The organism is Ruminiclostridium papyrosolvens C7 (genome assembly GCF_000421965.1).
GTDB classification, from domain to species: Bacteria; Bacillota; Clostridia; order Acetivibrionales; family DSM-1351; genus Ruminiclostridium; species Ruminiclostridium papyrosolvens_A.
This window is the reverse complement of the sequence record NZ_ATAY01000063.1, coordinates 1-57671: the sequence shown is the minus strand read 5'-3', so window position 1 is coordinate 57671 and position 57671 is coordinate 1. Positions and strand designations below refer to the sequence as shown.

Annotated in this window: 56 protein-coding genes and 1 pseudogene (1 of these 57 running past the window's edge); 53 read left to right on the top strand and 4 right to left on the bottom strand. The window is 37.7% G+C overall.

Annotated elements, in window-relative coordinates:
* The 13 genes and pseudogenes from L323_RS33445 to L323_RS33385 all read left to right on the top strand — a co-directional run.
* Window positions 1–101 carry the end of a carbohydrate ABC transporter permease gene (locus L323_RS33445; protein ID WP_020816022.1) on the top strand. The gene continues 736 nt to the left of window position 1, outside the view, so 101 of the gene's 837 nt are visible here — the last part of the coding sequence; its start codon lies off the left edge, out of view; the stop codon is at window positions 99–101.
* Window positions 102–173: 72 nt separating this feature from the next.
* A complete protein-coding gene (locus L323_RS33440; RefSeq protein WP_020816021.1) occupies window positions 174–1601 on the top strand; it encodes an ABC transporter substrate-binding protein in 1428 nt (475 codons plus the stop codon).
* An 81-nt stretch (window positions 1602–1682) separates the two neighbouring features.
* Entirely contained in the window at window positions 1683–2558 is an 876-nt protein-coding gene (locus L323_RS33435; RefSeq protein WP_020816020.1) for a sugar phosphate isomerase/epimerase family protein, read from the top strand.
* Between the two features lie 25 nt (window positions 2559–2583).
* A complete protein-coding gene (locus tag L323_RS33430; RefSeq protein WP_020816019.1) occupies window positions 2584–3471 on the top strand; it encodes a sugar phosphate isomerase/epimerase family protein in 888 nt (295 codons plus the stop codon).
* 47 nt (window positions 3472–3518) lie between these two features.
* Complete coding sequence (locus tag L323_RS33425) at window positions 3519–4595, top strand: erythritol/L-threitol dehydrogenase (RefSeq protein ID WP_020816018.1); 1077 nt, start codon at window positions 3519–3521, stop codon at window positions 4593–4595.
* 29 nt (window positions 4596–4624) lie between these two features.
* Window positions 4625–6295, top strand: coding sequence for a ribulokinase (locus L323_RS33420; RefSeq protein WP_020816017.1), 1671 nt, complete (start codon window positions 4625–4627; stop codon window positions 6293–6295).
* 30 nt (window positions 6296–6325) lie between these two features.
* Window positions 6326–7096 (top strand): glycerophosphodiester phosphodiesterase family protein, encoded by a 771-nt coding sequence (locus L323_RS33415; RefSeq protein ID WP_020816016.1) that lies wholly within the window; start codon window positions 6326–6328, stop codon window positions 7094–7096.
* Between the two features lie 37 nt (window positions 7097–7133).
* Entirely contained in the window at window positions 7134–7823 is a 690-nt protein-coding gene (locus tag L323_RS33410) for an MgtC/SapB family protein (RefSeq protein ID WP_020816015.1), read from the top strand.
* 39 nt (window positions 7824–7862) lie between these two features.
* Window positions 7863–8516, top strand: coding sequence for an HAD family hydrolase (locus tag L323_RS33405; RefSeq protein ID WP_020816014.1), 654 nt, complete (start codon window positions 7863–7865; stop codon window positions 8514–8516).
* A gap of 650 nt (window positions 8517–9166) precedes the next feature.
* Window positions 9167–10255 (top strand): BMP family ABC transporter substrate-binding protein, encoded by a 1089-nt coding sequence (locus tag L323_RS33395; RefSeq protein ID WP_020816012.1) that lies wholly within the window; start codon window positions 9167–9169, stop codon window positions 10253–10255.
* A gap of 73 nt (window positions 10256–10328) precedes the next feature.
* Window positions 10329–11846 (top strand): annotated as a pseudogene (locus tag L323_RS41510) (ABC transporter ATP-binding protein); the annotation flags it as partial.
* Window positions 11835–12983 carry an ABC transporter permease gene (locus L323_RS41505; RefSeq protein ID WP_347498866.1) on the top strand — a complete coding sequence of 383 codons (1149 nt, stop codon included), beginning with the start codon at window positions 11835–11837 and terminating at the stop codon, window positions 12981–12983. The pseudogene L323_RS41510 and the gene L323_RS41505, both read left to right, overlap by 12 nt.
* Window positions 12973–13899 (top strand): ABC transporter permease, encoded by a 927-nt coding sequence (locus tag L323_RS33385; protein WP_020816011.1) that lies wholly within the window; start codon window positions 12973–12975, stop codon window positions 13897–13899. Before L323_RS41505 ends, L323_RS33385 begins: the two co-directional genes overlap by 11 nt.
* Window positions 13900–14051: 152 nt before the next feature.
* Here L323_RS33385 and L323_RS33380 read toward each other — a convergent pair whose 3' ends face one another.
* On the bottom strand, window positions 14052–15047 hold the full coding sequence (locus L323_RS33380; RefSeq protein ID WP_020816010.1) for a LysM peptidoglycan-binding domain-containing protein: 996 nt from the start codon (window positions 15045–15047) through the stop codon (window positions 14052–14054).
* 498 nt (window positions 15048–15545) lie between these two features.
* Between L323_RS33380 and L323_RS33375 the strand changes: the two genes are divergently transcribed.
* The 20 genes from L323_RS33375 to rfbB all read left to right on the top strand — a co-directional run bounded on the left by L323_RS33375 (window position 15546) and on the right by rfbB (window position 30419).
* Window positions 15546–16274, top strand: coding sequence for a GntR family transcriptional regulator (locus tag L323_RS33375; RefSeq protein ID WP_020816009.1), 729 nt, complete (start codon window positions 15546–15548; stop codon window positions 16272–16274).
* A 192-nt stretch (window positions 16275–16466) separates the two neighbouring features.
* A complete protein-coding gene (locus L323_RS33370; protein WP_020816008.1) occupies window positions 16467–17696 on the top strand; it encodes a BMP family lipoprotein in 1230 nt (409 codons plus the stop codon).
* Between the two features lie 32 nt (window positions 17697–17728).
* Entirely contained in the window at window positions 17729–19276 is a 1548-nt protein-coding gene (locus L323_RS33365) for an ABC transporter ATP-binding protein (RefSeq protein ID WP_020816007.1), read from the top strand.
* Between the two features lie 10 nt (window positions 19277–19286).
* A complete protein-coding gene (locus L323_RS33360; RefSeq protein WP_020816006.1) occupies window positions 19287–20369 on the top strand; it encodes an ABC transporter permease in 1083 nt (360 codons plus the stop codon).
* A 12-nt stretch (window positions 20370–20381) separates the two neighbouring features.
* Entirely contained in the window at window positions 20382–21299 is a 918-nt protein-coding gene (locus L323_RS33355) for an ABC transporter permease (RefSeq protein ID WP_020816005.1), read from the top strand.
* Complete coding sequence (locus tag L323_RS33350) at window positions 21292–21861, top strand: cysteine hydrolase family protein (RefSeq protein WP_020816004.1); 570 nt, start codon at window positions 21292–21294, stop codon at window positions 21859–21861. The genes L323_RS33355 and L323_RS33350 overlap by 8 nt, the downstream gene beginning before the upstream one ends.
* Window positions 21861–22814, top strand: coding sequence for a carbohydrate kinase family protein (locus L323_RS33345; RefSeq protein ID WP_020816003.1), 954 nt, complete (start codon window positions 21861–21863; stop codon window positions 22812–22814). The genes L323_RS33350 and L323_RS33345 overlap by 1 nt, the downstream gene beginning before the upstream one ends.
* 8 nt (window positions 22815–22822) lie before the next feature.
* Window positions 22823–23581 carry a nucleoside phosphorylase gene (locus tag L323_RS33340; RefSeq protein ID WP_031342165.1) on the top strand — a complete coding sequence of 253 codons (759 nt, stop codon included), beginning with the start codon at window positions 22823–22825 and terminating at the stop codon, window positions 23579–23581.
* Window positions 23578–24366: a BtpA/SgcQ family protein gene (locus L323_RS33335; protein ID WP_020816001.1), complete on the top strand. Its 789-nt coding sequence runs from the start codon at window positions 23578–23580 to the stop codon at window positions 24364–24366. Before L323_RS33340 ends, L323_RS33335 begins: the two co-directional genes overlap by 4 nt.
* A gap of 30 nt (window positions 24367–24396) precedes the next feature.
* Window positions 24397–25542 carry an iron-containing alcohol dehydrogenase gene (locus L323_RS33330; protein WP_020816000.1) on the top strand — a complete coding sequence of 382 codons (1146 nt, stop codon included), beginning with the start codon at window positions 24397–24399 and terminating at the stop codon, window positions 25540–25542.
* A 165-nt stretch (window positions 25543–25707) separates the two neighbouring features.
* Entirely contained in the window at window positions 25708–26430 is a 723-nt protein-coding gene (locus tag L323_RS33325; protein WP_020815999.1) for a tryptophan synthase subunit alpha, read from the top strand.
* A gap of 357 nt (window positions 26431–26787) precedes the next feature.
* On the top strand, window positions 26788–26955 hold the full coding sequence (locus L323_RS41410) for a hypothetical protein (RefSeq protein WP_165582687.1): 168 nt from the start codon (window positions 26788–26790) through the stop codon (window positions 26953–26955).
* A 39-nt stretch (window positions 26956–26994) separates the two neighbouring features.
* The gene (locus L323_RS33315) at window positions 26995–27210 is read left to right on the top strand and encodes a hypothetical protein (protein ID WP_020815997.1); all 216 of its coding nucleotides are present in this window, start codon (window positions 26995–26997) and stop codon (window positions 27208–27210) included.
* A gap of 35 nt (window positions 27211–27245) precedes the next feature.
* On the top strand, window positions 27246–27389 hold the full coding sequence (locus L323_RS41405) for a hypothetical protein (RefSeq protein ID WP_020815996.1): 144 nt from the start codon (window positions 27246–27248) through the stop codon (window positions 27387–27389).
* A gap of 201 nt (window positions 27390–27590) precedes the next feature.
* Window positions 27591–27794, top strand: a complete 204-nt coding sequence (locus L323_RS33310) for a hypothetical protein (RefSeq protein ID WP_020815995.1) — start codon at window positions 27591–27593, stop codon at window positions 27792–27794.
* Complete coding sequence (locus L323_RS33305; protein ID WP_131451053.1) at window positions 27781–28080, top strand: hypothetical protein; 300 nt, start codon at window positions 27781–27783, stop codon at window positions 28078–28080. Before L323_RS33310 ends, L323_RS33305 begins: the two co-directional genes overlap by 14 nt.
* A 24-nt stretch (window positions 28081–28104) precedes the next feature.
* On the top strand, window positions 28105–28374 hold the full coding sequence (locus L323_RS33300; protein WP_020815993.1) for a hypothetical protein: 270 nt from the start codon (window positions 28105–28107) through the stop codon (window positions 28372–28374).
* Window positions 28375–28384: 10 nt separating this feature from the next.
* Entirely contained in the window at window positions 28385–28666 is a 282-nt protein-coding gene (locus L323_RS33295; RefSeq protein ID WP_020815992.1) for a hypothetical protein, read from the top strand.
* A 12-nt stretch (window positions 28667–28678) separates the two neighbouring features.
* Window positions 28679–28951 (top strand): hypothetical protein, encoded by a 273-nt coding sequence (locus tag L323_RS33290; RefSeq protein ID WP_020815991.1) that lies wholly within the window; start codon window positions 28679–28681, stop codon window positions 28949–28951.
* 454 nt (window positions 28952–29405) lie between these two features.
* On the top strand, window positions 29406–30419 hold the full coding sequence (gene rfbB / locus L323_RS33285; RefSeq protein ID WP_020815990.1) for a dTDP-glucose 4,6-dehydratase: 1014 nt from the start codon (window positions 29406–29408) through the stop codon (window positions 30417–30419).
* A 42-nt stretch (window positions 30420–30461) separates the two neighbouring features.
* Here the strand turns inward: rfbB and L323_RS33280 are convergent, their stop codons facing one another.
* The 3 genes from L323_RS33280 to L323_RS33270 are packed head-to-tail and all read right to left on the bottom strand — an operon-like array spanning window position 30462 to window position 33376.
* The gene (locus L323_RS33280) at window positions 30462–31514 is read right to left on the bottom strand and encodes an ABC transporter substrate-binding protein (RefSeq protein WP_020815989.1); all 1053 of its coding nucleotides are present in this window, start codon (window positions 31512–31514) and stop codon (window positions 30462–30464) included.
* 10 nt (window positions 31515–31524) lie between these two features.
* On the bottom strand, window positions 31525–32286 hold the full coding sequence (locus tag L323_RS33275) for an ABC transporter ATP-binding protein (RefSeq protein ID WP_020815988.1): 762 nt from the start codon (window positions 32284–32286) through the stop codon (window positions 31525–31527).
* 1 nt (window position 32287) lies between these two features.
* Window positions 32288–33376: a FecCD family ABC transporter permease gene (locus tag L323_RS33270; RefSeq protein ID WP_020815987.1), complete on the bottom strand. Its 1089-nt coding sequence runs from the start codon at window positions 33374–33376 to the stop codon at window positions 32288–32290.
* A gap of 229 nt (window positions 33377–33605) precedes the next feature.
* Here L323_RS33270 and L323_RS33265 point away from each other — a divergent pair, with 229 nt between their 5' ends.
* The 20 genes from L323_RS33265 (at window position 33606) to L323_RS33170 (ending at window position 57632) form a co-directional block, all read left to right on the top strand.
* Window positions 33606–34241, top strand: coding sequence for an MBL fold metallo-hydrolase (locus tag L323_RS33265; RefSeq protein ID WP_020815986.1), 636 nt, complete (start codon window positions 33606–33608; stop codon window positions 34239–34241).
* A gap of 34 nt (window positions 34242–34275) precedes the next feature.
* On the top strand, window positions 34276–34836 hold the full coding sequence (locus L323_RS33260; protein ID WP_020815985.1) for a DNA-3-methyladenine glycosylase I: 561 nt from the start codon (window positions 34276–34278) through the stop codon (window positions 34834–34836).
* A 261-nt stretch (window positions 34837–35097) separates the two neighbouring features.
* On the top strand, window positions 35098–35868 hold the full coding sequence (locus L323_RS33255; protein ID WP_020815984.1) for a LuxR C-terminal-related transcriptional regulator: 771 nt from the start codon (window positions 35098–35100) through the stop codon (window positions 35866–35868).
* 141 nt (window positions 35869–36009) lie between these two features.
* Window positions 36010–37281, top strand: a complete 1272-nt coding sequence (locus tag L323_RS33250) for a cation:proton antiporter (protein WP_020815983.1) — start codon at window positions 36010–36012, stop codon at window positions 37279–37281.
* Window positions 37282–37338: 57 nt separating this feature from the next.
* Window positions 37339–39711 (top strand): non-ribosomal peptide synthetase, encoded by a 2373-nt coding sequence (locus tag L323_RS33245; RefSeq protein WP_020815982.1) that lies wholly within the window; start codon window positions 37339–37341, stop codon window positions 39709–39711.
* Window positions 39712–39719: 8 nt separating this feature from the next.
* Window positions 39720–41348 carry a PhpK family radical SAM P-methyltransferase gene (locus tag L323_RS33240; protein WP_020815981.1) on the top strand — a complete coding sequence of 543 codons (1629 nt, stop codon included), beginning with the start codon at window positions 39720–39722 and terminating at the stop codon, window positions 41346–41348.
* An 8-nt stretch (window positions 41349–41356) separates the two neighbouring features.
* A complete protein-coding gene (locus tag L323_RS33235) occupies window positions 41357–43330 on the top strand; it encodes an alpha/beta fold hydrolase (protein WP_020815980.1) in 1974 nt (657 codons plus the stop codon).
* 22 nt (window positions 43331–43352) lie between these two features.
* On the top strand, window positions 43353–43595 hold the full coding sequence (locus L323_RS33230) for an acyl carrier protein (RefSeq protein ID WP_020815979.1): 243 nt from the start codon (window positions 43353–43355) through the stop codon (window positions 43593–43595).
* A gap of 32 nt (window positions 43596–43627) precedes the next feature.
* The gene (locus L323_RS33225) at window positions 43628–45259 is read left to right on the top strand and encodes a B12-binding domain-containing radical SAM protein (RefSeq protein WP_020815978.1); all 1632 of its coding nucleotides are present in this window, start codon (window positions 43628–43630) and stop codon (window positions 45257–45259) included.
* Between the two features lie 18 nt (window positions 45260–45277).
* On the top strand, window positions 45278–45718 hold the full coding sequence (locus L323_RS33220) for a VOC family protein (protein ID WP_020815977.1): 441 nt from the start codon (window positions 45278–45280) through the stop codon (window positions 45716–45718).
* Between the two features lie 56 nt (window positions 45719–45774).
* Window positions 45775–46950: a pyridoxal phosphate-dependent aminotransferase gene (locus tag L323_RS33215; protein WP_020815976.1), complete on the top strand. Its 1176-nt coding sequence runs from the start codon at window positions 45775–45777 to the stop codon at window positions 46948–46950.
* 5 nt (window positions 46951–46955) lie between these two features.
* Entirely contained in the window at window positions 46956–48845 is a 1890-nt protein-coding gene (locus tag L323_RS33210; protein ID WP_020815975.1) for a non-ribosomal peptide synthetase, read from the top strand.
* A complete protein-coding gene (locus L323_RS33205) occupies window positions 48811–49830 on the top strand; it encodes a BtrH N-terminal domain-containing protein (RefSeq protein WP_020815974.1) in 1020 nt (339 codons plus the stop codon). The genes L323_RS33210 and L323_RS33205 overlap by 35 nt, the downstream gene beginning before the upstream one ends.
* A gap of 17 nt (window positions 49831–49847) precedes the next feature.
* Window positions 49848–50099 (top strand): acyl carrier protein, encoded by a 252-nt coding sequence (locus L323_RS33200; protein ID WP_020815973.1) that lies wholly within the window; start codon window positions 49848–49850, stop codon window positions 50097–50099.
* Between the two features lie 10 nt (window positions 50100–50109).
* Window positions 50110–50868, top strand: coding sequence for a hypothetical protein (locus L323_RS33195; protein WP_020815972.1), 759 nt, complete (start codon window positions 50110–50112; stop codon window positions 50866–50868).
* A 14-nt stretch (window positions 50869–50882) separates the two neighbouring features.
* Window positions 50883–51932 (top strand): DUF362 domain-containing protein, encoded by a 1050-nt coding sequence (locus tag L323_RS33190; RefSeq protein ID WP_020815971.1) that lies wholly within the window; start codon window positions 50883–50885, stop codon window positions 51930–51932.
* A gap of 11 nt (window positions 51933–51943) precedes the next feature.
* Window positions 51944–52963: a BtrH N-terminal domain-containing protein gene (locus tag L323_RS33185; protein WP_020815970.1), complete on the top strand. Its 1020-nt coding sequence runs from the start codon at window positions 51944–51946 to the stop codon at window positions 52961–52963.
* A gap of 25 nt (window positions 52964–52988) precedes the next feature.
* Window positions 52989–54857: a non-ribosomal peptide synthetase gene (locus L323_RS33180; RefSeq protein ID WP_020815969.1), complete on the top strand. Its 1869-nt coding sequence runs from the start codon at window positions 52989–52991 to the stop codon at window positions 54855–54857.
* Between the two features lie 20 nt (window positions 54858–54877).
* A complete protein-coding gene (locus L323_RS33175) occupies window positions 54878–55801 on the top strand; it encodes an asparagine synthase-related protein (RefSeq protein ID WP_020815968.1) in 924 nt (307 codons plus the stop codon).
* Between the two features lie 76 nt (window positions 55802–55877).
* Window positions 55878–57632, top strand: a complete 1755-nt coding sequence (locus L323_RS33170; protein WP_020815967.1) for an ABC transporter ATP-binding protein — start codon at window positions 55878–55880, stop codon at window positions 57630–57632.
* Window positions 57633–57671 lie beyond the last annotated feature (39 nt).

The following is a 57671-nucleotide window of genomic DNA, read 5'->3' as shown; positions in this document are numbered from 1 at the left end:
TTGCAGCAATTGCAATTATATTACTTCCTACAATAATTATCTTCGCATTCGGTCAGCGAAACATTGTTCGCGGTATCGCCAGCGGTTCGGTAAAGGGTTAAATTGTAACACATTTCTTATATATAGCTTCAAATAAGAAAATATTAATAAATAATTTAAAGGAGGAAAGGAAAATGAAACTTAAAAGAATTTTAGCATTGTTTGTAAGTGTAGTTATGTCTGCTTCCATATTTGTGGGTTGTGGGTCTTCGGAACCTACTGACAGCACAAAGACAGAACCTACTGCAACTAAGGCAGCAACAGGAAGTATACTGCCTTCAGCTCCGGTCAAGGTTACTTTCTGGCACTCAATGAAAGGTAACATTGCTGATCAGCTTAAGAAAACGGTTGACGAGTACAACTCATCAGAAGGTACTAAAAAAGGAATCACCGTAGACCTTATATATCAGGGAGAATACGATGAAGCTTCTACAAAGTTATCTGCTATATTACAAGCTGACGCTGCAAACGAACTTCCTGACATTATGCAGATGAGCTCAAAGGGTATATTTGATGTAAAGGAAAGCAAGTATATCTATCCTATTCAGAATTTTGTTGATATTGATGCCAACGGAATTAATTTAAATGACCTTAATGCAAATGCACTGCACTATGCAATGTATAACGGAAAGGTTCTTGGTTTACCGTTCTCAAACTCATCAGTTATGCTGTACTATAACAAAGATATGTTTAAGGCAGCAGGACTTGATCCAAATAAAGCACCTACAACTTTGGAAGAACTGGCTACATACGTTAAGGCCCTGACTGTTAAGAGTGGAGATAAAATCAAAACTTTCGGCCTTGGTACAAAGACTCGTTTCTTCCTCCTGGGATCATGGATTCCTATGCAAGGCAGCGAAAAGTATATGTTTGACAACGCAGACGGCCGTAAGGGTACTCCTACCACTCTTGCAATGACAAAAGACGGAACTCTTGACCACTTCCTGACAGAATGGGAAAAGGTCTTGGCTACTGGCGGCGTTGATTACGGTGTAGTTAGTCCGAATGAAGGTTTTCAGTCTGGCTTGTATGCAATGATGACTGCAAGTACTTCTTCAATGGCTTCAATTGTTTCAAAGATTCAGAATACAGGTACATTTGATGTTGGTGTGGCTGAACTTCCTCGTGTTGATGCAAATAGTACAAAGGGTACAGGTATTGGCGGATCTGCATTATATGTTTTTGATGCGGGAAATGACGACAAACGTCTTGGTGCATGGGACTTTATGAAATATCTTGCAACCCCAAAAGTATCAGGGGACTGGTTTATGAACACAGGCTACTATGCCATGAATTCAAAAGCTTACGATTTACCTGAAGTAAAGACATTCATAGAGAAAAATCCTCTGTATAATATTATTCTGACAATTGCCGACAACTCCAAGGATTACCCTAACTACTTAGAGCCATGGGTTCCTGCATTTACAGATATTGATACTACCGTACAGAATGAAATTATAAAGCTGAGTGAAGGTTCTCAGGATAGAGCAACTACTATTTCAAATATTGATAAAAAAGTAAATATGACATTAAAAGACTATTTGGATGCAAACGGACAATAATCCACTTAAATATTTTTCTCTGCCTTAGGGCAGAGAAAAATATTTATTTTAACCGATTGTATGAGAAGGGAGAGATAAAACATGCGTGTTGCTACAATGACTTCACTATTTAGAGAATGCAGGGAAACAAAGGACTTCACAGGATATATTGAATCTATGCATCGTTGTAAGGAGGCCGGATTTAGTGTTCTTGACTTAAACATGTGTGCCATGTTGAACCGTCAGACAGAACTAAACGGCGATGACTGGATAAAAAATGCTGAAAACATCCGCAATGAGGCAGAAAAGCTTGGTATTACATTTTCACAGTCACACCCGCCGTATCGTCCTTTTAAAGGTGCATATTTCAAAAGCACTGAAGAAAAAGAACGCTTTGATGAACTTACCCGTCGTGCAATACATGTCAGCAGTATTCTGGGAGTAAAATGGGCTGTAATGCACCCTGTAACAGAGATTGATAAGGCTGAATACAATTTACAGGCAGACCTTGCGGCAAACCATGAGAATTTTGACAAAGTTGTAGAACAAGCCGCTAAAGAAAATGTAGGGATTGCCTTTGAAAATATGTGTGACAGGGATAACAGACGTCGCTTCGGTGCAACGGCCGAAGAACTGATTGAACTGGTTGACTCCTATAAGGGTGCGCCCGTGGGTGTTTGCTGGGATACAGGACATGGACACCGTGTTTATACAAATCAGATTCCTGCCTTAGAAAAGCTTGGAAGTCGTGTAAAAGCCCTTCACATTAATGATAACTTCGGTCAGGATGACCTGCATCTTCTGCCTTTCCTTGGAACAATCCCATGGGAAAAAGTCATGAAGACACTTACCAAAATCGGGTATGAAGGCGATTTGGTATATGAGATAAGAATAAACAATTATATGCCGGAAGGCTTAAAAATTCCAAGTGCACGTTTCAGTGTTGATGTAGGAAACTATCTACTTTCATTGTGCTGATAACAGATAGAAGGGGAGTAAAATCATGCGTCTGGCAACTTCTACTAATCTTTTTTCAAAACGCAGGGACGGCGGACTGCATACACCGTATTTGGAATCAATACGCCGATGCAGGGAGGCTGGTTTTACAACGCTTGACTTCAGCTTTACAGAGTTCTTTTTCACAAGAACTGAATTAAGCGAAGATGACTGGCAAAGCTACGCCGATGAAATTATTAACGAAAGTCAAAAATTAGGGATTGATTTTTCACAAGCCCATTTACCTTACAATCCGGGATACATGCCGGATTGGAAAAGTGATTTGGAGAAAGAAGATTATTATAAATTCGCACGCAGAAGCGTGTTAATCAGCAGTATGCTTGGGGTAAAGTGGCTGGTAGTTCATCCTTTTACACAATGTATTCAAAAAGAATTCGACGATGAAGCAAGTGTACGGTACAATCATGAGTTTTATGATTCAATTATTGAGCTTGCATTGAAAAATAGAGTAAGCATAGCTTATGAAAATATGATCGAGTACCCCCAGAGAAGAAAATTTTCTGCAAGAGCCGAAGAACTATGTATGCTGGTGGATTCCTACAAGGATTCCCGTATAGGCGTTTGCTGGGATTTCGGACATGGAAACCGTCTGTATTACGATGAGGCCAATTCAATCAAAACACTTGGCAGCCGGATAGTTGCACTTCATGTAAACGACAACACAGGCATCAGCGACTTGCACTTCCTTCCTTTTATGGGTACGGTAGGTTGGGAAAAAGCCCTTAAAGCATTAAAAGCTACAAATTATACAGGCGACTTCACATATGAAGTTTACGGCTTTACAAAAAATATGCCTGAAAGTATGAAAGATATTGCAGCCAAATATGCATACGGTGTTGGTCAGTACTGCGTATCTCTTTACCATAGCTTATGAGAATTCACATTTAAAATAAATATTATAATTAAGAAAGGAAGATATTTATGTCTAACTATCCAAAGACTATGAAAGCTCTAGTAGCCTACGGGCTTGGTGATTACCGATTTGAAACCGCATACCCTACGCCGGAATGTGGACCTGACGATATAATTATTAAAACAGAAGGATGCGGCGTTTGCGCAGGAGACTTAAAGTGCCAGCACGGTGCTCCTAAATTCTGGGGTGATGAAAGCCAACCTTCATGGGTAAAGCCTCCGTTTATTCCGGGCCATGAATTTTTAGGTAAAATTGTGGCACTGGGAGAAAATGTAAAGGGTTTTGAAATCGGTGATAGAGTTACAGCAGATCAGATTGTTCCATGCGGAGAGTGTAGATTCTGCAAGGATGGACATTATTGGATGTGCCAACCTCACAATATATTTGGCTTCCAGAGTGAAAATAATGGTGGTATGGCGGAATATGTCCGTTATCCGAAGACTTCAGTTGTCCATAAAGTTCCCCAAGACATGCCTCTTGACAAAGCCATGTTGATTGAACCTTATGCATGCTCAAAGCACTGTGTTGACCGTGCGCAAATTGGCTGCGACGATGTAGTGGTTATATCGGGAGCAGGAACTCTGGGACTTGGAATGATTACCTATGCAAGAATGAAAAATCCCAAATTGCTGATTGTATTGGACATGGTTCAATCCAGATTGGACAAAGCTAAAGAATTTGGTGCTGATTTGGTCTTTAATCCTCAAAATCAGGATGTAGTAGCTGAGGTTCTGAAGCTAACCGAAGGATATGGCTGTGATATTTATATTGAAGCTACAGGACATCCGTCCAGCGTTAAGCAGGGACTTTCAATGGTACGTAAGTTAGGCCGGTTTGTAGAATTCAGTGTATTTGGTCAGGAGACGACTGTTGACTGGTCAATTATCGGAGACAGTAAGGAACTTGACCTTCTGGGTTCACATCTTAGTCCGTACTGCTACCCGTTTGTAATTGAAAATATCAGCAACGGAAAACTTAAAACAGACGGTCTTATTACAAACTGTTTCCCAATTGAGGAATGGGAAAAGGCATTTGAATATGCAACAGGAAAATATGGCGATTTCAAGGTTTGTATCACTTTCTAAACAAAATGGAAGCGAGGAATAATAAACAGATGTCAAAGTATGTGGTTGGTATTGATTTTGGGACATTGAGTGCCAGGTCAATTTTGGTTGATGTATCAGACGGAACAATTAAAGCTGCTTCTTCCATGGATTATCCACATGGAGTTATGGAAAGAAAACTTCCAAACGGAACTACAAAGCTGGAAGCAGATTGGGCGCTGCAATATCCTCCTGATTATTTAGAATGTGCAAGCACTACATTGTTAAATGTATTCAAGGAGTCCGGCATCGACCCTTCACAAGTTATCGGCGTAGGTACCGACTTTACTGAATGTACAATGCTTCCGACTTTGAAGGACGGTACTCCCCTGTGTATGCTGGAAAAATTCAAAAATAATCCCCATGCATATGTAAAGCTGTGGAAGCACCATGCAGCACAGGATGAAGCGAATAGACTTAATGAGATTGCTGAACAACGAGGAGAAGAATTCCTTGGATTTTACGGGGGGAAGATATCTTCTGAATGGATGTTCCCTAAGATATGGCAGATTCTTAATGAAGCACCTGAAATATATGAGGCAGCCGACAGGTTCATGGAGCTATCTGACTGGATTACGTTGATGCTTACCGGGGAAGAGAAGAGAAACAGCTGCACGGCTGGATATAAGGCAATCTGGCAAAAAAAGACAGGATATCCCTCCAATGATTTCTTTAAAGCACTTGACCCAAGGCTTGAACATGTAATTGACACAAAAATGTCGAGAACTATATATCCTGTGGGAAGTAAAGCAGGTTGTATTACCGAAAGCAGTTCCGAATGGACAGGTCTTCCGGTGGGAACTCCTGTGGCGGTAGGTTGCGGGGATGCACATGCTGCCGTACCGGGTGCCGGTATTACAGGCCCTGATATAATGCTGATGGTTATCGGAACATCAGGCTGTGATATGATGGCAAGCAGACAAAATATTAAGGTGCCGGGAATGTGCGGAATTTGTGAAGACGGAATTTTGCCGGGATATTTTGGCTACGAAGCCGGACAATCATGTATGGGCGACCATTTTGCATGGTTTACAAAAAATTGTGTATCGGAAGAAATTTCAGCACAAGCAAAGGAAAAAGGAATGCATGTTACTGCATATCTGGACGAGCTTGCCTCACAGATAAAGCCGGGAAGCAGCGGATTGCTTGCGTTGGATTGGTGGAACGGAAACCGTTCTGTTCTGGTTGACGTGGATTTGACAGGTGTAATGTTCGGGATGACGACAACTACTACTTCTCCTGAAATGTATAAGGCATTGGTGGAAGCTGTAGGATATGGAAAACGTATGATTATAGACACCTTTAAAAAATATGGGGTTACAATAGAAAAACTGTTTGCAACGGGCGGTATAGCTGAAAAAAGTCCCTTTGTTATGCAAACCTTTGCAGATATCATACAAATGCCTGTTCATGTAACGGCATCAAAGCAGACAACCGCAATGGGTGCTGCAATGTTTGGAGCTGTTGCCGCGGGAAGTGCAAATGGAGGATACGACACCATTGAACAAGCCGGAAATGCTATGGGCGGCGGAATAAAAAATACATATCTGCCTGACCCGGAAAACAGCAAAATATATGAATTGCTATATCAGGAGTATTCTAAGCTTCACGATTATTTCGGAAAAGATAATGACAGTGTAATAAAGCGTTTAAAAAATATTAAAAAAGCTATATCTTATTAAATGCAATTTTGAAAGGAAGTCTTTTGGAATATGCGGAAAATCATAGACAGGTTGTTGAATAAAGAGAGCATATTAGTTGCCGGGCACAGAGGAGTTGATGCGTTTTATCCTGAAAATACTCTGCTTAGCTTTCAAAAAGCTCTGGATATGAATGTTGATATGATTGAATTTGATATGAATCTGACTAAAGACAAAGTTGTTGTCATAATGCATGACAGAACCGTGGACCGTACTACAAACGGAAAGGGTTATATTCATGATATGACGCTGAAACAAATTAAGGAATTGGACGCGGGGGGGAAATTCGGAAAAGTATTTGAAGGCTTAAAAGTACCCACACTGCGTGAATTCTGTGAGCTGGTTCAACCCTATAAGAATATTCTTTTAAATGCAGAAATTAAGGAAAAGACATATGAAACAGTAGATCTTGCTATGGAAATTATAAAGGAATACGGCTTAATGCATCGCTGTGTTTTTACCTGCTTTGACGCTTTCATTGCAGCCTATATGTATGACTCCTATGGTGTGAAGGTACAGGGTTTTCCTAAGGAAAAAATGGAGAATTTCGTTGATGGAGAAATCGGTACTTACTCTAAATTATTTGCAGTAGGTATAGACATGAAAACAATAACTCCCGAGCGTGTTCAGGAGTTTGAAAACCTTGGAATATTACCATGGTCATATTGCCCCGACACTGAAGAACTGGTTTATGAATCCATACGCTGCGGTGCAAGGCTCATGACCTGCAACAACCCGATTCCCGCACTTAAAATATTGAAAGCGAAAGGACTGCACAGCTAAATGCTAAAAGGCAATAGATAAGAAGGTGATTTACGGATTGATTAGTCAATTAGCCATATTAAAAGATGTAAATGTTCTTTCCATTTGCGTACGTATTTTTCTTTCTGTAGTAATCAGCGGAATTCTTGGCTTTGAAAGGGGACGTAAACGCCACCCTGCGGGCTTTCGTACATACATACTTGTATGTCTGGGTTCAACAATAGTTATGATGACAAATCAATACATTTACCAAACATATCATACCGGAGATATCGGCAGATTAGGGGCTCAGGTTGTTAGCGGCATTGGATTTCTGGGTGCCGGAACAATAATCATCACCGGGAGGAACCAAGTCAGAGGTTTGACTACTGCTGCCGGTTTGTGGGCTTCGGCCTGCATCGGCTTGTCAATTGGTATTGGTTTTTACGAAGGTGCAATTTTGGGCGGTACTACTATATTCTTCGTCATGACTATTTTACATAAGATGGATAATATGATGCGTAAGAAGTCCAATTTACTGCATCTATATCTGGAATTTGAAAACTCACTGGGATTGGGTTCATTTCTCAGTCTGGCAAAGAAAAACTCTATTGATGTCATGGATGTTCAAATTGTTAAGAACAAAGGTGAGGAGAAAAAGGCAATGTCTGTCCTCCTTTCCGTACAATCGAAGGAAAACCGTCCGCATACAGAGGTTTTACAATCTCTTAGCCATGCAGCGGCATTGAACTGTATTCATGAAATCTAATTTATGTAAATATAAAAAAGTAAAGAGGTCTGGTGATAAATGAATACGGAGAAACGTAAAATCAATTTGGTTATTTTTGATGTAGATGGAGTTATATTTGACAGTGAACCTCTGCATTACCGTGCAAAATTGGAAATTTTACAAAGCTATGGACTTAATGAGACATTTAATCTGAAAGAATACGTCGGTAAGCCCAACAGGGACTTGTGGACTAAAGTCATAAAAGAAAATAATCTGAATGCAAATCCGCAAGAATTGGAGATGCGCCAGTTTAATCTGATTCTGGGTTATGTGGAAAAAGAAAAAATACAGCCTACAAAAGGACTTGAGAAGCTGTTGACTGAACTCAGTAAAAATAATTACGATACAGCAATTGCTTCATCCTCTAACAGGTACTACGTCAGTCGTGTACTGGATATTTTCCAATTAAGCGGATATTTCGATTACTCTGTTACAGGAGATGAAGTAAAGTTTCAGAAACCAAGCCCTGATATTTATCAAAAAGTACTTTCTATTAGCGGAATACCTAAGGACAGCGCAATTGCTATAGAGGATTCAACTTCCGGACTTCGGGCAGCGGTTTCAGCAGGCATATCATGTATTGGTTATAGAAATCCCACATCGGGAAATCAGGATCTTTTCCTGGCTGATGCCATTATTCAAGAGCTCGGGCAGATAAAGGATTATATTTAAGTTTATTATAATTTAACAAGAAAGACCCTATAAACTAAATTAAGATGGTTCATACCATCTTAATTTTTTTTATCAAAGTTAAATTACCGCCATATGCCATCATGTTAGCCATCTCTAAAGCCTAATTCTTTATAAAATTCTTATATAATTCAATTGTTGAACAAATATTAGTGTGAATTTGATGTAAAATCGAGCCCCGTATATTACATGTGTTTACATACGATGTAATATATGGTATAAAAATGGTAGGCTTATGTTTTTATAATGTGCTTCATCATCTGAATCTTACTTTAAATGTAGGAGGTAAACTGTTGAAGAAGAACCGGGCGAAGATAAGTTTAGAATTGCAGAGATATTTTCGGGGGTGGTGGCTGTGGGTGATCTTTAGAGAACCGCCGAATAATGCGAGGAGGTGCCCGATGGCTTTTAACCCTGTTATCTATTTAAATCTTCTTGAAATCTCTGTTCTATCTTTTAAAAGCTCTATTTATTAATAATATATAACTCTTAATTAGAAGAACTTCTGTCTTACGGTTTCGGACCGGAGTATCAGCAGAACATGGGGACTTATCAGTGGTATGTAGCGGAATGAGCTCATGAGTGTTACTTTCGCTGTATATAAATACAACAATTCTTTTAGGAGGGAAAAAATGAAGAAAGTATTATCAAGTATCTTAACTCTGGCATTGATAGTATCACTTGCTGCCTGCGGAGGCAGTACAACAGACAAAAGCAATTCGACTTCCGGCACTTCCACAGGTGATTCAACCCCTAAAAGCAGTGCGGCTGCTTCATCCTTTGCAGTAGGTATGGTAACTGATGTCGGCGGGATCAACGACCAGTCCTTCAACCAGTCTGCCTGGGAAGGTCTTCAGAAGTTCAGTAAAGAAACAAATGCATCTATTTCCTATCTGGAATCGAAGCAGGAAAGCGATTACGGAACGAATCTAGACAAGCTGGCCGACCAGAAGAGCAGCCTCATCTGGGGTATAGGCTATGCCATGGCGGATGCAATAAAGACCGCGGCTTCCCAATATCCTGACAAGACCTATGCAATTGTTGATAACTCCTATGGAGAAGAGACACCTTCCAATGTCATAGGTGTTGTGTTCAGGGCACAGGAGCCATCCTTTGTGGTAGGCTACATTGCTGCTAAAACCACAAAGACAAACAAGGTTGGCTTTGTAGGCGGTATTAAGGGCGATGTTATCGACCAGTTCGAATTTGGTTACAGAGCAGGTGTTGCTTACGCTTCCAAGGAACTCGGCAAGGATATTACAGTTAATGTCCAGTATGCCAACAGCTTCGCAGATCAGGCGGTTGGTAAGGCCATAGCTTCTTCTATGTATACCAAGGGCTGCGATATTGTATTCCATGCGGCTGGTGGTGCTGGCATTGGAGTTATTGAAGCAGCCAAGGAAGCCAACAAGTTTGCTATAGGAGTTGACAGGGACCAGAGCCATCTGGCTCCGAAAAATATTCTTATATCCGCTATGAAGCTTGTCGGCAAGGCGATGGATCTCGTATCAACACAAGTAAAGGATGGTAAGGAACTTGGTGGAACCACACAGGTGTTTGGTATGAAGGAAGGCTGTGTTGGCATTCCCGAAAAAAATCCTAATGTGGATCAGAAAGTATTGACAGATGCCAAGGTGATTGAAGGAAAAATAAAGGATGAATCAATCAACATTCCATACAATAAGGCTACATTCGACAACTACATAAGTACACTCAAATAAAATTCATTTAAATCAGGGGGGATGAACTTCCCCCAACCTGTTGCATTTACCAACTAAAAGCATGGGGGTAACTATGGACATTAGTGGACAGTTTGCAGTGCAAATGCGTAACATTACAAAATACTTCGGCGATTTTTGTGCTCTGGACAAGGTCAGCCTTGATATTAAAAAAGGCACTATTCACGCAATGCTGGGGGAAAACGGTGCAGGTAAATCAACCCTGATGAATATTCTTTACGGATTGTACCAGGCCAGCAGCGGAGAGATTTTCCTTAAAGGTAATAAAGTGAATATAAAAAATCCAAATGTGGCTATTGCAAACGGCATAGGAATGGTACACCAGCACTTCATGCTGGTTGAGAACTTTACTGTGTCACAGAATATTATTCTTGGCAAAGAAGTCACAAACAAAGTCGGAGTCATTGACAATAAAAAAGTACGGCAAGATATTTTTGAGCTCAGCAAAAAATACGGGTTGCATGTTGACCCGGACTCAAAAATTGAGGATATTACAGTTGGAATGCAACAGAGAGTTGAGATTCTGAAAGCACTTTACAGGGGAGCCGAAATACTGATACTTGATGAACCAACTGCTGTATTAACTCCCCAAGAAATTCAGGATCTGATCACTATCATGCATAACCTTATAGCCGATGGCAAGACAATAATAATTATTACACATAAATTGAAGGAAATAAAAGAATCCTCGGATGTATGCACTATAATCAGAAGAGGAGTGTACATAGACACATTGAACGTAAGCGATGTTGATGAAATGCAGCTTGCGTCTATGATGGTCGGACACCATGTGAATCTACATATCAAGAAGAAGCCTGCGAAACCGGAAGAGGTTATATTTGAAATCGATAATCTCACGGTTGCTGACAATAGAGGCATCGACAGGGTGGAGAACCTTTCTCTTTCAGTAAGAAAGGGCGAAATCGTGGGAGTTGCAGGTATTGACGGTAATGGCCAGAAGGAATTGGTGGAAGCTATTACATGTCTGTCAAAAGTTAAAAACGGAAAGATAAAGATACACGGTAAAGAAATACAAAACACAACTCCAAGGAATGTATTGGATAACAAGCTTTGCACCATTCACGAAGATCGTCACAAAAGAGGCTTAGTGCTAGATTTTTCAGTAGCAGAAAACTTTGTACTGGAAAACTATGGCAAGAAGCCTTTTTCCCGTTCCGGAATACTGTATTACAAATCCATATATTCATTTGCAAAAGGTTGTATAGAACGTTTCGACGTACGACCTTCGGACTGTAAAGACACGAAAGTGAGAGCTCTTTCAGGAGGAAACCAGCAAAAGGTCATTATTGCCAGGGAAGTAACTAACGATCCTGAGCTCCTTGTTGCGGTACAGCCTACCAGAGGTCTGGATGTAGGAGCAATCGAGTATGTGCACAAATCGCTGGTAAGTCAGCGCGATGAGGGCAAGGCTGTTTTACTGATATCTTTTGAGCTTGATGAAATTATGGATATTTCGGATACAATCGCTGTCCTTTACGACGGAAGAATCGTAGCCACTTTCAGTCGGGGAGAGGCGGACGAGAATACCATCGGACTAATTATGGCAGGAGGGGGTAAAAAAATGGAGCATATAAGTAGGATTATTAAAAAGCCCTTGACCGGAATTTTTCTTTCTATTATATTGGGATTCGTTGTGGGTGCTATAGTTCTTGCAATTGCAGGATACAATCCGATAGATGCATTCGCTTCCCTGTTCAGAGGCATATTTTCAAAACCGAAATATATTTCAAATACCATAATTAAAGCTACACCTATAATCCTCACTGCCGTAAGTGTCTCCTTTGCATTCAAAACAGGTCTGTTCAACATCGGAACTGAGGGACAGTACATTATGGGTGCTATAACTGCGGCAGTACTAGGGTATAAGCTGAATCTTCCAGGTCCCCTCCAGATATTGGTCGTTATTATAGCAGCTATTACGATAGGAGCTATCTATGGTGGATTGGTAGGACTTCTTAAGGGGCGCTTCGGTATTCATGAGGTAATAACAGGCATTATGCTTAACTGGATTGCACTTTATATGAATAATTTTATAATTACGCTACCCGGACTGAAAAAACCCAATGCTGAGGCCACGTACGAAGTACATGCTCAGACGTATACGATGGTGCTACAACAATGGAAAACCTCCAAACAGGGCATTGCATGGATGAAGGAACACCCAGTCGTACAGGAGATATTACTCAGGACCAATCTGAATTACGGCATCTTGGTAGCCATAATAGTCGTAATACTGGTTACATTTTTTCTTTACAGAACCACTAAAGGCTTTGAACTCCGTGCAGTAGGCTTCAACAGAGATGCAGCAGAATTCTCCGGCATGAATGTGACTTCGAAAATAATCCTGTCCATGGTTATAGCCGGAGCTATATCCGGTCTTGCAGGTGCTATGCAGATTACAGGCTGCGACCCTCACAGAATTTCTACACTTTCTGCATTTGAAGGAAATGGCATGAATGGTCTCTCTGTCGCACTCATCGCAGGAAGCTCGCCTGTAGGATGTATTTTTGCAGGATTGTTTTTCAGCGGTTTACTTTACGGAGGCGGCTCAATACAATCGGATATCGGGGCTCCGTCAGAAATAATCAGTATAATGATAGGCACAATTGTATTCTTTGTGGCATTGGCGACAATATTCCCGCTGATAGCGGACAGACTCAGGAAGAGAGGTGTTGATAGTGTTAAATAGCATATTGCTGGCAATAAGTATAACCCTGATGTATTCAACACCGCTGGTCTTCGGCTCTATGGGCGGAGTTATCTCCGAACGTGCAGGTGTTATTAATCTTGGTATAGAGGGAATGATGACCATAGGTGCATTTACAGGTGCTACTGTCGGTTATTATACATCTAATCCCTGGCTCGGATTCTTATCAGCCGGTTTAGCAGGGGGCATGCTTGCCCTGCTGCATGCTGTTGCGGCCGTATCGTTTAAAGCAAATCAGACGGTATCAGGTATTGCCATGAATTTTCTCGGGCTGGGTCTTTCCCTATTTCTTTCAAGGCTTTTCTTTCAAGGAGCAACCATGACTAAGCCAGTAACTGAAAAGATACCCAAAATATTTGGTAAAATAAATTCAAGGGAACATCCGGTACTTTCACTGCTCAACATGGATACAACTGTAATAATAGCATTTATACTTATGCTGACGATCTGGTTCGTATTGTACAGGACAAAGTGGGGACTAAGGATACGGTCTGTAGGTGAGCATCCCGCGGCTGCGGATTCGCTGGGCATAAGCGTTTCAACAATAAGATACTTATGCGTTATCCTTTCAGGTGTATTTTCCGGATTCGGAGGTGCGGCTATGACACTTGCCGTGGTGTCACTTTACTCCGCTACAGCCATATCCGGTCAGGGCTTTATTGCACTTGCTGCGGTAATATTCGGAAAATGGACGCCGCAAGGAGCATATGGCGCATGTCTGGTCTTCGGACTTTCACAGGCACTTGTGGTACTACTGGGCGGAGACAAGGTCCGGATACCATCCCAGATATTATCCATGCTGCCCTATATTACAACCATTATTGTACTTGTTTTGTTTGTGGGGCGCTCGGTAATGCCGAAAGCGGACGGAATACCTTATGAAAAAGGAACCAGGTGAAAAGTTGACGACATTGCCCGTTTTAAGGGTGGTCATGACTTAACAAAAAAAGACCCTATAACCTGAGAGAAAGTTAAACTTCCGGCTATGTGCCATTTTTAACTGTCTTCATTATAGGGTCTGTATTTATGTTATGATTTAAAAGACATTACTTATTTTGTTATTACGATTTTCTGTCCTTCATAAATCATGTTTGGATTTTTAATTCTATCCTTGTTTGCCTCGTATATCTTCTTATATTTGCTTGAGTCACCGTAAAACTTAGCTGAAATCTTACCGAGTGTATCTCCTGCCTTTACGGTATAAACTTTATCTCTGCTTCCGATTTTGAGTGCAGGCAGCAATCCGTCTTTTGGTAAAACAAGTGTCATACCAACAACCACACGGTTGTTATTTTTCTTGAATAGTGCTTTGTTTGCATTATATATTTTTGTATGATATTTATAGCTTCCATAATTGTTTAATGCAATGGTTGCCAACGTATCTCCCTGTTGCACCTTGTATGTAGCATTTGAAGTAGAAGGAACTGGCTTTGGTGTAGTTGTAGATGTAGAAGGAACTGGCTTTGGTGTAGTTGTAGATGTAGAAGGAGCTGGCTTTGGTGTAGTTGTAGATGTAGAAGGAGTAGGCTTAGGTGTTGGTGTAGATGGAGAAGGAGTAGGCTTAGGTGTTGGCGTAGGAGTAGCTGTACCTTCAGAAATCTTATAAACAATTTTAGTAGTATCATTACCGGTACCAAAACTTAATACGTAGTAAGGATTAGGTAGGCCCCAAAAGTTTTTGACAAGAGTTGCAGTAGCTGTTTTATTTGCCTCGATTTCAGTTACAGCTTCCTCAGAACCGTCTATTGTCCACATTAAATTTCCTGAATATCCACCATCGGGATCATACGCTCTTACTGCTGCGGACATTTTTTCTTTAGGCGTAAATTTAATTTCAGTGCCTCCTTGAACAAGAATAACATTATACGCTTGTGCTCCGTCACTGTTTTCAAATTCAATTGTTTCTGACTGAGTTCCGACTTGACCGGACAATGTATAAGTATACTTGTCTGTAGGAACTTCTGAAGCTAATGACGGGATTGTAGAGAATACCAATAAGGCAGATGACACTATCATTGCCAAAGAAATGTTTTTTGTAATCCTCATATTTTTAACCCCTAAAAATAAAATTTTGCATTGGTGTTCGATAACTCCTCTTTGGTTAAATTATCCTCCCCTCGAGTATGTATGAATTGTTGCGTTTGAATTAAAATAGAAGTTTATAGATTTTAAAATACTGATTTTCACCATGCAATAGGATAATTATACCAACGCATTACTAGTTTTTCAAGTAATATATTGGATTAATATGAGGATTATTGATGAAATTTAAGAAATATTGTAAAAAAATAGATATTATTTATTCTGAATCCTAAGGTAGAAACTCGATTTTTCTAAATACTGCATTGCATAAAAAGTTATAGAAACAGCATAAAAACGGATACTATATTATGTAATATTATTAGTACGGTCAATAGTGAAAATGCACATAAAATTTATGTCGAATCATGTTGACTTTTGGCTATATATAATATATTATGTAAGTGGACATATCAACATAACAATATAATATTATAATAACAAGGACATTCAAGGGGGATAATCGTGAGCGGAATGGTACCTAAATACTATTTGGTGAAACAGAAAATAGTAGAAATGATTAATAATGAGGAAATCGGCCCCGATGGCCTTATTCCAAGTGAAAGAGAACTGATGGGTATCTTTGGCCTGAGCAGGATAACTGTAAAAAAGGCTATAGATGATCTTGTTAACGAGGGATATCTCTATCGCATTCAGGGTAAGGGAACTTTCGTTAAAAAAGATACTCTGGATCAGGATTTGATTTCAATAACCAGTTGTACTCAAGATATATTAAAGTTGGGAATGACCCCTTCGAAGAGGCTTCTGAGGTCGGAGGTTATTGAGGCTGACAAAGTTATGCTCAGAAAATTGCAGCTTAGTCAGGGGGACAAGGTATATGAAGTTAAGCGTGTATATTATGCAAACAATGAACCTGTTAACCTGACAACCGCGTACTTACCATGTAAGTTATTTCCCTTAATAGACACCTATGATTTTGGAGTTGATTCCATTTACAAAGTACTTGAAACAAAATACGGTACAAAAATTACAAAAGCAACAAGAACCATTGAGGCAGTATTGGCGGTTGATGAGGTTGCCAGAGAGCTTCAGGTAAAAGAGGGAGAGCCTGTACTTTTATTTAAGGCTATAACATATGGAATGGTAAATGGAAGAGAGATACCGATAGAATCTTTTAAAAGCTTCTACAGGTCGGACAAATTTAAATTTTACATTAATCAAATACACGAATAATTCTTAAATTCGAACAAGTGAAAAAAGAAGTAAAAATGCCAAGTAAGATAATATGCTGTGGCTTAGTTTTCTACACTCAAAAATCAATTATGCCATGGCTTTTATAAAAAGAAGCTCTAAGATCGCGACTTAGGCTTCTGAAAAACTAATATATCAAATCTATTACACAATATTTTCGGAGGAGAGGTCAACATGAAAAAAATTACAAAAAAGCTGTCTTTTCTGCTCGCACTAATTATGCTGGTATCAATGGTTTTTACAGGCTGTTCTGATTCCAAAGCTGGTGATTCCTCTGCCAGTAGTACTAATGCTGCAAATTCAAGTTCCGGTACTGCCGATTTAGGCCCTGGAATAGCACTGATTACTTCTGCTGCAGGACCTAATGACAAGGGTTATAACCAGTCGGCAATAGCAGGTCTTGAAAAAGCAAAGAATGATTTGGAAATGAATTATAAGGTTGTTGAAACTACTGATATACCAGGCAGCTTGACACAATTAGCAGGTGCTGGCTACAAGCTTATTTTCAGTCTTGAATACAACTTTGATGCTTTAATAAAGGGAGTTGGAGGAAGCAAGCCAATTGCCGAACAATATCCGGACACTACATTTGTAATATTCAATGATAATCCAAACGTAAATGATGACGGAAGCGTAAAGCATAAAAACGTTGTTTCAGTTCTCTTTGATGTTCACGAAGCATCTTTTATGGCAGGTGCATTAGCTACATTAGTTAACGAAAATGCTGCAAAGCTGTTTAACAGCGCAGATTATTCATTTACTTCAGGTGATGCAGGAAGAAAAGTAGGCTTCCTTGGAGGATCAAAATCGAATGGTATCACAGTATTCGGATACGGTTTTGCAGAGGGTATTAACTATGTAGCTAAGGAACTTAACGTAAATTATACCTTCTACAGTGATTATAACGCAGGTTTCAGTGATTCAGCTGCCGGTGCAACAAAAGCTAACACATACTATTCTGATGGTGCAAACATAGTATACGCAGTTGCAGGAGCTGTAGGTGATGGAGTAGACGCAAAAGCTAAAGAAGTTAAAAAGCTTTCAATAGAAGTTGATGCCAACAAGGACGCAAACCAACCCGGAAACATACTTACAAGTGTTTTAAAGAACACAGAAGTACCTGTTTACGAAATAGCAAAGAACTTTAAGGATAATGCTATGGATAAGGTTAACGGAAAAGTATTGAGCTACAACCTTTCTTCAGGTGCGACAGGAATCACTGATTTAAGTGTTATCGAGTCAAAGATTACAGCTGACGGAAAAGCTAAATGGGACGAAATAAAGGGTCAGCTTCAGGCTATCTCTGAAAAGATAGCAAGCGGTGAAATCAAGGTTACAAATGCTCAGGCAGGAGAAAAATTTGAAAAAACTAAGCTTGCAAATCTAAAAATGCCTAACGACTAAAAATAAAAATAAACCAGAATGAGGGCGGCAATATGTATGCAATAGAAGCTGTTAATTTAACCAAAAAATATGGCGATTTTGTTGCTAACGATAATATAAACCTTACCATCGGTAAAGGCGAAATAACCGCAATAGTTGGAGAAAACGGGGCTGGAAAAACAACTCTCATGAATATGTTTTTCGGACTTCAGCGTCCTACAAGCGGGGAACTTTTAGTTAATGGAAAAAAGGTTTCATTTGGTTCTTCATTAGATGCCATTAATTGTGGCCTGGGTATGGTGCATCAGCATTTTAAGCTGGTGCCCAGCCTGACTGTTTTTGAAAACATATTACTTGGAGTGGAAAAAAACAAAAAGATAAACATATCTCAAAAAATTAAGTTAAAGACTCCCATTATAAACAAAAACTTTGAGAAAAAAGAAGTTCAGAAGATAATTGAGGATTACAAATTTGAGCTTAAAGCGGACGATATTGTTGAGAACATTTCCATAGGAGCAAAACAGCGTGTAGAAATTTTAAAAATGCTTTACCGTAATGTAGATATTCTTATATTTGACGAACCTACTGCGGTTCTTACTCCTCAGGAAGTGGACGAGCTTTTATTAAGCTTCAAAGAACTTAAAAATCAGGGAAAGACTATTATACTCATAACACATAAGCTCCGTGAAGTAATGGAAGTCAGCGACAAGGTTATAGTTATAAAACGAGGCAAGGTTGTGGGAAGTAAAGCAACGAAAGACACAAGCTCGGCTGAAATAGCTAAAATGATGGTTGGACGTGAAGTAATACTGAATGTAAGCAAGGAAGATAAGGATGTAAGCGGGAATAAGGTTGCCTACTCCGTAAGCAAGTTATCCACTCGGGATAACTTCGGAAAGAAAGTAATTGAGGATATAAGTTTTGAAATAAAAGAAGGTGAAATTTTAGGAGTTGCAGGGGTAGAAGGGAACGGACAGAGTGAGTTGGTACGAGTTCTTTCGGGATTGATGGAATCAACGGAAGGTTCAGTTCGCTTATATGATAAGGATATAACAAATAAATGGCCAAGTAGCCTGCGTTCAGCGGGTATCGGAATAGTTCCCGAAGACAGATATGCCCAGGGACTGTGCAAGGATATGACAATCTTTGAGAATATTATAGCCGGGTATCACGGTAATAAGAAGGTATGCAGAAATGGAATCCTGCTTAAAAACGAAATTGAAAATACCAGCAACAAGCTTATAGAAAAATATGATATCAGAGTAGCTGAAAAGAACGGAAATGTATCACAGCTGTCCGGGGGAAATGCACAGAAGATAATTGTGGCAAGAGAGTTCGACTCTGACCCAAAGGTACTCATAGTAAGCCAGCCTACCCGCGGTGTTGATATAGGCTCTATAGAATTTATCCATAATAAGATTCTTGAACTGAGAAGTGAAAACAAGGCCATTTTGCTTGTCTCCAGCGAACTCAGTGAGATAATGAACCTGAGCGACAGGATAATAGTTATGTACAAAGGGCGTATTGTAGGGGAAGTTGAAGGTAGAAAGGCCGACAGCACTGAAATTGGACTGCTAATGGCGGGACTATCCTTAGAATAAGAGGGAAATTATGAAGAAAAATAATACACTTTTAAAAAATATATTTAATGTTTTATTTCCGGTAATCAGTGCCCTTATATTAGGAGGGATAATAATTGCTGCAATAGGTGAAAATCCTTTTTTGACCTATTCCGTAATGATTAAAAAATCTCTCTTTAGCCTGGACGGACTTTTAAAAACCTTGCACTTTGCAGCTCCTTTAATATTAACCGGTCTTGCAATTGCAATAACTTTTAAGGCGAATATCTTTAATATGGGTGTTGAAGGTCAGGCGGTATTGGGTGCGTTTTTTGCCGGAGTTGTAGGCTTTACCGTAAAGGGGTTACCCCCGGTACTCCATATTACATTGTGTGTACTGACAGGTATTGTTGTGGGAATGCTTTTTGCACTTATCCCTGCACTGCTTAAGGCATACTTTAATGTAAATGAGATGGTTGTAACACTCATGCTCAACTACGTGGTTGTTGAAATAGTAAAGTTTCTTTCTCAGGGAGTTTTCAAAGACCCGGCATCCGGGTATGTTTCAACCTATCCAATAGCGGAAAGTGCAATGTTTAAAAAAATATTCGGCTCTAATCTTACAGTATTCTTCTTTATAGCACTAATAGTTTTTGGAATCATGTATATAGTTTTCAATAAATCAAAACTTGGATATGAAGTAAAAGCTATCGGTAAGAACCCTGAGTTTTCAGAAGCCACAGGTATGAATGTAAGCAAGAAAATTATTATCATTATGCTTATAAGTGGTGCCATTAGCGGATTGGCAGGTGCCGGATTTCTCATGAGCGAGAAATATCGATTTACTCTTGATTTTTCCGGAAGTCCGGGATTGGGCTGGGACGGTATGCTGATTGCACTTCTGGGCAGCCATAATCCTGTAGGAATTCTGGTGGCGGCTGTATTCTATGCAGCTCTGAAAACCGGAAGCGACTATATCGGCGTATTTACCAATGTTCCAAAGGATATTGTAGGTGTTATTCAGGGTATTTTGATACTGCTACTATCTGTAAAGTTCTTTAATGAAAAGTTTTATTTGTTTGAGAAAGTTAAATTATTATGGAAGAAGTCTTCAAGTACAGACTTTAATAAATAGAGGTAGATGATTATGAGCTTATTGAATAACATTTTGTATGACATGATCTATCATAGTGCTCCATTGATTCTTGCCGTACTGGGTGGATTATTTGCACACAAGGCAAACGTCCTTAACATCGGACTTGAAGGTATGATGCTTATGGGTGCTTTCAGTAGTACACTGTTTGTTCTGATTACGGGGAACTTGTGGTTGGGAATTTTAATAAGTGTTTTATGTACACTTGTTTTGGGACTAATCTTTTCGTTCTTTGGCATCACAATGAAAAGTAACTTTATCATTACAGGTTTCGGTATAAATATTTTTGTCGCAGCCTTGAGTTCATTTGTTCTTAAATACATGGAAATGGCTAATATCAATGTCAGTTCTATTGTTAACACGGCAGGCTTAAAAATAAGTATACCCGTTATAAAGGATATACCAATACTAAATTCACTTTTAAGCGGACACACAGCGATTACCTATTTAAGTATTATACTAATTGCTGTTGTCACCGTAATTATGTATAACACAAAATTCGGTGTTTACGTAAGGGTTGTCGGTGAGAATGAAGAAGCTGCAAGATCCGTTGGTATCAATAGTGCTGCAATTAAGTACATTGCCGTGCTTATAGGAGCTGCTCTCTGCGGTTTGGCAGGTGCCAATCTGGCAGTTGAAAGAATGGCCCTGTTTACCAATAATATGACAGCGGGAAGAGGTTTTATCGCAATAGCTGCGATATATTGCGGACAAGCCAAGCCGATTAAGTCGGCTATGTACGCAATTCTTTTCGGACTTGCAAAGTCATTGGCCATAAACCTTGCTTTGTTTGCAGGCCCGGCATCAGGCCTGTTTGAAATAGTACCATACCTGATGATTGTTATAGTATTGTTTGCGGTTTCGGCTATTGAGAAACGACGTACTAATATAAGGGGGTTTAAGCTTGAATAATACAGCACTCATTATTGTAGACATGGTAAAGGATTTCACTGACCCCGAAGGGCTGGTGTTCTACCCTCAAAACCTTGAAATATTACCAAAAATAAAAAAAGTTCTTGATGAATGCAGGAAACATAATTTGCTCGTTATCTTTCTGAGGCACAGCAACAGAAAGGATAAATTCGATAAAAATCTGGTTAACATGCGTCCAAACTGTATTGAAGGCACCGGGGGAGATGAAATTGACCCAATGCTTACGGTTGACCCGGTGAAGGATTATGTTATTAAAAAAAGACGCTACAGTGGTTTTTTTGCTACTGACCTTGACATGGTACTAAGAGAAAATAAAATTCAAAATGTCATAATAGTTGGTACTAAAACTAACTGCTGTATCAGGGCAACAGTTACAGACGCCTACTATCTTGATTATACTCCAATAGTGGTATCAGACTGCGTGGCAACCAATGACGAGACGGTGAATCAGGTTCATTTGACTGACATAAAGAAATATTTAGGCAAGGTAGTGACTTCACAGGAGCTTTTCGATCTCCTGGACAAAGGGGAGATGGTCTGATGAAATATGATGTTGTAATAAACGGATATGTCAGTTTGGACAGAATTATAAAAACAACAACTCCTTTAAGATACGGATATACTTCACTGGTAGAAAACAGTGATAATGCAAGGATTCAGTACGGAGGGTGTTCCACAAACATTGCCTATCTTATGGCAAAGCTTAATATGAAGTCTCTTCCTGTTATAAGAGTAGGAGAAGAAGACTACAGGGAAACAGGATTCTATGATTATCTCCAAAACGCAGGTGTATGCATGGATGCAGTTGAGATAGTTCCAAATGAAACAACTTCAAACTGTTATCTTATAGCGGATTCGGAAAATAACCACGTTACTATTTTTTATCCCGGAGCTATGGACAAAAAGTATGCGAAAGGTATGAATCCGGAGTTTTTCAGACAGTCACAGATTGGTGTTATGACTGTTGGGTCATATGAGGATAATCTTGAATTTTATAAACAGTGTATGGCTGAAAAAGTTTCTCTGGTTTTTGGAATGAAATGTGATTTTGACGCTTTCCCTGAAAAATTCTTCAAAGAGGTTCTCTCCTCCAGCAGTATTATATTCTGTAACGAAGGTGAACAGGGAGAGATACAAAGGGTTTTCGGACTCAATGATATCAGGGAGCTGTTTGATAAGACAGCAGCACAGATCATAGTAACAACACTGGGCAAGAAGGGAAGCGTTTATTACCAAAAGACAGAAAATGGAATCTTATCCCATAGGATAACAGCAGCAGAGTTTGGAAGGGTAGTGGATACCACTGGCTCAGGAGATGCATTTATGGCAGGCTTCCTGTACGGTTATCTGAAAGGTAGAAATATAAAGGACTGTTGCAGCCTTGGAAGTGTACTTTCATCCTTTATCATTGAAAAGGTTGGCTGTACTACTAATGCTCCTTCCGAACAGGAATTTCTTGAGCGTTTCGAAAAATTTATAAAAGAGGAAGTGTGATATATAGGATGGAGACTTTATACTCAAAAACTCGGGAAGAAGATATAGCAAAATACGTTCTCTTTTCAGGAGATCCCTGGAGAGTTGAGACAGTTGCAAGCCAGTTGGAAGATGTGAAACACATAGCATTTGCAAGAGAATTTAACACCTATACAGGCTATTACAACGGGGTTCGGATTACAGTAACATCAACTGGAATAGGTGCACCATCGGCTGCAATTGCAATGGAGGAAATGTATCAGTGCGGTATGGAAGTAGCCGTGCGGATGGGAACTACAATGGGCTTAAAAGATGATTTGCTGGGCAAGTTGATTATACCTACAGGTTCAATGAGAGAGGAAGCTACAAGCAAAACTTATGTGCCGGTATCTTATCCTGCGGTAGCAGATATTGATTTAATTAACTGTATGAATAAAAGTACTTTGCAAAATAACAGGCAATATGTAAACGGATTATCCTGCACAATGGACGGTTTCTACAGCCAGATGAGAGATTCACGTCTTTCAGAAAAAATGCAGAGGGATATGAGCGAAACCTTTACTGCTCTCAAAAAATACAATATATCTGCTGTAGATATGGAATCAAGCTGTATGTTGGTTCTCGCAAATCTTATGGGAATTAAGGCCTGTATTGTTACAATGACAACTGTTCTTGAAAACCTGAAGGATTTCTTAAAAGGAGACGCAAGAAAACAATCAGAAATTGATTTATGCAAAATAGCGATGGATGGACTTGTTATATATGATAAGGAGGTGGCTTCTAAATGAAGGGATTAGAATTTAAAGAAAAAGCTCTTGTAATAGGAATGGTACATTGTCTTGCACTGCCCGGAACACCAGACTTTTGCGGTGATATGAAAAAAATAACCGACCAGGCTGTAAGGGATGCAATAACACTTGAAAAGGCAGGAATGGATGCCATTATCATTGAAAATATGGGCGACAATGTGTTTGGAGTAAATCTTGACATTGAACAGTCATGTGCTCTTGCTGCTATAAGTGCTGTCGTTGCTCAAAATGTCAATATTCCAATCGGTATTGATGCGGCAATGAACGATTACAAATCCGCATTTTCTATAGCAAAGGCAATTGGAGCTGATTTTGTCAGAATCCCTGTGTTTGTAGATACAGTAGAATTTTTCGGAGGAATTATACAGCCTTGTGCCAGAGAAGCCATGATATTCAGAAAGAATCTTGACGCTGAAAATGTGAAAATTCTTGCAGATATTCAGGTAAAGCACACACATATGGTACTTACACATGTAAGTATTGAGGATTCTGCAAGGGCTGCGGAAGCATGCGGAGCAGATGCAATTATCGTAACAGGTACTCACATAGGGGTTGAGACTCCAATTGATATCATAAAGAGAGTAAAGAAAGTAACCAATATACCCGTAATTGCCGGAAGCGGCGTTAAAACCGGCAATATAAAAGAGCAGCTTGGCATTGCAGACGGTGCCATAGTCGGTTCCAGTCTGAAAGAGGGCGGAAATATAAAAAATCCAGTGTCTCTGGAACTTTGCACAGAGTTAATTAATGCATTGAATGTATAGTGTAAATTAAAAATAAAGGACTGAATGTATATGATGAGACCAATGAAACTTGCCGGAAGCCAACTGATGTTCGGTGCGGGTTCACTTGCACACCTCAAGACTCTGACTGGGAAGAGGGCGGTAATTGTAACCGGCGGCTCAAGCATGAAAAAAAGCGGAATTCTGCAAAAAACAACAGATTACTTAAAAGAAGCCGGAATAGAAAGTCGGGTATTTGAAGGTGTTGAGCCTGATCCGCTATTCAGTACGGTCTACAATGGTGCCGAAGTAATGAAACAGTTCCAGCCCGATATAGTTGTAGGACTGGGCGGCGGCTCTGCAATGGATGCGGCAAAAGCAATGTGGGTATATTATGAACACCCTGAGCTGAAAACACTCAACGACATTGTACCCCCAAATACAGTACCAAAGCTAAGGAACAAGGCTATTCTGGTATGCATACCTTCAACCAGCGGGACAGCCAGCGAAGTCAGCCGTTCTGTGGTAATAACAGATGACGAAACCCATATAAAATATGGAGTAGGAAATATGGAAATGATGCCAGATATCGCAATATGCGACCCTGAGGTTACTGTTACGATGCCTGCAAAAATTACGGCTGAAACAGGTATGGATGCATTGACTCATGCACTTGAAGCACTTGTTTCAAACAGAGCTAATTATATTAGCAATATATTTGCAAAAAATGCAGCAAAGGATATTATTCTGAATCTTCCAAAGACGTGCAGCCAAGGAAATGATATCGGGTTCAGAGAAATTATGATTAATGCCTCCATGGCTGCAGGAATGGCGTTTACCAATGTTTCACTGGGAATAGTTCATTCTATGGCACATACGTTGGGAAGCTTATTCGGAATTTCACACGGACTTGCTGATGCGGTGTTACTGCCTTATGTAATGGAATTTAATTCAGATAATGCTGATGCAAAGAATTCCTATGATGAATTGGCAAAAGAGTTGGGAGCAGAAAATTTAGTAAATGTTGTCCGGGAGCTGAATAAATCCATCGGAATTCCAAGTCATTTTGCAGAACTGATACCTGATGAAAAGAAATATAGAGATGAGTTGGATGCAATGGCTGAAATGGCCCTAAAGGATGGATGTACTAAAACTAATCCTGTTATTCCTTCAATAGAACAACTTAAGGAACTATTTATTAAAGTATATAGAGATTAAAAAACAACTCGAATTTCCCGGTTGGTATGAAATTATTCTGGTGAATTTGCAGCTCATTAAAGAATTTTATGTAAACTAATTAATATACTCTAAACTTAATAAGTAAGTACCACCGGGAAACAAGAGTAAAAAATGATTATGCCGTAAGGCTTATGGAGGCTTAATGTGAAACTAATATGTTATTTATCCAACGGATACCCAACAATAGAGTCCAGTATAACAATGGCTAAGGACTATATTGACGCAGGCTGTGATATAATTGAAGTGGATTTTCCTTCCTCTGACCCGTACCTTGAAGGGGAATATATAGCAAATAGGATGAAAGAGGCTCTTACAGCCTGCAATGATTACGACAAATATATGGATGGAATTGTAGAGATAAAAAACAGTCATCCCAATACTAAATTTATATTGTTGTCCTATGAAAATACAATTCTTGAGATTGGTGTAGACCGTTTTATTAAATTCTGTGTTGATAACAACATGAAGGACCTCATATATGTAGGAAAAGACAATCAGGAAGTTAAAAGCAAGCTTATTGCCAACGGAATAAAGATTTCATGCTACGTTCAATTCCACATGGATGAAAATGAAATTCAGGCAGCAGTAGAATCCAACGGATTTGTTTACATGCAGGCCAAGCCGACTACCAACAATGTTAATCCTAAATTCCCAACCCTGAAGGATTGTATAGACCATTTGAAGAGTCTTGGAATAAAAAGGGAGATATACTGCGGTGTAGGCATATACGCACCTGAAGACATAAAAATGGCGAAAGAAGCAGGAGCTGATGGAGTCTTTGTAGGAAGTACAGTTCTGAAGCTTCATACGGATATACCAAAAATGAAAGATACAATTGCTTTATTTAAAAAAACCTGCAACGAATAAACAAATGTAAATTAAAAAAACCATGTATATAGGGGTAATCACCTTATACATGGTTTTTTGTTGTGTGTTATAAATCAATATTATAGTATTTGATTCATCCAGTGAGTACCAAAGAAACTATGAAAGAAAGCGTGGTAACTCTATAAACTTTTTTATCATTTTACAATACAAAATACTTTCTAATGATATGGTTAACATAAGTAACAACTTTCGAATATTTTACATATTATATATTAAAAAGCAATATCTTTTGATTTATGCGGTACTATGCTGATGGAGATAAAAAAGGTTCTTTTGCCTGCATATTCGGAAGTTCCTTATTGCGATTTTAATATAGGACTGAAAGGAGTGAAAATCATGTCAAAACCAAACACTGTAACTGGTGATGCCTTTGTAGCTCAAGCAGTTAACCAGAAAAACTTGAGCCTGAATGCCAACGTAACGTTAAATGCTTATATTTGCGTAGAGCAGGAAGTGAGAGAATTCCAGTTGGCAGTAGCTGAAGCTGAGGAAGAGGACTGCTAGATGCTACAAGGAAACTATAAAGAGAGGAGGTAGAATCAATTGAAAGTTGGATATGGTAAAGATGGTCTGACCATAAATTCTAAAAAAATTGACCCATATAGTTTCTCATACAAAAAAGTTTCCATTGATTTTGAGGAGCCTGAAGTAAAATCTGATACTATGAGCACTGTAGAAAGGTTTTACAACGTTAAGAATTCCAGTGAAGAAGTAACAAAGCTTGAGAAATTCAAAACATTTTTAGCTAGTAAATCTTGAGTAAATATATAAAAAAATAAAGGAGCGTATTAATTATGGGAGATCTATTTAAAGCAGCAGCAGTAAACCAGAAAAATTTGAGCTTAAATGCAAACGTTACCTTAAGCTCTTATCTTGAAGTAGAACAGGAAGTGGAAGAATTCCAGATAGCAGTAGCTGAAGCTGAGGAAGAGGACTAAATAATTATTGAATTTTAATAATTTAATAGTTTAATATCTTAATATTTTAAAAAAATCCAAGGAGAAAACTCTCTTAGTTATTAGGAGAATATTTTCTCTTTGGTATTTTATTAAAAGTATTTCAATCATATAAGAACTTTTGACACTTAATAATCATAAATATGGATATAGAGAAAATTCATATAGGAGCATGCATACATTATGAATGATGTAGATAGTAATCCAATTAATATGAAAAAACAGGCTGAAGTTGATATGAGAGCTAATGAGGTAGATCAATTAAACGTAAATCACCAATCAAATATGACTCTATCTGCGAATTCTGTAATTACTCAGTCTCATTTGTCAATAAAAACAAATGACAATAAGATATTTGAGGATGGTGATGAAAATGAACCAAAATAACGATAGGATTGCAATAACATTAAAGAAAAGGATAAACGGAAAACCTTCCAAAATTCAGATAAGCAAAAGCGGTGAAATATATATAGACGGTGAGTTATATGATGAACAGAATCAGGATAAATTCAAAGGGGTCTATATTAGTGCGGAAAAACACAATGTTGTTAATAAGGGAGAAGATACTCAAAGAATGATTGATGCAAGCAAGAAGGCAGCTAAAGGAGAAACAGTTGTATTAACAGATGTTCACACGCCCAACAAGAGTCAGACAACTGCTGTGAAATTCTAGATAGTATAAAGGGAGGTTAAACATATGTTTGAAGGACAAGAAGATACATTGTATGATAGCAGCGATTCCATTCAAAATGACGAACCAGATAAAAATGGGATTAAATTTACTACTGATTCTGCATGTATAAGTACCAGGAGCTTCAATATTCAACTAAATAAAGATGATAAAAAAAAAGGCCATTTTGAACTGATAGAGCAAATGTACCAATTACGTTGTGACAACACTCTATCAAAAAAAGAAAGAACTGAGAAATTCGATGAATTAATTAAAGAATTCAAAATGAAAGGTTAAGGTGAAGCAGATGAGCGATAAAAAGGTTTCAACACTACTTAACCTTTCGAACCAAGCGAATTATACTAAGGCATTCAAATCTCACCTGTCACAATTTAATTTTATAATAATAATGGGTAGAGAGTACCTTGAGAAAGGTAATGACAATTCTAAAGATATCCCTTTGTCAATAAGTATTAGTAAGTCAGGTGAAATTGAGATTGTTAATATTGACGAAGAAAATAATAATGATATAGATATAGATAATATATGTATTTATTCAGATAAAAAAATAACAGATAGTGATGAATAGGGAGGGACTCAGGTGGAAGTTTCTGAAAGCCAAAAAAAATCCTATAATTTTCTAATAAACGCCTCCAATCAAGCTAATTTGGTTGGTACTGACAACGTATCTCCGGTACAGATTAATTCTTTGTTTATATTTGTATCACCATATGTTTTGGAAAAGGTTAATATGGATGACCTGGATATAGACATTAGCATTGACAAAAATGGTAAAATACATATTGACGGACATTGCTTTGACACAATTGAAGTTAAATCGGGTATAAACGTGTTGGGTATTCTAAAAAGATAAATATATCCGGACGTAAAGGGAGAGAATCCGGTGCGGTCTAACCTTTATGCGATATACAGAGCATGACAACGCAAACAAAAAATGCAAATAGTTGTAAAAGCTACGTAGGAAATACTCTTTTATGGTTAAAAAATTAAGTATTAACCATAGAGGAGTATTTTTTATGATTTTGTTGCTTTTTGTATAAAATTTAGTTTCCATGTTCTTTGACTAACCTTACTCAAAATGTAATAGAAGAATCACTGATTAGGTATATTTTCATCTGTACTCCCCAATGGTATTTTGCCTAACATTTTTGGTGCATTTCACTATCACCGTTTTACAAATTCCCGGAGCAGATAAAAAAATAATATATACAACTAATATATTCGTTGCTTTTCTGTTGAATAATGAATATCTGCTTTCTATATAAAGACCTTTATGCTAAATTATAATTGTAAAAGGAGAATTTAGTATGAAAACTTATTTAATAACTGGCGGAGCGGGATTTATAGGTTCTAATTTTATAAGATATATGTTAAAAACCCACAAAGACATTTTTATAATAAATGTAGACAAGCTTACTTATGCCGGTAACCCGGATAATTTAGCAGGAGTCTTAATTAATGAAACAAACTATAAGTTTTATTGCTATGACATATGTGATAATGAGAAAATAAAAGAGATATTTAATAGACATAAAATTAACTATGTAGTCAATTTTGCAGCAGAAAGCCATGTAGACCGCTCCATGACCAGCACAAAGGAATTTATTGAAACCAATATAACGGGAACCGTAAACTTGATGGATATTGCCAAGAAAGCATGGGAAATCAGGGAGAATGAATATATTGATGGGGTCAGGTTTTTGCAAATATCCACAGATGAGGTATATGGCTCCTGTACTGAATGTTGTTCCGAAGAAGCTCCTTTGAACCCTCATAATCCATATTCTTGCAGCAAGGCAGCTGCTGAATTCTATGTAAAATGCTATTGGGATGCATACAGTTTTCCTGTGAATATTACTCGAAGCTCAAACAATTACGGCCCTTACCAATACCCGGAGAAGCTGATTCCGGTGATGATACATAATACCATGGACAATCGCAAACTTCCGGTATATGGTGATGGTATGCAACTGAGGGACTGGATATATGTTGAAGACAATTGCAGGGCAATAGACCTGGTTTTACATAAGGGTGAACCCGGCGAAGTTTACAATATAGCTACAGAGAAAAAATATCATAACCGATTTGTGGTAGATAAGATTTTAACTTATATAAAAGGTGAAGTTCGGGAAGATATGATTCAGCATGTACAGGACAGAAAGGCATCAGACCTGTGTTACAGTATCAGTACTAAAAAAATACGGGAGAAATTGGGGTGGAATCCATCGGTTGATTTCCATAATGGACTTGATAATACCATACAGTGGTATCTGGATAATAAAAAATGGTTGGATAAAGTCCTTAAAAATCCCCCCCGGTAGAGTTTTAAGTTCTACTCGGAAAGGGGGATTTTTGAAGAACTACTATTGGAACAGCTCAGGGTAAAGCTCTTTTGCAAGTTTTTCCAAACCGTCCAGACTCTGATAGCTATAGCCAAATAAATGGTTGTAGTTGGCAACAAACACCTGCTTATTTTTAACAGCATCCAAACTTTCAAGTTTTGGGTTTGTCATAATATTATTAATGGTGGCATTTTCATCCTTTTGAGTTGCAGCTTCTCCTTCAGTGTCCCAGTGCAATGTCACAAGGATATGGGGATTCTGCTCAATTAAGGCTTCAACACTGATTTCGCCTTGTTCTTTTTCAAATACATTCTGGAGTTTAAGCATTCGGAACATGTCATTAAAGAAGGTTTCATTGTAGGCGGAATAAATGGATAAACTTTCAGGTTCGCTTGAGTGTATGTATGCAAAGGTTTTATCCTGTTTTATAGCCTTAAGGGCATCCTGTACCGTTTTCTGCCGTGCTTTTAATTCAGCAGCAAATTCCTGTGCCTTTTCCTGAACACCAAAAATTTTACCTATCATTTCAATGTCCTTGTATATGGACTCGAACGTGCCTCCGGTTATGGAAGATTCCATTACGTATGTATTTATACCCATTTCATTCAAAGAGTCAACAGTTCCCACACCCCAGTCGGCATTGTCAAAAAGTCCGCCCCTTCCGAAAATAAAATCAGGGTTTACACTCATTGCAACCTCTTTGCTGATATATGACTTTCCAAGGTTGGTAAGTTTATTGAATTCTTCTGATACAGATTCATCAGGTATACCGAAAACACCGCCCACACCAACAATTTTATCCGTGAGACCAAGATGAATTAAAAACTCAGCAGCGGTACGTGTTGTAGCTACTATTCTTTCGGGTGCCTTCTCAAATGTTATATCTTTTTCCAGCCATTCAGTACCTCCTTCTGCCTTAGTATAGTTTTTAACAACGAGGGGGTAAGAAGTGGTTGTTTCTTTAGAATCAGAGGCTGAAATTGAATTTTGTGCAGCAGGTTCAGTTCCACAGCTTGTCAGTAAAAAGGTTAATGTCATTATTATTGCTGTAAACAGTGTTGTTATTTTTTTCATAAAGATTCTCCTAAATTTGATATACAAAACTTAAATTATTTGAAACGGGGTTTTCATAAATCTTGCACTTAACATCATATAAATCCGCTACAAGCTCTTCAGTAAAAAGCTCATTGGGTTTTCCGTGTGCTATAATCTTGCCTTTTTTCATAGCATAAATATAATCACAATATTCAGCCGCCATCTGCAAGTCATGCAATGCCGCAAGTACACCGATGTCCAGATTTTTAACACAGTGAAGAACTTCCAATTGATAACGTATATCAAGATGATTGGTTGGCTCATCCAACACTAAAAAAGAAGGTTGCTGTGCAATTGCCCGGGCCAGAATAACACGTTGTTTTTCGCCGCCGGAAAGTGTTAAATAGCTTCTGTCCATATATTCCGTCAGATTGGTTTGTCCTATTGCACGGTGGACAATGTCAATATCTTCTTCTGTATCGGAGTCCAGAAGTTTTTTGTGTGGGGTTCGTCCAAGCATGACCATTTGAAAGACAGTCAGATCAAAACTAATTTCATTGAACTGGCCCACTACGCTCATTTTCTGAGATACTTTTTTCGGGGGGGTGTTCAGCAAATCAATATTATCTAAAAACACTGAACCTCCTTGGGGTTTCAGACTTTTGTAGATACTTTTCAGCATAGTGGACTTACCGCAGCCGTTTGCACCGATAATCCCTACAAATTGCTTGTTTTTTACCCTCAGGGAAACATCTTTTACGATTTCTTTTTTATTGATTGACACACGAAGATTTTGAACATTAAGCTCCATACTATCCTCCAAAGTTATAGCCTTTTTTTACAATAATATAGATAAACATTGGTGCTCCTATGATAGAGGTAATAATACCGATTGGTAACTCCACATTTTCTACAATTATTCTGGATAACACATCCGCCCATATTAAAAACAGTGAGCCTATCAATGCAGTCATAGGCAGCATACGTTTGTGGTCAGAACCGATAAAGCCTCTGACAATATGAGGGATAATAAGACCAATAAAGCCTATCATTCCAGAGTACGCAACAACAACTCCCGTTAACAGAGAAGTAAGCAGCATATAAAATCTTCTGTACTTTGAAAGAGGGATACCTAGTGTCGTTGCAGCCTCATCACCTAAAAGCATGGTATTTAGTATCCTATGCTGGAATAGAAAAAATACGGTTACGACGCTTACCACAAGGGCTAGAACAGGTACCTTACTCCAGCCTGATGAAGCGAGACTTCCCATAGCCCAAAAGGTAACGTTTTTCATACCCTCAGCATTATTGGAAAAATAGACAATAATACTGGAAAATGAACTGAATAAAGCACTAATAACCGAACCCGACAACACCAGCTTCATTGACGTCATCCGCCCGCCCACGCTTGATAGCAATAGAACTGCAAGAGAGGCAAGTACTGCACCCAAAAAGGCACTGAATGTTAAACCGAATTGTGAAAAAATTGTTCCACCCCCGAAGCCAATTAAAATAGCAAATGTTGCTCCTAAAGAAGAGCCTGATGAAATACCTAATATGTACGGGTCTGCAAGGGGGTTCTGCACTATTGCCTGCATAACGGCACCGCTGACTGCAAGAGCTGTTCCTATAAAAACAGCAAAAAGAATTCTTGGAATTCTAACCTGCCAGACTATGTTAACAAAAGCTTTTGGTATATTTTCAAGTGAACCGAAAGCACCGCCTGTTATTTTGTTAATCAGAATGTTGAAAGTTTGTTTCAGTGGTACATCCGCTTGTCCTACCGATGCCGAGAAACACAGGGAGAAAATGATGGCAGCAAGTAAGGAGACTACTGCGGTGAAATAGATTCCCTTTATCTCAAATAATTGTTTGTTCTTTATTAAAAACACCTCCTTCAAATTACTATTTTTGTTGGCTTAAATGTGGTTAGCGTATGCTAACTTTATAAAATATAACATATGATATTTGAAAAAGTCAAGCTAAATGATAATAATTATCATTTATGAAATAATAAGACCTCTTATCGTATGTAATCATATGAAAGACGCCTTTTCCAATTTTATTTAAACTCTGGTGAATTTATAGTAAAATAATGTATAATACTTAGTTTAAACAGGAGGATAAATAATGAAGATTAAATGGTTTGGTCATTCGTGTTTTCTTATAACTTCGGATAATGGTACAAGGATACTGACAGACCCGTTTGATGAACAGGTGGGTTATCCTCTCCCGCACACAGAGGCAGATATCGTAACAGTAAGTCATAATCATTTTGACCATGACAATGTCAGTGTTGTGAAGGGCAGTTTCAAGCATATAAAAGATGCAGGCAATTTTACCCACGGAGATATAAGTATAAAAGGAATATCAACTTTTCACGATGAATTGGGCGGTGCAAAAAGGGGTAAAAATATAGTATTCATTTATTCAATTGATGGGATTACTATTTGTCATTTGGGTGATTTAGGGCATGTTTTATCTGAAGAACAGCTTGAGGAAATTGGTCAGGTGGATGTACTCCTTGTTCCAATAGGTGACATATATACAATTGACGGAGATACGGCAATAAAGGTTATAAAATCAATTAATCCAAGGATTTCAATTCCCATGCACTATAAGACAGAACATCTGTCATTTAAACTGGCAGAGCCGGAAAGGTTTCTGGAAAAAATAGACGGTAAAAGGTACCCCGGTAATGAGCTTACAATAAATGCAGATAATATATCCGAATATCCGGAAGTTTTGACACTGAATTATTTATAGATAAAAAATAAACTATGAAGAGAAAGGGTTTTCTATGAGTGCTTGTTTATGGCCCGGCAATAATCCTATAATGAAACAATATCACGATAATGAATGGTGCAGACCAAGTTATGATGATTCATATATATTTGAAATGCTTACTTTGGAAGGGGCTCAAAGCGGTTTATCCTGGAGTATCGTCCTTGCCAAAAGAGAAGAATATAAAAAGGCTTTTAAAAATTTCGATATCCGATATTGTTCAACCCTTAGTGATGAAGAACTGGAAAATATCAAAAATGAATATAATGTAGTTAAAAGTCCCTTGAAATTAAGGTCTGTCAGAAGCAATGCTTTGGCGGTACTTAAAACACAAACAGAGCTTGGAAGCTTTTCAGATTACCTGTGGCGTTACGTTGATTATCGCCCCCAGATAAATATCAGGGATTCTGAAGAACAAATTCCTGCAAAAACTCTCCTGTCGGAAGAAATAAGCAAAGATTTGAAAAAGAGAAACTTCAAATTTGTTGGTCCAGTTATAATCTATTCATTTATGCAGGCAATCGGTATGGTAGACGACCATATAAGATCATGTCCTTATCATACAATAAACAGATAATCAATTAAAAACAATATTATTGTTAATGTAAACTTTATGGAAACGTCGGCATTTTAACAAATGTCGACGTTTCTTGTTTTATCTAAACCTCATTTTTCTCCAAATGATTATTTTAACCTACATAATTATATAGTTTTCTGGAATTATTACCAAAAATAAACAAAGAGGTTATTAAAATTCTTAAAAGAACTAATGAAATATTTATATTATGTAACATTTTAGGTTGTTATTTTAAAAAAATACAAAATCTGGAGGTATTTAATGAAAAACTCATATGTAAGTAAGGAGGTTTTAAATTCATGGAGGAGATGTTTAGAGATGGATTTGCCCAGTAACGCTTCAATTCCTGTAAGCATGAAAGAATATGATATAAAGGTCAAATTAGATGAAAATAAAATGCTATTATCGGTCTTTAAGGATGCTGTTGAAAAGGTAAACACCCAAATACTTGGTAAACATTCCTTTTTGCTAACGGATTCTGAAGGAATAATTCTGTATATAAATAAGAAAAACCATACTATTCTCAAGGAAGGTATCTCACTTGCAGAGGAAATCAGCGGCACAAACGCCATTTCTCTGTCGTTGAAGCTAAACAAAAAAGTTAATACTGAGCCCCAGCACCATTATTGCAGTTTCTTCAGCCGAATGTACCTTTTTTCTGTACCAATATGTATCCGGAACAGAATAATAGGTTCTATAGCCGTTGCGTCCACAGGTATTCCCATAAAAAAGGAATTGATTATTATAACGGAGCTCTTGGCATATCAGGTAGGGAATGAGGTGGAGGGAACAGGGCAAACTCTGGCTAAAAGACAGATATCTCAAATGAAGTTCAGCGACAAGCAGTTAATGGTGCTGAAATTGCTTGCAAAGGGAATGACTGAAAAAGCAGTCGCCATCGATTCCGGAATAAGTATAAACACTGTAAGATACCATAAAAAGATTATTTTCAGAAAGTTGGATACCAGCAATGTAATCGATGCAGTTGTAAAAGCCTTGAAGTACAATCTTATAACCATTGATGAAATATAATTCCTTATACTACAAAATTTAGTAGTTACATTCTATAAAATACACTGAAATCCTATAATTTCTTAGAGTAGAAATCAAATCAGCCATATATTACCATGGTAGAAAATAGAAATAGCGTATTAGAGAGGGAGCCTTATACTAATGAGCAATACATTATATTTATATATACTTCAAATATGTGTTTTACTGGCAGTCGCACTATTAATGGGGCAAATATCCAATAAGCTTGTTAACTCAACGGTACTCGGGGAATTATTAGGAGGTATTTTATTAGGACCAACTGTACTAAAGATGGTTTCACCAGATTTGTTTTCGGCTATATTTCCTTCACATACCGTATTACTGCCCGATACTGCAAACTTCATCCAAATAGGAATGTTCTTATTTATGTATGTTGCAGGACTTGAAATTAATTTCAGAATTATATGGAAAAGGAGGAGGCTTATATTTCTAACCAGTTCATTAGGAATAATCATTCCACTATGTCTGGGTATGGTGCTGGCATTGTTTATTCCAATGGAGCAGGGCCACTCTGCACAAATGGAGAGGTGGATATTTGTGGTGTTTATCGGAACAGCTCTATCTATCTCGGCACTGCCTATTATAATTAAGACACTCATGGATTTGAACATATTAAAAACAGAACTGGGCACTGCAATCGTTGGATCTGCAACAATTGATGATCTTATAGGGTGGACAATTTTCTCCTGCCTTATAAGTTTTGTAAATTCGAAGAAAGCTGCACCTATAGCCATTGGTTTATCCATATTAAAAGTTGTTATTTTTATAGTGGTAATGTTCTTAATTGTTCCAAGAATATGCAGAACTGTGATTGCATTTTTCAATAGATTCTTTAAAAATAAAAATGCTTTTATCGGTATTTCTATTGTACTTATATTATTCACAGCCTTTATAGCTGAAATAGCTGGTATACACCCGTTTTTTGCAGTTTTTCTATTAGGTACTGTCTTAAGCAAATATTACAGAATGAGTGGTGCAAGCAACCGTGTAATTATGCATAGATTCGCAACTGAATTTTTTGCACCCCTTTACTTTGTTTCAATCGGACTAAAAGCAAATTTTATAAGTAACTTAAACTTATCTCTTATTATTGCTGTTCTACTTATAGCATGTATAGGAAAAATAGTAGGGGCCTCAGTAGGTGCAGTTTTAGGTGGAATGAACACGAAAGCTGCTGTATGCGTAGGGGTCTGTATGAACTCAAGGGGTGCTGTTGAAATTATTATTGCATCTACGGCTCTTGATTTAAATATGATTACGGAGCAAGTTTTCGTAGCTCTGGTAATAATGGCAATAGTAACTTCTCTTATAAGTACCCCGGTAGTTAAGAGGATACTAAAACTAAATAGTATGTCATTACAAAAAATAAAAAGGGGTGAGACTATAAATTAAAAATTTTTGTAAAAAAAGTAGGCAATAGAATTAATTATCAAAAGAGAGGTTGAAAATATGGGTGATAAAAAATTTACTATACTCGAAAGTAAAAATGCAGTTGATAAATATTTAAAGGAGCAATCCATTAAGCAAGAAAGCTTTTTGCTGGGCTGCTATTCAGTACTTCTACATAAAATGAATGAATTTAACAAATGGACCATACGTGTCAATAAGTCCGGTAAACAATTTATACTTTGTGTATCAGTAAACGATGGCACAAAATTCACTGAGCTTTTGTTGGATATCCAAAACAAAATATCCGGTTGCTGCTGTTGTCAGAGTGAAGGTAACGGGGATGGCGATGAAACTCCATTGTTTTATTACAGCGATAAAGCTTTAAGCACAGCAGAGTTGGAAAAATACCAAGGCAAAAAAGACAGAACTAATACCCTGCATTGTTTCAGCGAAAATAATGAGATTTCTTATTGTTTTAATTTAGATGACAAGGCGGAAACTCTCATGGAAGGCAGATTGCAAAAAATTGTTGATGAATTCCTCAGCAACCCTCAGGTTACAATTGAAAATATCAACATAATCAGTTCTACAGAGGATGAAATTATAAAGAATTTTATGGTCAGTCCAAAAAGGGAAGTTCCGGATATTTGTTTCCATCAGATGTTTGAGCAAAGGGCAATGGAGTACCCGGATAGAACAGCGGTAATATATTCAGACAAAAAATTGACCTATAGGGAGTTAAATGAGAAAGCTAACCAAATGGCACATTATATCCATAAGAAATGTAAGGACACCGAGCGTCTGATAGGAGTTTTTATGGAACGCTCCATAGAGTACATCATTTCAATACTGGGAATAATGAAGTCAGGGAACGGGTATGTTCCTATAGACTCCGATACATTGAATCCCGGACATGAAAACTTTCCTGTTAAAAGACTGGAGTTTATGATACGTGAAACCAATATGCCTCTTATCATTTCTAAAGTTAAATTTCAGTCGTGTATTCCTGCAGATAATAGCCAAATTCTGTATATAGACGACTTTGACATGAGTCTATATGAAAAAGAAAACCTTGACCTGTGTATTACAAAAAATAATATGGCTTACGGAATATACACTTCCGGGTCAACGGGATATCCCAAGCTTACTATTGTAGAACATTTTTCTGTTATGAATCTTTTTACAAACATTGATGCTCATATGTACAAATATATTCCTGAAAAAAATAATGTTGTAGCCTCAGTAAATGCACCATTTGGTTTTGATGCCTCAGTACAGCAACTTGTGGCACTTCTCAAAGGATATAGCATCAGTATAATCCCTGAAAATGTAAGAAATTCTGCCATAGGGTTGATACAGTATATAGCTGATAGTAAAATGAACGTTTTTGATTGTACCCCATCCCAATTAAATCTGCTGCTGAGAGAAAAGCTTCTGGAAAAGTGCAGTGAGGATTTGGACTTGATTCTGGTAGGGGGAGAAGCTATTCCAAATGAAATGTGGGATATGCTCAGAGAAGAGAAAAAAATTAAGATATTTAATGTATACGGACCTACTGAGTGTACGGTAGATTCAACATATTGCCTTATAAACAATAATGACAGTGCTGAACCTCATATAGGAAGGCCTCTGGATAACAACAGCATATATATTCTGGACGACAATATGAAAAACGTACCCGTGGGATGTGTGGGAGAATTGTATATTTCAGGCTATGGAGTAACAAGGGGTTATTATAACCGTCCGGAAATGAACAATGCCCATTTCATTACAAACCCTGAGGTTGATCCAAAGGTAGATAAAATATATAAAACAGGTGACTTAGGCAAATTTCTGGCTAATGGGGACATATATTACATGGGCCGAAAGGATGACCAGGTAAAAATAAGAAGTCACAGAATTGAACTGAATGAAATAATGGAAAATCTGAATAAGCATGACAGTGTAGCTGAATCTCTTGTTATCGTAAATTCGGACTCGGATTATCCAAAATTGATTGCATACCTGATAATGAATAAAAATGCCTCTCTGGATGAGGTGGAAATGAATAAGTTCCTTGCAAAGTATCTTCCTATGTATATGCTCCCCAACAATTATGTAATAGTAGAGCAATGGCCTTTAACTAAAAACGGTAAAATTGACAAGAAAAGACTGCCTGTTCCTTTAGAAAACCGTTTAGAATCAAAGGATATTCAGGATTCTCCAAGCACCGAGCTTGAAATGGCTGTGGCTGAAGTTATGAAAAGAATACTCAAGATAAACAGAATAGGTGTCAATGAAAACTTTATGAGCCTTGGAGGGGACAGCTTGCGGGTAATGACACTCCTTGCCGAAATCTACAATAAATTTAATGTAGAAGTTGACTACAGCGAATTTTTTAACAAGCCCAATATAGCTAACCTGGTAAGTCTTATTAATAGAGAGGGGAGATAACATATATTATGAAGCATGATTGCATAATGATTGGTTTTAATGATGAAAAAATGGATACTATTATCAAGCGTGTTGAGCCGTACAAGGATAAAAGTGCAGCTTATGAACATATGCTTGCAAGGTCGGCGGTAGTCAACGGGAAACGTATGAAGTATTCGGAAATTGTGAGAGAAAGTATTACAAATTCAACCGGAATGCAAAGTGACCTGACAATATACAGAATGCCCAACATGGCTGTACACTACTGTATGCATTATCTTAAAAAACACGGAATGTCGGTAGGTTATGTGAACTATTTTAATGATGGCAGGGAAAAACTAAAATATCTGATTGAAAACTATTCACCAAATTGCATAGGCGTATCCTCTACATGCCATGTTGAGCCTGCACCAATCAGGGAAATTGTGGACTATATCCACTCAATCGACCCATCTATTGTAATTGTGGTGGGCGGTCCGTTTATAAACAGTATCAATTTTGAATATTCAACTCCACAGCAAAACTATTTGCTTCAGAGTATAGGCGCAGATATCTTTATTCATGAGCGTCAGGGGGAGGATACATTATACCAAATATGTACCGAATTAAGGAAGGACAAGCCCGACTTATCCAAAATCCCCAATATTATATACAAGGACGGACATTACAAGAGAACGGTAAAAGTACCTGAAAACATATGTCTGGATGATGATCCTATAAAGGAATTTACTTTTTATGAAAATCATCCTAAACCGCCAGTTTATATGCGCTGTTCCATCAGTTGCAGTTTGTGCTGCTCCTTCTGCAGATATCCAATACTCGGCGGGGAACCCATGTTTATGAAAATAGAGAGTATTGAAAAAAATATGAATTATATTCACTCTCTGGGAGTAAAATCCATAGTTTTTGTTGATGATTCCCTCAATGTACCTCTGGATAGGTTTAAAGACATGCTGAGGATGATGATAAGAAATAAATACAATTTCAAATGGTATTCATTTTTCAGAATATCCCATTCAGATGAAGAAACTTATGAACTAATGGCTAAATCTGGCTGCGGCGGTGTTATTTTGGGCGTAGAGTCCGGCAATGATACCATACGAAAGAATATGGACAAGAGAGTTTCAACCGAACAGCTTGTATGGGGTATCGGACAGTTAAATAAATACGGTATTGTAAGCCATGCATCCTGTATGGTCGGATTTCCTGGCGAAACCGAAAAAACAGCAAGGGACACCATTAAATTTATAGAGGAAGCCAAGCCTACATTTTATGACCTGCAGGTATGGTTCTTTGAAAATGCCGTACCTATATCTAAGGAAAGGGATTATTACAATCTCGAAGGATACGGGTACAGCTGGTCCCATAAGGACATGGATTATGAGACAGCAGGAAAAATCGTTCTGGATGGAATCAGAAACATAAAAAATTCATACTTTATGCCTTCACTTTCCTTTAATCTATGGTCTTTGGCCTATTTCCTGACTCAGGGGACACAAATAAGTGAATTTATGGAGCTTTCAAAAATATTTAAGGATGTGGTAGGGTACAAGGACCATGAAATTGATGACAGGTACAAGGAAAACGTCAACAGAATGCTTAATGTATTCCGGGGAAATCAGGAGTTGGCTAAAAACTTGAAAATGAGAAATAAATAGGGGGAAATATGGATAAGATTATCTTATTTACAGGAATTTATGACCTTTTTGGATTGAGACTCATCAATACCCTTATGGAAAAAAGTCTCGGCCCCGTTTATTGTCTTTCGGGGAAGAAGGAATGGAATACGTTGCTGGAAATAGTAAACAGTATTTCATGTATCCACGAAAGAGAAGATTTAATTCATTCCATGAACAGTATACAGGTTATTTTTGAGGATATTGAAAAATTAAAGGTATATAATTACAAAGAACTTTTCTCAGACAAGGAAATAAGCCTCTGGCATCTGGATAAAGAAGTTTCAATAGTACCAGTTTATGAGTCTCAGATTATAATCAGCAACAAAAAAATCATGGACAATATTCAAGAGCTCTGTGAAAAATACTATGTATCCGATGTGAATTATATAAGTTCCATGTATTCGGCGATGGATGAAAAAGGGGATAATACCTGCACTTTGCTTGGGAAAATACAGACAGCAAACAGGGAATTCCTTACAGAAAGATTTAAGGATACAAATGTCAAGGTAAAAGTGTATCAGACTCCTTTAGCCTTCAGGCAACTCAAAGAAAGTGACTGGATTGAAGCAATAGACCGGTTTATATACAGATTGCTGGAATTCAAACAATGGGTAAATTCCAGAATTCCCAGTTATTTTGATGATAATGCCCTGACTATATTTTCAGGAGATGAATTTACAATTGATATTTCAGGTACCCAGAGTATCATAGATAGGATAGTAGAGCAATACAGGGAAGAGAGCGTAAATACCATTGAATTTCTTCCTGCTGCATGTTCCTGCAGTTTTCAGTTTGATACTCTGGTAAGGGAAATCAGCAGGAATTTAAGTGATATCCGTATTGAAATTACTCATAGTAAAGAGACACTGAATGAAATTGACCTTATATTTGAGCATATCCTGTCATATCATCTCCCGTACCTGAGGCTTCCAATAGATTCTGAAAAAGTCAGGAAGCAAGACCCGGAAGCCGTTAAGCAAAGCTACATGTATATATACGACTACATTGCAGATACATTGAAGATGAGCCTGAATAGAAACTTGCTGCCTCCTTCTGCCGTAAACAAAACCCAAAAAACAATTATATCCCAAAACGGACGTGAATTTACCTATTATACAGCGGGTAAGGGAGAAGCCATAATAATCGTCAATGCTTATGGAGTCAGTCCCGATGCATGGGACCGGGTAATAGAGGAATTATCAAAGAATTACTATGTCATTGTATGGCAGACGCGAGGTATATATCACAAGGATAAACCCAATGAAGATCCAGCGTTTATCTTTGGTGTTGACCATCAGGTTGAAGATATAGAAGAAATCGTTGATAACGAAGGCTTAAAAAGCTTTCATATAATATCCTGGTGCTCCGGCATAAAATCTGCAATGATGTATTACCAAAAGCATAAGGAAATGATAAAATCCCATATCTTGCTGGCAGGTGAATATGCACCTTACGAGGGAAGTAAAGCACACCATTCCAAATTCAGAGAGAATATACAGCTGATTGCGAAACTCGTAAGCGATAATGAAAAGATGCTGGATTTCTATATGCGCATTATCCATAACGGCATGTTCAATAAACCAATTAAACAATACTCCGGCGAGAATGATAAATATATATATGAAGTTATGCCCGAAAGGCACAGGGATATTCTTCTCGAGCCGTTTACCTCTAAAGAAAAGATGGTGAACTTTCTGAATATGTGCATGGAGTATTACCTCCATGACATTACAGACCTTCTGACCGAAGTTGATAAACCTGTTTTGTTCATTTCTGCAGAGTGTGATCAAATAGCACCGTACAAGCAGTCCGAATGGGCCCACACCCGGGTTAAGAATTCAAATTACACTTGTTTGCCCGGTGCCACGCACCTGATGATTCTGGAAAGGCCGGAGGACGTACTGGAAAGAATTGAGCAGCATATGAAGTACTATTCTAAAAATATTATCTCAAAAAAGTAAAAATAGAAAGTGAGGGGAGAGTATGGACAAAAAGAAAATCATTAAGGATTTCCTACTTGATACTGTTATTAAGGAAGTGGATACGATTACTGATGAGCAGCAATTGATAGATAGTGGGTTAATCGATTCTATCAGTATCGTTAATGTTATTCTGTTTTTGGAAAAGCAATTCAAAATTTCATTTAGCGAAGAAGATATGCTGCCTGAAAATTTTGAAACGCTGAATGCAATGGTCGATACAGTTGAAAAGAAAAGTAAGGCTTAATTCAAATCTAGTAAAGATGAAGGGTGATAAGTATGAAAAAACGTATAAAGACCTTGCTCCTGAGTGTGCTAACCGAAAAAAATGCAATAATTACTGAGGAAATAGGCATATGTTCAATTGCAGCATACCTGAGGAAAGAAAATTTTGATGTTGAGCTTATTAATTCCAGCAGAAAATATCTTGATCTTGAACGTATCTACGAAATGAAGCCGGATTTGATAGGTCTGCCAGTGTATTCTACAACAGAAAAGGTTGTTTATGAGGTATGCAAAAAAATTAAGGAAAAAGTACCAAATGCAAAGATTTGCTTTGGAGCATACTGGCCTACCCTGTGCGGAGACATCCTTATGGAGAAATACCCTTTGGTGGATTTCATCATAAAGGGAGAAGGTGAAATAGTTTTCAAAAATCTGGTAACTGCAATGGAGAATGAAAGCGGCTTCAGTAATGTAAAGGGCTTGTTATACAGGGACGGTGATAAAATCATCGAAAATGAGAGGGAAGCACTTATAGAGGATTTGGACTCATTGCCATTTCCTGAAAGAGATCTTCTCAGGAATAACATGCTGAAGTATGCCTATATTTCTACCAGCCGTGGATGTAAAGCAAACTGCAGCTTTTGCTGGCATAACGAGTTCTGGGGAACCAATGGCAGAAACCAGTGGAGAGGAAGAAGTCCTGAAAATGTAGTGAAGGAAGTCAAGCAAATTGTTGACGAATATAATGTAAACAGGTTCTGGTTCATTGATGACAGCTTTGAGGATTGCAACAAGTCCTGTCCCAACAGAATGTGGGAAATAGCTGAAAAAATAATTAAAAACAATTTACATATATCCTATGAAACATATTTCAGAGCAGAGGTCTACAAGCAGTTTGACGAAAAGAAAATGAAGCTTTTAAAGGATTCCGGTTTTGTGGGTACTATTTTTGGAATAGAGTCGGGAAATGCGGAGGATTTGAAACTTTATAACAAACCTGCAACCGCCGAAGACAACTATAATACCATCAAATATTTCAGAGATAATGATATAGCAATTGATATCGGCTTCATAAACTTTAATCCTTATTCAACTATAAAAAGACTTAGTGAAAATGTAGATTATCTTGAAAAGACCTGCTTTGCATCAGTACTTTACTATCTTGTGGAAAGATGCGGAATAACCAAATTCTCTAATATTTATTACAAGGTAAAAGAGGACGGATTACTCATAAAAGATGACATTGACAGTTGCCATTCATACAGATATGTGGATGAAGATGTAGGAAAACTTTCGGTTTATTTATATTTCAAGTATCACGAAAATGAAAATTCAAAAGAGTACTTTTATTCTAAAAAAATAGGAAGCTACATCCGTGAGGAATTTAAGCTTTTAAACCATATAAAACGTCAATTTCCTGAATTCCTCAGCACAATAAAAGCTCACGAAGATTATGCATGGGAAGTTTTGCACAGGGTTAACAAGAACAATGCAAAGTGTTTCAGGGAGCTGATTTCAATGACTGAAGGCGGATGGAATAAGGACAAGGCTGACAGGATAACAGAAGAATACTGGAACCTCAAGTATTTCAAGAGTACCAGTGACGATCTTGAAAAGAATCGTTTGTCGCTTTACTTGAAACTGAATAAAGCAGGCATTGAACCGAAACAATACTTTAACATTTAAGGGAGAAGTAACACAGTTATGTTGCTACATGTAGATTTGTTCGTCCACTCCATGGAAAGGTCACTAGATTTTTATGTAAACAAATTAGGAATGGAAGTAGTAGACGATACCCAAATCGATGGAGAACTGGTAGATTTCGTATCAAATGGTGCCTATCACCGCTACAGGCTGGTGCTGCTAAAGGTGTCACACACCGGTTCCATGATTGAACTTATGGAATACATGAATGAGGACGGAAGCAGAATTTATGAGGAGATGGCACCATCTCCGGTAAATTTCACAATCCTGGTCAATTCTTTGGAAAGAAAGATGGAAAAACTTTTTAATTATGGGATTAAACCTATAAGTAAAGTATTTTCTGTTGACACTCCGAAATTTGGGAAAACAAAAATAGTTTTTTATGAGGATCCGGATAAAAACGTTATTGAATTATTACAAATGGAACCTTGCTTAAAGTAAGTAATTTAAAATACATCAGACAATAACCTTACACAGGTTGAAAGGAGAGGTCAAAAGTGGAATTAAGGACCGAAGTGAATTTTTTTGATAACAAATTTTTGATGTTTGTTTTGGACCAAATGGCATATGAGCTGGATAAACAAAACCCGGATAATAAGGTAATCCGAATGACTTTAGGAAAATCAGAATTACCTTTACACCCTGATATCATTAAAAGCATGCAGGATGCAACAGGAGATTTCAGCAAGAGCTCACTTGTATTCCCAGGAGGCTTGCCAGAGCTCAAGGAAAAGCTCTCTTCCTATTATAAGGAGCAGTATGGTGTAGATATCAGTCCTAATAATTTTATTATCAGTACAGGTACCAGTGCAATTTTTAGAAATCTGTTTTATATACTATCCCAAAAGGGTGATGAGGTGTTACTTCCTACCCCATATTATTCCTTATACAGATTTTCGGCACTACTCTCCGGGGCTGACATAAAGTACTACAGAATTGATCCCGGCACCATGAGACTGGACATAGACTCCTTCAGAGAGAACTTTACAGAGAAGACCAAAATTGTAGTCATAAATACACCCGGTAATCCCCTTGGAAATGTACTGACCGATGAAGAACTGTACGAGATTGACAGGATTGTTGACGGTAAAGCGGTAATTATCAACGATGAGATCTATTCCAATACATATTTTGACGAAAAAAACAAATCAGTAATGCAACTGAAAGATACAAAATCTGTTTTCATTACAACCAATGCATTCTCAAAAGCGTATCGCATGTACAGCAAGAGGGTAGGATACTGTATCGTACCCGACGAATTGGTGGATCCCCTTACTGTTATACAGCATCATACATTGCTGACGGTTGATCCCGTGGTTCAATATGGTGCGTTGACAGCCCTTGATTATCCGGAAGAGGTTGAGAAGCTTGTGGAGCTTTACAGGGATAGACGAAATTATACCGTGGAAAAATTCCGTAACAACCAGCTGGTAAAAGTAATAAATTCAGAAGGTGGATTTTATATTACATTGGAATGTAAGGATTTCATGGATAAATACAACTATAAAGACAGTTTTGAACTGGCAAAAAGAATCATAGAAACCAAACGCGTAGCAACAGTCCCGGGTTCTGATTTTGGTCTGCCTACCACACTAAGGCTCTCATTCTCAACCGGCAGGTATAAGGAAGGAATAGATTTGCTGGTGGATTTTTTTAATGGGGGAGCGGCATAACAGTTATGGAGAAAATGGATATATATAACCGGATAAACGACACTGAAAAGGCGTACCCCAAAAATACAACCGTCCATGAACTGATTTCGGCACAGTCAAGGCTTAACCCTGAAAATTCAGCAGTTACTGATTACGGTAGGGAAATGACCTATGAGGAACTTGAAAAGTGGTCGGACTATGTTGCAAACATATTGCTGGAAAGCGGCGTAGAAGCAGGACAGCCAATTGCCGTCCTGCTGGACAGGAGTATCGAACTCATCGTCTCGGCTGTTGCCATATTGAAGTGCGGTGCAGTTTATGTTCCAATTGACACTTCATATCCTGAACTCAGGATTAGGTACATATTGGAGGACACTTCATGCAAGGCGGTTATCCTGCCTTTGACAGGTCATACTTTACCCGAAGGCATCAACATGGATGATACTATAATCCTGTATATAGATCAGGTCATGGATTCGTTTCAATACTCGTCAACATCAGGCAGGAAGCACACCAGAACCTTTGATTTGGTTAACAGGAGGTCGGTGAAAGAGGATGATTTGGCTTATATTCTTTATACTTCAGGTACCACCGGAAAGCCAAAAGGGGTTATGGTAACCCATAAGGCTGTCCTGAATACCTTGTTCTGGATGAGCGAAAAATTTGAAATAGGTTCCGGAGATATTATAGCCCATAAAACATCCATTAGTTTTACAGATTCTATTTGGGAAATATTCTGGCCACTGATGAACGGTGCGGAAATATCAATTATAAAGGATTGGGATGTAAAGGATCAGAAAAGATTATACTACAGGCTTAAGGAAAATGACGTCAGCATTACACAATTCGTACCATCCATCCTCAAGGTTTTTCTAGACTTTGTTGAAGGAAACATGATACAAAATCCTTTACCCAGACTTAAATGGATATTTAATGGAGGAGAGCATATCACCGCTCAACTGGCCGGAAGATGGAACAGACTGTTTCGTACGGCGAAAATTGCAAACATTTACGGTATGACGGAATCTGCCATCTATGCAACCTGTAACATCATAGAAAAGCAGTTGGCTCAGGGACAGGATTCCATTTCCATAGGAAAACCCATTGCCAATACCAAAGTGTACATACTCAATAGCGAAAATAAATTGTGTGATATAAATGAAAAAGGTGAGATATGTATAAGTGGTGCAGGCCTGGCGAACGGATATTGGAATAAACCTGACCTGACAAAAGACCAATTTGACTGCTTTGTCATAGAAACCCAAACCCTGTACAGGACAGGGGACATCGGGGCATTAGGCAGAGACGGTAATATTGCTTACTTTGGCAGAATGGACAACCAGGTAAAAATCCGGGGAAGCAGAGTTGAAATCAGTGAAGTCGAAAAGAACATACTGCTGTTTGATGGTGTTGACGAAGCGGCTGTTATTCATAAGAAGGACCATTTAGGTGAAAATATACTGGTTTGCTTCCTGACGAATCAAGAGGTGGATATCCCACAAATAAAAGCCTTTTTGAGCAAGTCCCTTCCGGTTTACATGATCCCTCAGCAGTTTGTTCTTATAGACAATTTACCTCTGACTGTGAATAACAAAGTGGACAGAGAAAAATTAAGAAGTTTTAGAGTAAACCAACAGAGTACCCGGACAAACAATAGCAGTGATGTATTAGTAAATAAGATTAATAGTATATGGGAACAACTGCTTAACCTGGAAACTATAAATCCGGATGAAGATTTCTTGGATATCGGGGGCAATTCCATAATTGCTGCAATGATGCAGATATCTCTGGAGAAGATTGGCATAGCCCTTGAACAGGATGCAATTTACGCCAATAACACAATTAATAAACTAGTTGAATACATAAGGAAGAATAATTTGTATGAAAGAGTTGACAGCATCAAGAAAACTGACTGATATTATGCCGTTTAATGAAGTTTACTACAAAGATTGCTTCTATAATTGCTTATTTTCAATAGTTAAATATTTTCAAGGTGAGGTCATGAGATTTTTTCTCAATGATATCATTTTGTACAGACATTCCCCCTATAACCGGTTACAGGCGGATGTGGAATATGTTCCCATCCAGCCGGTAACCCGGCTTCTGAATGATATGAATATTGAATTATTTGAATGTAAGGAATACGGAAATATTGTATACGGCATACGGGAGGCATTGAGCAAAGGTATGCCCGTAATAGTGAAGGTAGACTGCTTTTATGAGCCTATGAGACCTGATTTATACGGTACGGAACATCTGGACCACAACCTGTTGGTATATGGCTACGATGACACAGAGCAAACCTTTAATATTTTTGAGCACAAAAACAAAAACAGCTTGAGGTATAAGCCTGAAACCATATCATATGACTGTATTCAGGAGGCTAGTGACGGGTATTACCAACACTTTGGACATTTAAAGGAGCCTGCATACATAAAGTTTTGCAAATCAGTACTACGGGAAGAAAAAAATAAGCATCCCCTGAAATCCTATGTGTCCAGATATGCAGCACGGTATCTGGAGAACCGGGCTGAAGTCATAAAAGGCATGGAACATTTGCTAAGTATGAAAAATAATCTTGTAGAGGCTATGCGAAATCGGGATCTCCTTGAGCAACATGCAGATGAAATACTTGAATCACTTATGGAGGTTATTGCTGCAAAGAAACTAGAGCAATACAGGATAAACTGTTTTTTCAAAGACAAAGAATTGGAAAATACCATACAGGATATAGTGAACGGCTGGACTTTTGTCCGTCTGTCAATTCTCAGCTACAAGTACTCAGGGGAATATATCGACGAAAAACTCAGCAATGCCATCAGCGTTATGGAAAAGCTGTGCGGAGACGAAAGAAAAATGATTGACTTACTGATTAATAGCTCATATAAGGCGATGGTGTAAATTAAGGAGGGAACAAAATGACCGCTAATGAGGTAAAAAACAGAGTAATGAAAATACTTAACGAGAGGCTTGAGTTAAATATAACCGACGACAGTAAATTTGATGATTTTCTGGCAAATGTGGGAATAACTTCGATGACTTTTATCAAGCTTTTGGTCGAGATAGAGACTGAGTTTGGAATTGAGTTTGAGACAGGTTATTTAGATATTAAAAAGTTTGAGAGTATTAGAACAATTATTTCATATATTGAAGAATTATTAAACAGATAGAGGTGTCCATATGAGGTTTGAAATTTCAACTGTAAAAAGCCGTCCTGATTTAGCGGAGCAGATACAAAAATTGTATGCCGGTGCTTTTCCTAAATTTATGGATGCTGAACGAGTAATGAGAACGTATTGGAAATTCGTCGAAGAGGAATTTTCCGATCATCAGATTTTATTTACATCAGAAGATAAAGTGATAGCCATAGCTAATTCGGGAGCCTTCAGCTTTGACGGTGAAAATACGGAGCTGGATGAAGGCGGGATTTATTGGGGGCTAAGAAAAATAGCTAATGATCTTTATAAAAATAAAAAGCCTAATGCTTTTATGGCTTTGCAGATAACCATTAACCCCGAGTATAAAGGCAAAGGACTGAGCTACATCTGTGTTAAGGAACTGATTCGTCTGGGAAAGGAAAAGGGATATAAAAGGTTGTTCATTCCAATTCGACCTTCTGCTAAATTTAAGTATCCCCTAATGGATAGTGAGAAATACTTCAATTGGACAAATGAGGAGGGGTTGCCCTTTGACCCGTGGATAAGAGTGCACGTAAAGCTTGGCGCAGCCATGGTTAAGCAGTGCAAGGGAATTTCCGTATCAGGAACCATTGAGGAATGGGAGAACTGGACCGGGTTAAAATTTCCATATTCAGGCGAGTATATTGTTCCCGGTGCATTGAGACCGATAAAAGTTGATATCGATAAAGGTACAGTTGAATATTCACAGGAAAATCTATGGCTTGTTCATGATCTTACCAGAGACACGGTAGGATTGTAAGGATGGAGATAACAATGCAAAATAATCTGAGGATAATAAAGGGCCTGCATTACCATGACTTATCTTTATTAAAAAAGGACGTTTCAGGATATGTAAGTAAAAATTGCAATATAAAAAAAGCAAGCAAGGTTGCAGTAAAAATCAACCTTGTGGGTCCGTTTCACCCTCAGAAAGCAGCAACGACTCATCCCGGGGTGGTACGTTTGTTGGTTGAAGCACTACTGCCTTTGGGCTGTGATATAGTCCTTTGCGAAGATATATCTGACGAAAATGTGTTGGAAGTAACAGGTATTAAGGAAATAATGGATGAATACAACCTGAAATTTTACAATTTACGGGACTACGGTTATGAGACTGTTGTAGTGGAAGGAATGGAATATACGTATTCATCGCTGATAAAATCCTGCGATATAGTTATTTCTGTACCCAAATATAAGAATCATATGCTTACTGATTTTACAGGAGCAATAAAAAACATGTATGGATGTATATCCAGAAAGCAAAGAAAGGAACTGCACAAGTTCATTGATGCTGATGATTTTGCCAATATTATTTGCTCTATCTACTCAATACGTATTCCTGATTTGATTATAATGGATGCAATAGTATGTATGGAGGGAATGGGGCCGTCCTTGGGAGAACCCAGATACCTTGGATATCTGGTACTAAGTACCGATGGCGTTTTTGCTGACTATTATATGTGTAATCTGGTAGGATATGAAACGGAAACTCTTCAGGTACTTCAATCTGCTTTTCAAAGTGAAATGGCAAAATCCAAGATAGATGAACTGGAATTGATAGGCGGTGGATTTCAGGACAAAGAAGAGAGTTTTAACAGAGTACCTGTTTATAAAGGAAAGTACAGAAAAAAGTATATGGATATGCTGAAACGGACCTACAAAGTTGATGAAAGCTTATGTGTTAGATGCGGTTTATGTGTTGACGCCTGTCCCTTTCATGCAATTACTTTGAGAAAAGTACCGGAATTTGACCGGGATAAATGTGCACTGTGCACATGCTGCATGGAATTATGCCCGACTAATGCGATAAATTACAAAAAGTAGGAGGGGTGAAGGTGCTAATTAATGATTTTTACAACTTTAAACATAGTTATAATAGAGCATTTGATGTTCTTTGCTTTCATAATGCAGTAAGACAGGTTTTAGAGTATTATGGAGTGGAAAAAGCCATTTTTTTTATTAATAGTGCCCTTAATATTGTTATAAATGATGTTGATTCGGATATTCCGGATTTTACGCTGGGTTTAAGTGATAATGCTACAGTTTTACCAAGCCATAATCATAAGGTTACCTGTTATAACATAAATGATTTTAAAGATTTTGAGAGTTTATATGAAGACAATAAAAGGAGAGTTCACTCAGGGACACCAATCATTACGGCTGTTGACACCTTTTATCTGAATTATTCTATCAATTATCAGAAGTCACATAATTTACATGCCAATATATTCTGCGGTTATGATGAAAATTCAGACAGGATAAATATCGTTGATTGGTTTTCTCCCTGGTTTTTTAAAGGACATATAACTTACGATGAATTCATTCTTGCCCGAAAATCAAACAATCCCTCAGGTGAAGGATTGTTTGCAGGCTATCCGACCAACTGCAAATTTATTGAAATACAAAGTGGAAACTGGAATGCAGAAATTGATTCTTTACTTTACGAAACAATTGAATTGACCTTGCAAAAAAGCAATTCCCCGAAAAGTGGGCTTTGCGGACTGAATCATGTACTGAATATAATTAAAGCAAATTCAGGACTTGATAGTAATAAAAAAATTACCTTTCTGAAAGGTTTGTTCAATAAATTTTACATCATTAAAAACGGGCTTGATTTTTCACAGTTATATCTTCAGCTAAGCTATGATGAATTGAAATTACCTGCTTTGAAAGACATTATTAATTGTCTGGAAAGCATTAAAAATCATCTCCTTATTTTATCTCCTTTAATACTAAAAACCTCCTATACAAATTCAGAACCAATGTATGAAAAGATAATTATTAGAGTATCTGAAATTATACATGAATTTGAAAATTTTTTAGAGAGTATGGTTTCCCTGAAGGAAGCTTTATAAAACTTTGAAAGGGAGTATGCCAAGCATGAGAAGGAATAATTCACATTCAATGGTTTCCAGAATCAGACAGCTGCTGCAACAGATACAGCCGTGGCATAAAACAAAAAATAACGAATACAGATTAATTTATGAATTAATCGAAGAACAGGTAGAAAAGACTCCAAATGCTATAGCCGTGGAATTAAAAGGCAGTTATCTCACCTATCGGGAACTGAATAGCAGGTCAAATCAACTGGCCTGGAAAATCAGGAAAATGGGGGTTCAACCAAACGATATCGTTTGTATTATGGTAAAAAGGTCACTGCAGATGTTTGTGGCTCTTTTAGGGGTATTAAAGGCGGGAGCGGCTTTTCTGCCTGTTGACCCTGATTTCCCGGAAGAACGGATAGTCTATATGGTTGAAGACAGTAATGCAAAGGTTATAATATCGGATGCTGAAATGGAATATAGATTTCTTTCATTTAAGGATAAAGTAATTTGCGTTGATGAACCGGATATATACGACCATGATACTTCAAATCTGAATAAAGTTGCAAAAGCATCTGATCTTGCTTATGTGATTTATACGTCCGGCTCTACAGGTAAACCTAAAGGTGTAATGATTGAACATAAATCTGTAGTTAACTTGTTATATGGTATATCAGACAGAATTCCTTTAAGTGAGCATAACGTGATATTGGCACTTACCACTATTTCCTTTGACATATTTATACTGGAAACATTAATTCCCTTGGCACTGGGGCTGAGAGTAGCCATTGCCGATGAGAACGACCAGAAAAACCCCAAGTCTCTGTGCAACCTCATTATGAAAAGCAGTGCAGATATTCTTCAAATCACTCCATCCAGACTGCAGATGCTGATTAATCACAACAAAAATCTGGAGTGCCTGAAGAATCTGAAAGTCGTTATGATTGGCGGAGAACCTCTTTCGGAAGTGCTGCTTGAACAAGTAAAAGGCTATACAAATGCCAGAATATTTAATATGTACGGGCCTACGGAGACTACAGTCTGGTCAACAGTAGCTGATTTAACTCAGAGAAACAGTGTTGACATAGGAATGCCAATACGCAATACGCAAATATATATAATTAACGAAAACAGTAAACCTGTTACAGGTGGTGCGGAGGGCGAACTTTGTATCGGTGGAGACGGCCTTTCAAGAGGATACCTTAACAGACCTGAATTAACAGCTCAAAAATTCATAACGGATTTGTCTGCTTTCCATGAAAAAATATACAGAACAGGCGACCTTGCGAGATGGCTTGAAAATGGCAATATTGAGTGTCTGGGAAGAATTGATAATCAAGTAAAAATCAGAGGCTATAGGATAGAACTTGAGGAAATTGAAAACTGTATTTTAAAATTTGGTGCCGTTAAGCAGGCGGTTGTTACTGCAATAGATGGAAAAGAAAGTATTAAATATCTGTGTGCATACTTTGTATCTGATGATGAAATATCGGTATCTGATTTACGGGAACATCTGGTAAAGTCTTTGCCCAATTATATGCTGCCGGCTTATTTTATTAGGATAGACAGCATACCCCAAACCCTCAACGGAAAAATAGATAGAAAGGCTTTGCCTCCTCCAGGGCTGATTTCAGAGCAATCAAATCAAAAAAACCATCAAAATGCGGAAACTCTAAAATCTGAAGATATAGAGCTTAAAATAAAAGAAATGATCAGGGACACTGTGGATGGAATTACTGCCATAGAACAAATAGATGTAAACAATCAGCTGACTGAAGTTGGAATCAATTCAATTACTTATATCAAAATTGTCGTCTTAATAGAAGGGCAGTTTAACTTTGAATTTGGGGAAGCGGAGTTGAATAATGGTAGATTTTCTATAATCAAGGAATTGATTGACTATGTGGAAAGCATGATAAAAAACTAAATTTATAAGGAGGGGTGGCTATGTCACTTGAAAATATTTTTTATAATAAATTATCAGAAAAAATCGGGACTAAATCAAAATATGATTGTCTCGTACTGTTCAGCGGAGGAAAGGATAGTACATATTTGGCCCATCTCATTAAACAGGTAAAGGGTGAAAGAGTTTGTCTGTTTACTGTAGATAATAGTTTTGAGGATGATATTCAGGCAAAAAAAGTTGCAGAGCAATTAAATCTTGACCTTTTTATATACAAGCCAAAGGTAAAAGATATATTAAAATTTTATAATTTTTTGTTAACCGACCCTGTTATAAAAGATCTGGATGATAATCCTTTGTGTTATATATGTAACCGTTATTTTACCTCATTGGGGATGCATTTTGCAGACAAATTGGGTATTCCTTTTGTGGCAAGCGGTACAACCGCAGCACAAATTTTTGGAACAAAGGCACAAATGTCCGAACGCATGATAGACATAGCAGAGGAGATGTTGAAAGCAAGGTTTGAGAAAACCTACGATACTATAAAAACCTCTGAACGATACAAAACAGATACAGATGTAAAAGATATAATAGACAAGACGTTTATTTGTCCTGAAGGTGTTTCTGTTATCCATCCCTTCTTGTATTTCGGTTACAATATTTCTCAAATAAAAAAGGAACTTGAAGCAGAGTATCAATGGGAAAACCCCACACCCGGTGTATCTAATGTAGAGTACACTACATCAGGCTGCAAACTGACCCGTCTTTTTGGAATATTTAAAGAAAAACTGGGTTTTAAGTTCCATGAATTAAATGAATTTAAACTGGATTATGAAAACGGGAGCCTAACCAAGGAAGAATTTGAACATGCCACAAGTTATTTTAAAGATATGATTTCAAAGGAACTGGATTGTGAAATGAAATGTATTGTTGAAAAACTTGGGCTAAACGGGCAATTACTGTAATACTAATTGAATTCGACTTGGTTTGTTGGTATAATTTTGATAATTATGGAAATATCGTAAAAATTAGGAGAAACTTATGGAAGAAGAAAAGGTCAATCATTTTAAATTGTACTTATGGTGCTTTACATTTTTAAAAAAGTACACTTTTTTTGTAATTGCATATTTTGTACTTGTTGCAATTCAGGAAACCTGTTTTATACTGTTGCCAAAACAAATCCAGAAATTTATTGACGTTGTTGCTATCAGTAAGGATTTTTCCATTGTTGCAAAGCTTGTGACATATACTATATTGATTGTGGCTGTGATAATAATTGTCCGTCTTTTACACGGGTTATGCGGGATGGTTTTTTGCGAGAAGGGAACAAAGGTTATACAATATGCGGTTATAGACAAGGCAAGGGATCTGGGCTATGATTATTTTGAAAAAACGCCAAGAGGAGATTTCTTGGCTAAGACCTATCAAAATGTATTGTCCGTTTACTTTTTGTATTATGATTTTATTCCAAATACAATGCGGTTATTGTGTGCCTTCACACTTCCGCTGATAATGATTATACTAAGTAAAAATATATATTTTATTGCAACAGTTTTAATTTGCTGTCTTTGTGTGGCGGCTGTAACTTTGGTATCCAGCAGGCGCATATATGCCAGGAATATGGAGATAAGAGACATTACAAATTTGCATTATAAGAAGGTCTATGATTGCATTGAATCAGTAAGAGATGTTCGGGGATACAACTCCGGAAGCTGGATTTCCAAAGGGGTTGTTTCTGAGCTTGGTAACCTCAACAGCAAGAAACTTAGAAATCTGGGGCTGGAACAAAGGATATTGAATTATGTAAATTTTTTCCAAGCAATAGCAATCGGAACTTATTTTATTTTAGGAATAAATAATGCAGACGGAAATTTCTTTTCAGTTGGTAATATAGTTGCCTATTATGCATATGTATCCATGTCCATTAATGCATTGTCCAAACTTACAAATTTATTGATTAACCAGAACAAAAATCTGACCGATGCTGAAAAGCCTTATACTTTCATGCATATTGAACCTACTGTTAAAGAAAGTAAAAATCCTACTAATAATAGGATTAGGGGAAATATAACCTTTAAAAATGTGGGTTTTAACTACGAAAATCAAGATAGTATTCTAAAAAATGTCACTACAAATATTGCTGCAGGTGAAAAAGTTGTAATAGTAGGTGGAAGCGGCAACGGTAAAACAACAATTCTCAAACTCCTGCTTAGATGCTATGACTGCTGTGAGGGTGAAATACTGATAGATGGCATATCCATAAAAGATTACAGGTTTAATGACCTTCGCAGCTCTTTTGGTATTGTATTCCAAGAAATGTTTCTTTTTTCTGAAACCATAAGGGAAAACCTGAAATTTGCAAAGCCGGATGCTGTCGAAGAGGAATTCACCAAAGCTGTTAAATTGGCAGAAGCACATGAATTTATTGAAAATATGAAAGACGGTTATGATACTATGTTGGGAAGCAGGGGAGAAAATCTGTCGGGAGGTCAAAGACAGCGATTATCAATTGCCAGAGTCATACTTAAGGCTCCTCAAATCTATTTGCTGGACGAAATTACATCTGATTTGGATTCCATTACGGAAGCAAAGGTTATGAACAATCTTTTTGATATATCTGACGGCAAAACAATGCTTATGGTTTCACATCGGCTTTCAGTAATAAAACAATTCAGCAGAATACTTGTATTAAATGAAGGCAGGATTGTTGAAGACGGTAATTTCAACAGCTTATTTAAAGAAGGTACATGCTTTTATAATCTTGTGAAAAAAGGGGTAATAGGCGGTGATGAATAAAGTTTTTTCCAGTTTGTCCTGGGTACTGTCTAAAATAGA

Bases quoted from the DNA above. Each gene is read 5' to 3' on its own strand.
- L323_RS33440 (WP_020816021.1), top strand. From the start codon at position 174: ATGAAACTTAAAAGAATTTTAGCATTGTTTGTAAGTGTAGTTATGTCT.
- L323_RS33435 (WP_020816020.1), top strand. From the start codon at position 1,683: ATGCGTGTTGCTACAATGACTTCACTATTTAGAGAATGCAGGGAAACA.
- L323_RS33430 (WP_020816019.1), top strand. From the start codon at position 2,584: ATGCGTCTGGCAACTTCTACTAATCTTTTTTCAAAACGCAGGGACGGC.
- L323_RS33425 (WP_020816018.1), top strand. From the start codon at position 3,519: ATGTCTAACTATCCAAAGACTATGAAAGCTCTAGTAGCCTACGGGCTT.
- L323_RS33420 (WP_020816017.1), top strand. From the start codon at position 4,625: ATGTCAAAGTATGTGGTTGGTATTGATTTTGGGACATTGAGTGCCAGG.
- L323_RS33415 (WP_020816016.1), top strand. From the start codon at position 6,326: ATGCGGAAAATCATAGACAGGTTGTTGAATAAAGAGAGCATATTAGTT.
- L323_RS33405 (WP_020816014.1), top strand. From the start codon at position 7,863: ATGAATACGGAGAAACGTAAAATCAATTTGGTTATTTTTGATGTAGAT.
- L323_RS33395 (WP_020816012.1), top strand. From the start codon at position 9,167: ATGAAGAAAGTATTATCAAGTATCTTAACTCTGGCATTGATAGTATCA.
- L323_RS41505 (WP_347498866.1), top strand. From the start codon at position 11,835: ATGGCAGGAGGGGGTAAAAAAATGGAGCATATAAGTAGGATTATTAAA.
- L323_RS33380 (WP_020816010.1), bottom strand. From the start codon at position 15,047: ATGAGGATTACAAAAAACATTTCTTTGGCAATGATAGTGTCATCTGCC.
- L323_RS33370 (WP_020816008.1), top strand. From the start codon at position 16,467: ATGAAAAAAATTACAAAAAAGCTGTCTTTTCTGCTCGCACTAATTATG.
- L323_RS33365 (WP_020816007.1), top strand. From the start codon at position 17,729: ATGTATGCAATAGAAGCTGTTAATTTAACCAAAAAATATGGCGATTTT.
- L323_RS33360 (WP_020816006.1), top strand. From the start codon at position 19,287: ATGAAGAAAAATAATACACTTTTAAAAAATATATTTAATGTTTTATTT.
- L323_RS33355 (WP_020816005.1), top strand. From the start codon at position 20,382: ATGAGCTTATTGAATAACATTTTGTATGACATGATCTATCATAGTGCT.
- L323_RS33345 (WP_020816003.1), top strand. From the start codon at position 21,861: ATGAAATATGATGTTGTAATAAACGGATATGTCAGTTTGGACAGAATT.
- L323_RS33340 (WP_031342165.1), top strand. From the start codon at position 22,823: ATGGAGACTTTATACTCAAAAACTCGGGAAGAAGATATAGCAAAATAC.
- L323_RS33335 (WP_020816001.1), top strand. From the start codon at position 23,578: ATGAAGGGATTAGAATTTAAAGAAAAAGCTCTTGTAATAGGAATGGTA.
- L323_RS33330 (WP_020816000.1), top strand. From the start codon at position 24,397: ATGATGAGACCAATGAAACTTGCCGGAAGCCAACTGATGTTCGGTGCG.
- L323_RS41410 (WP_165582687.1), top strand. From the start codon at position 26,788: ATGTCAAAACCAAACACTGTAACTGGTGATGCCTTTGTAGCTCAAGCA.
- L323_RS41405 (WP_020815996.1), top strand. From the start codon at position 27,246: ATGGGAGATCTATTTAAAGCAGCAGCAGTAAACCAGAAAAATTTGAGC.
- L323_RS33310 (WP_020815995.1), top strand. From the start codon at position 27,591: ATGAATGATGTAGATAGTAATCCAATTAATATGAAAAAACAGGCTGAA.
- L323_RS33305 (WP_131451053.1), top strand. From the start codon at position 27,781: ATGAACCAAAATAACGATAGGATTGCAATAACATTAAAGAAAAGGATA.
- L323_RS33300 (WP_020815993.1), top strand. From the start codon at position 28,105: ATGTTTGAAGGACAAGAAGATACATTGTATGATAGCAGCGATTCCATT.
- L323_RS33295 (WP_020815992.1), top strand. From the start codon at position 28,385: ATGAGCGATAAAAAGGTTTCAACACTACTTAACCTTTCGAACCAAGCG.
- rfbB (WP_020815990.1), top strand. From the start codon at position 29,406: ATGAAAACTTATTTAATAACTGGCGGAGCGGGATTTATAGGTTCTAAT.
- L323_RS33280 (WP_020815989.1), bottom strand. From the start codon at position 31,514: ATGAAAAAAATAACAACACTGTTTACAGCAATAATAATGACATTAACC.
- L323_RS33275 (WP_020815988.1), bottom strand. From the start codon at position 32,286: ATGGAGCTTAATGTTCAAAATCTTCGTGTGTCAATCAATAAAAAAGAA.
- L323_RS33265 (WP_020815986.1), top strand. From the start codon at position 33,606: ATGAAGATTAAATGGTTTGGTCATTCGTGTTTTCTTATAACTTCGGAT.
- L323_RS33260 (WP_020815985.1), top strand. From the start codon at position 34,276: ATGAGTGCTTGTTTATGGCCCGGCAATAATCCTATAATGAAACAATAT.
- L323_RS33255 (WP_020815984.1), top strand. From the start codon at position 35,098: ATGAAAAACTCATATGTAAGTAAGGAGGTTTTAAATTCATGGAGGAGA.
- L323_RS33250 (WP_020815983.1), top strand. From the start codon at position 36,010: ATGAGCAATACATTATATTTATATATACTTCAAATATGTGTTTTACTG.
- L323_RS33245 (WP_020815982.1), top strand. From the start codon at position 37,339: ATGGGTGATAAAAAATTTACTATACTCGAAAGTAAAAATGCAGTTGAT.
- L323_RS33240 (WP_020815981.1), top strand. From the start codon at position 39,720: ATGAAGCATGATTGCATAATGATTGGTTTTAATGATGAAAAAATGGAT.
- L323_RS33235 (WP_020815980.1), top strand. From the start codon at position 41,357: ATGGATAAGATTATCTTATTTACAGGAATTTATGACCTTTTTGGATTG.
- L323_RS33230 (WP_020815979.1), top strand. From the start codon at position 43,353: ATGGACAAAAAGAAAATCATTAAGGATTTCCTACTTGATACTGTTATT.
- L323_RS33225 (WP_020815978.1), top strand. From the start codon at position 43,628: ATGAAAAAACGTATAAAGACCTTGCTCCTGAGTGTGCTAACCGAAAAA.
- L323_RS33220 (WP_020815977.1), top strand. From the start codon at position 45,278: ATGTTGCTACATGTAGATTTGTTCGTCCACTCCATGGAAAGGTCACTA.
- L323_RS33210 (WP_020815975.1), top strand. From the start codon at position 46,956: ATGGAGAAAATGGATATATATAACCGGATAAACGACACTGAAAAGGCG.
- L323_RS33205 (WP_020815974.1), top strand. From the start codon at position 48,811: ATGAAAGAGTTGACAGCATCAAGAAAACTGACTGATATTATGCCGTTT.
- L323_RS33200 (WP_020815973.1), top strand. From the start codon at position 49,848: ATGACCGCTAATGAGGTAAAAAACAGAGTAATGAAAATACTTAACGAG.
- L323_RS33195 (WP_020815972.1), top strand. From the start codon at position 50,110: ATGAGGTTTGAAATTTCAACTGTAAAAAGCCGTCCTGATTTAGCGGAG.
- L323_RS33190 (WP_020815971.1), top strand. From the start codon at position 50,883: ATGCAAAATAATCTGAGGATAATAAAGGGCCTGCATTACCATGACTTA.
- L323_RS33180 (WP_020815969.1), top strand. From the start codon at position 52,989: ATGAGAAGGAATAATTCACATTCAATGGTTTCCAGAATCAGACAGCTG.
- L323_RS33175 (WP_020815968.1), top strand. From the start codon at position 54,878: ATGTCACTTGAAAATATTTTTTATAATAAATTATCAGAAAAAATCGGG.
- L323_RS33170 (WP_020815967.1), top strand. From the start codon at position 55,878: ATGGAAGAAGAAAAGGTCAATCATTTTAAATTGTACTTATGGTGCTTT.